The organism is Xanthomonas sp. NCPPB 2933, from assembly GCF_056725225.1.
On sequence record NZ_CM161518.1, the window covers coordinates 1,263,533 to 1,321,203 of the forward strand.

The following is a 57,671-nucleotide window of genomic DNA, read 5'->3' on the forward strand; positions in this document are numbered from 1 at the left end:
GCCGGCAGCAATGCCGGCGTTTTTTGTTTGCCTCGATCAAGAGCGACAGCGCTAATCGGGCGCGATTTCGGGCCACACCGTCATACCGTACTGAAGTCGTTGAAAGACTGTCGGCGGCAGTGATGGCGTTGCACGTCAGTCGCCTTGTCAAAACGCAACGAGCGCCTCGCGGCGCTCGTCACTTCAATCTTTGCATCGCGCCTCAGGCGGCCGCAGTTTCCTGCGCGGCCAATGCCTGCTGATATGCCTTGAAGGTCGCCTCGTTGTAGGCCACCAGCACGATGTGCTTGGGCACCTTGTGCGAGCGCTGCCAGTCGCGTGTCTCGGTCACGGCGATGCGTGCGGCCTGATACAACGGGTATCCATAGATGCCGCAACTGATCGCCGGAAAGGCGATCGAATGCAGCATCATCTGCTCGGCAAGTTTCAATGACTGCCAGTAGCAATTGGCGAGTTGTTCCGGCTCGTTGTGCTTGCCGTCGCGCCACACCGGGCCGACGGTGTGAAACACATGGCGTGCCTTCAGATCGAAGCCGTCGGTGATGCGGATTTCGCCGGTCGGGCAGCGCACGCCCGGTCGCACTTGCGGCAACGCTTCGCAGGCTTCCAGCAAACGCGGGCCGGCTGCGCGATGGATGGCCCCATCCACGCCGCCACCGCCCAGCAATGATTCGTTGGCGGCGTTGACGATGACGTCCACGTCGAGTTCGGTGATGTCGCCTTGCCAGACTTCGATCTTCATAGCGCGATAGTTAAGGGATTTGCATGAGGAACGCGTGATGGGGCGCGCGTTGCGAAATGGGCACGCTATCGCCCATTCATCTCATCTGCTGCGACCGCCCGGCGCGCGTACGTCGATGCCGCGCGTCGATGGCATGCTGCGGCTGTGCGAACGTGCCAATGCGATCGATCGGGTCAATCGCAACGCAGATGTCACTGACAATCGAGAGCTACAGCCAGCGCCGCACGTGCGCGCAATAGGCGCTGTAATGGCGGCCGAATTCACTGCGCAGACGCGCTTCTTCGAACGGGATGACGTAGAGCTGCAAGGCCAGCCATGGCAGCGGCAACAACGCAACCGCCCACAGCAGACCCAGCTGCAGACATAGGCCGATGTAGCTCAGCACCAGCGCCAGATACATCGGGTTGCGGGTGAAGCGATACGGGCCGTCCAGCACCAGCCGCGACGGATGACCGCTGGGCATGATGGTGGTGCGCTGGCGCGCGAACAGGATGAAGCAGCTCACCGCCAGCGCCAGCCCGAGACCGGCGATGCCGCCGCCGGCCAGTTCGATCCACGCCAACGGGGTTGGCGCAGGTAATGGCAGATCCAACGCGCTTTGCAGCCAGGCACCCAGGCCCAGTGCCAGCGCAAAGTGAGCAGGCGAGGTGATCTTGACCAGCCATGGCGCCCGCGATGCGCGGGTGTCGCTGTGTCCGTACGGCCGGTTGTTCACCACGTTTCTCCCTGCATCACGGCCGCCATCCTAACGTTTCCTTGACATGGACGGGAGTGCACGGGTGCCGTAGTGCGAGCTGCTCCGCACACAGCGATCTACAAAGCTTGGCGATGTCCGAGGTATCTGCGGCACCATGCGATTGCATGACGCAATCGCATGCCGAGGAAGGCGAGGCCGATGACTGGATCGACCACAAACAAAAAGGCCGCGCTGTGGGCGCGGCCTTGCATGCAGATACAACGCGACGATCAAGGCAGACCGGCCAGCCAATCGTCGTCGGAGCCCTCGTTGATGTCGGCGAACAGCGGCGTGGAAAAATACCGCTCGCCGGTATCGGGCAGCATCGCCAGCACCACGGCGCCGGGCACCGCGCTTTCGGCTACGCGCAATGCAGTGGCGACAGTGGCGCCGCCGGAGATGCCGGTGAAGATGCCTTCCTCGGCGGCCAGGCGACGGGCCACAGTGATCGCATCGGTGTCTTCCACGCTCAGGACTTCATGCGCGACATCGCGATTGAGCACTTCCGGCACGAAGTCCGGGGTCCAGCCCTGGATCTTGTGCGGCTTCCAGTCCTGGCCCTGAAGCAATGCAGCGCCGGCCGGCTCGGTGGCGGTGATGCGCACTTCCGGGCGGGCCACGCGCAGCACTTCGCCTACACCAGTGAGTGTGCCGCCGGTGCCCCAGCCGGTGACGAAATGGTCCAGCCGGTGGCCGGCGAAATCGCGCAGGATTTCGGCGGCGGTGGTGTTGCGGTGATAGGCCGGATTGGCCGGGTTGGCGAACTGGCTGGCCAGAAACCAGCCGTGCTGCTCGGCCAGTTCCTTGGCCTTGCGCACCATGCCGCTGCCGCGCTCGGCGGCCGGGGTCAGGATCACCTTGGCGCCATACGCGCGCATCAATTTGCGGCGCTCGATGGAGAAGGTTTCCACCATGGTGGCGACGAACTTGTAGCCGCGTGCGGCGGCCACCATTGCCAGCGCCACGCCGGTATTGCCGGAGGTGGCTTCGACAATGGTGTCGCCGGGCTTGAGCAGGCCGCGCTGCTCGGCGTCCAGAACGATCGCCAGCGCCAGCCGGTCCTTGACCGAGCCGCCCGGATTGAACGCCTCGACCTTGACGTACAGGGTCACGTGCTCGGGCGCGAGGCGATGGAGCTTGACCACCGGGGTACGGCCGATGGTGTCGAGGATGTTGTCGTACAGGGCCATGGGGTCTCCGTCGGAATCAGGCTGCGTGGGCGAGTGTGGGCGCGTCGGGCGTTGCGATGGGTGAGTGCGGGGGCGGCCGGGCGGTCAACGGCGCTGCGCCGAACCAGTGCAGGCTGGCGGCCAGCCCGGCGACCTCGCCCAGAATCAACAAGGCCGGTGCGCGAACGGCGTGGTGCTGTGCGGTGGCGGCCAGGCTGGCGAGGGTGCCGGTGATCACGCGTTGCTGCGGGCGCGAGCCGTTTTCCACCAGCGCGAATGGCGTGGCGGGCGCGCGACCGGCCTGCAACAGGCGTTGCTGGATGCTGTCCAGGCCTGCCACACCCATGTAGAAGGCCAGGGTCTGGCGTTCCTGGCCGAGCGCCTGCCAGTCCAGCGTGTCCAGCGAATCCTTGCAGTGCGCGGTGATCAGCCGCAGCGATTGCGCGTGGTCGCGATGGGTGAGCGGAATGCCGGCATAAGCGGCGCAGGCGATCGCAGCGGTGATGCCGGGAATGACCTGGAAGCCGATGCCGTGGTCGCGCAGGAATTCCAGCTCCTCGCCGCCACGGCCGAACACGAACGGGTCGCCGCCTTTCAGCCGCACCACGCGGCGCCCGGCGCGGGCGTGTTCCAGCATCAGCGCGTGGATCTGCTCCTGGCGGGTGCTGTGGCCTTGTGCAGCCTTGCCCACTTCCACGCGCAGTGCGTCGCGACGTGCCAGTTGCAGGATCTGTGGGCTGACCAGGCGATCAAAGAGCACCACGTCGGCCTGGCGCAGCGCGCGCAGGGCATGCCGGGTGAGCAGGCCGGGATCGCCGGGGCCGGCGCCGACCAGGGTCACGCTGCCGGGGGCCAGCGTGCCGACTGCGCTACGGGGCGTGGGGGATGCTGCGGGTGTCGCTGCTGAAGCGGCCGGGGTAGCGTCGTGCGTGAGCAGGCGGTGCGCGGTGGCTGCAGCGCGTAGGGCATCGTTGAGTTCGGCTGTCGCGCTGGCGGCGATGGTCAGCCAGACCGGTTGGTCGGGCAGTTCCAGCCACGCCGGGTCGAACCCGCCCAACAGCCAGCGCACCTGCCCGGCCTGCACCCAGTTGCGCAATTGCATGGTGAGTTCCGGTGCACCCACCAACGGTAGCGCGCCTGCCTGCAGCAGCCCGGCGGTGGCGCGCTCGGCATCGGCGCCGCCGCCGACCACCAGGACGGCACGGCCACGCAGGTCGGCAATGAGCGGGAACACAGGGAGCACGGCAGGGGCATCGAGAAGGGAGGGCCAGACCGTAACGCCGGCATATAGCCGTCGGAAATGACTTCATACATCCTGAAAATAGCGTTCGGTTATAAGCTGGCCCATAGAACTCCTCTACAGTCGAGTCCCTGTGGCGCCTCGCGCTTTTTTGGATATAAGCCCATGACGCTGACCCAACTTCGTTACCTGGTCGCCATCGCCGATGCCGAGCTGAACATCACGCTGGCCGCCGCGCGTGTGCATGCCACCCAGCCCGGTCTGTCCAAGCAGCTCAAACAGCTGGAGGACGAACTGGGCTTTCTGTTGTTCGTGCGCAAGGGGCGCAGCCTGGACGCGGTCACGCCAGCGGGGGTGGAAGTGATCGAGCGTGCGCGTTCGGTGCTGTCGGAAGCCAATAACATCCGCACCTATGCGGCCAACCAGCGCCGCGAGAGCCAGGGCCAGCTGACCCTCACCACCACTCATACCCAGGCGCGCTTCGTGCTGCCGCCGGCGGTGGCGCAGATCAAGCACGCCTATCCGCAGGTGAGCGTGCATCTGCAGCAGGCCGCCGAAAGTGCGGCGCTGGATCTGCTCAGCCAGGGCGATGCGGATATTGCGGTGGTCAGCACCGCCGGTGGCGAGCCGAGCGCCGGGATTGCGGTGCCGCTGTATCGCTGGCGTCGGCTGGTGATCGTGCCGCGCGGTCATCCGCTGGATCAGGCGCGCACCGCGCCGGATATGCAGGCGTTATCGCAATATCCGTTGATCAGTTACGAGTCGTCCACGCGGCCAGGTTCGTCGTTGCAGCGGGCATTTGCGCAGGTCGGGCTGGAGCCAAGCATCGCGCTGACCGCGCTGGATGCGGACCTGATCAAGACCTATGTGCGTGCCGGCCTGGGCGTTGGCTTGGTGGCGGAGATGGCGGTCAGCGCCAACGACGAGGATCTGCGCGCTTGGCCAGCGCCTGCGCCCATTGCCGATTGCATCGCCTGGGCGGTGCTGCCGCGCGACCGCGTGCTGCGCGATTACGCGCTGGATCTGGTACATGTGCTGGCGCCGCAGATCGACAAGCGCGATCTGCGCCGCGTGCTGGATGGCAACCAGGCGCCGAACTGGCCGCTGCCACCGACCTGGGAGTCGCTGACCCAGACCATTACCAGCTAAGCGGCTGGCGACGGCCGCATGAGCGCTGGTTGGGCGGCTATCGAAGGCTGCATGTTTGCCGGATCGATGCGATGCATGTTCTGCAGGAAAGCGAAGGCATTACCTGCCGATCAGCGGCGGCGCACAGGCCAATCCCGCACCCACCGTCTGCCGGTTTTGTGAGAGTGCTTCGGTCACTGAGGGGCGCTTGCGCGCGTACCAGCGTGGGACACGCCGCAAGTACGTCCATGTAGGCTCTTACGCGGCATCCATGCCGCGTAAGGTCCCACGCCGGTACGCGCGCAAGCACCACCAGGTGGTGTCGGTGGTTGAAGGAAAAACGGTGTCTGGTTCACTGGCCCTTCTTCGGATCATGACCTCACAATGGCGAAACGATGGATTGATGCCAACCACATCGACTGCAGAAATCTACTGTGGAACCCGCAAGCATTATGCGTACCTGAAATCATTGCTTGCCCATCAGCCGCCGCAAAGAGTGGAAGCGTGGTGCCGTATCCGGGTGCGGGACCGTGTGGCGGCATGGATGCCGCCACCGAGCCTACATGGACGTACTTGCGGCGCGTCCCGCTCCCGGATGCGGCACCGCGCATCGACTATCGCCGCTCACGGTGCCTGCCAGTTTTACGCGAATGCTCCGGTCACTAATGGCGCATGCATGCGTAACCAGCATGAGACACACCGCAAGTACGTCCACGTCGCAACTGTGCAACCGCATCATGCTGGCGGTCGGTGTTCGGAATCGGTAGGACTGTTCGTACACTGCGGTCTGCGCGCGGGGTGTACCGATTCCGGTTTGCTGCGCGCGCGAGATCCCCGTTCGCCACTGTGAGGCGCTGCAACCGATGACCGAGCGATTGACCGAGCCACTGCGTCCGCCTCTCAGCCGGCTGTGGTCGCCCGACCAGGACGGCGGCATGTCGTTGCAGCTGTCGGCCAACCTCGACGGCCGCGAGCATGCGTTGCTGACGGTACTGGCCGACCCGCACGACGAAGCGTTATGGGTGGCAGTGCAGGCCGGCGACACCCAGGTGCAGATTCCGCTGGCGGTGCTACGTCAGCTGTTGGAGGTCGCAGCCGAAGAGGTGCATTCGGCCGAGTGGTTTGCGCGGCAGGATGCGGCCGAACCTGAGCTTTGACGGCCTCATCTGTCGCGCGCGTGGATGCTGCACTGCAACGTACGTGGTTGCGAAAAATCTCAATGCGATCAATAGCCTGCGCGCAGGCTCACACTAACCCGGAAATACGCTGTCGGTGATTCTCCCTACACGTGTCAGGGCCGCCGGATCGGCGTCATCGGCCCATATCAAGTTGCGCGCTGCGCTGTCGTAAATCCTTATAGCAACCATAACGCGACACTTTCGGACGTCTAGGGGTGGACGGCGCAGGACCGGCGATGCAGTGATCGCATGGCCGGTGTGTTTGGCGGTGTCGTCGAGGGGTTGCCAGCGCTGTCGCATCACCATTACGCGAGGCTGCGCGATGGCGCGGCTGGCGCACCCGGGTCCCTGGGGAGAGACCTGGCGTGCTTGGCGGCGGATCCGGGTCGGGAGCCCGGGTCCGCCTTTTTTTTGCGCGACGCCCTGCCGCGCTCAGGCCAGCGGGATGCGCACCGAGAAACAGGTACCGCCTGCCGGGCGTGGGCGCACATCCACCTCGCAGTCCAGGGTTTCGGCAGTGCGGTGCACGATCCATAGACCGATGCCCAGCCCTTCGCTGTTCGGGTCGGCCTGGCGAAACGCCTGGAACACCTGTTCGGGGTGGTCCAGGTTCAAGCCGATGCCGCTGTCGATGATTTCCACCTCGGCATAGCCGGGGCGGCGGCGCACGCCGACCAGCACGCGTCCGCGTTCGGTGTACTTGACCGCGTTGCCGACCAGGTTGCCGATCAGCGTGGTCAGCAGCGTGGCGTGGCTGCGCACGCGCAGCGAAGTGGGCACGTGGCGCAAGGCCAGGCATTTGTCGCTCGCCGGTTGCCGCCACACGCCGAGGACCGCGTGCAGCACGTCTTCCAGTGCCAGCGGCTGCAGATCCGGGGTGGAGCTCTTGCTCGCGGCGGCCAGTGTGGCCAGTTCGTCGAGGCTGCGTGCCACCATGCCGATCGCATCGCGTGCGGTGACCAGGGTGGGAACGGAATCGACATTGGCGTGCCGGCGCATCTTGTCGATGGCATAGGCTGCAGTGCGCAGCGGAGTTTTCAGGTCGTGCCCGGCGATCGCCATCAGTCGGCTGCGATAGCGGTCGGACTCTTCGGCATTCTGCAGCGCGCGGCGCAGTTCCAGCTGCGCCATGGTCTGGCGCGCCAGTGCACGCAGCGCTTCGACCTGTTCGTCAGTGAGTTGACGCGGTTGCCGGTCCAGCACGCAGACCGTGCCCAGCGGCAGGCCTTCGCTGGTTTTGAGCAACGCACCTGCATAAAACCGCAGTGGCACCTCGCCGGTGACCAGCGGGTTGCGTGCAAAACGGATGTCTTCGCGCGTGTCGGGCACCACCAGCACGTCGTTGTCGAGCAGCGCATGCGCGCACATCGACTTGAACAGCGGCGTCTCGCGCTCGCCCATGCCGCGTTCGCTCTTGAACCATTGGCGGTCGGCATCCACCAGGCTGATCAGCGCGATCGGGGTCTGGCAGATGATCGAGGCCAATTTGGTGATGTCTTCGAATGCCGCCTCGCGCGGCGTATCGAGAATGCCGTAGCTGCGCAGCGCCTGGAGGCGCAACGCTTCGCTCGCGGGTTTGGGCGCGCAGGGAAAGGGCTCAGCCGCTGGATCGAACAAGACGCTCATGCGCGCGCAGGATGAATGGAATAGAGCGACAAGCATAGGGCATGGCAGGGGCTGGCATGTGGGTGCGATCACGCTCGTGGATGGAACTGTGACTGCCGGCCTCGACAGTGGAGGGGTGGCGTTTTGGTTTGTTTGCGATGTCGTGACGCAGATTGCGCGGTGTGTTGCGGCGGAGCAAGGATCAGTACGAAGGGGGTGCCACGACTCAAGGATGCGACATCAGGGTGCGACATCCGGTCGCGCACCGGCCGCAAGCATCGCCGCGCGGCAGGCGGCGGCTTACACTCGCGCGATGCGTTCGTTCCGTCATCACCGTTGGCTGCACCTGCTTGCCTGTCTGGCGGTGGCGCTGATGCTGGTGGCGCCGCTGATCAGCCGTTGGAGCCAGGCGCAGTCGGTCGAACCGATGTGCATGAGCGGGCCGGCATTGGACGCAGGCGGGTCGTCGCACGCAGGCCACCAGGCCATGCCGGCACAGACTGCCGCGCATCATCACGGCAGCGCCGCGTCGCCAGCCAAGCCTCTAACTGGCGAACACGCTGCCGGCATGCACGGCGAAGCTTGCGATTACTGCGTGCTGGCCGCGCGCCTGCTGGCGCTGCTGGCGCTGCTGGTGCTATGTCTGCTGCAACTCCGGTCGGCGCCGGCGCCCATGCACACCCATGCACGGGCGTGGTCGGTCGCGCGCTGGGCCGCACTCGGGGCACGTGGGCCGCCGCTGCAGGCGTGAGTCTGGCCCCATCGCGGGCGTCCGCTGCGTTGTGTTGATTGCACGCCTGGTCTTCCGGCGTGCCCGCCTGCCGCTGCATGGACGGCCCGCTTTCCTGAAGTGATGCCTGTGCCCGCTGCTATGCCGCGGCGCACGGCGGTGTTGCCGTGCCGGCACGGCGAAGGGTTGGTTATGCGTCTGCGGTTCTTGAAAACGATGTGGTATGCGCCGTCGTTGGCGTTGGTGTGGTGGCCTGCCTGCCAGGTGCAGGCACAGGATGCGGCGTTGACGCTGGGCAAGGTGCAGGTGAGCCAGACCCAGCGCAACCCGAACACTGCGCGCGTGCTGAGTTCGGTGGATGTGATCGGCGGCGAGCTGCTGCACGATCAACACGTGGATTACAGCTGGGAGCTGCTGATGTGCGCGCCGGGTGTGCAGGTCACCCAGTTCCGCATGGGCACCGATGCGGGGCGGTTCTCGTTCCGTGGTTTCAATGGCGAGGGACGGATCAATGCGGTGAAGCTGCTGATCGACGGTATCCCCAGCAACGACAATGCCGGTGGCATGCCGTATCTGGATGCGGTGTTTCCGCAGGACATCAGCGCGATCGAGGTCGTGCGCGGTACCAACGACGCACGCTACGGTCTGAATGCGATTGCCGGCAGCGTGGACGTGCTGACCCGCACCGGTGGCAACGATGGTCGTTTGAGCGTGACGGGCGGCAGTTTCGGTGCGCGCGAGGTGCAGCTGGGCAAGGGCTTCGAACATGGCGCATGGAGCCAGAACTATGTACTGGCGTGGCGCGATTCCGATGGCTATCGCGACCATGCCGACGCGCGCAAACGCAGCGTGGCCGGCAAGTGGTTCTACACCGACCCGGATGGTGCGTTCCGTGCCGGGCTCACCACGCGGTACTACGACAATCACGCGCTGGAAGCGGGTTATCTGGATGCGGCAAGCGCACGCGCTGCGCCGCGCAGTTCGCCGGACTATGCACAGGACGATCGCAGCGAACGGCAGGTGCGGCAGACCGCGTTGCATGCGGACGGCACGCTGGGCGCCGATGCGCAGTGGAGTGCAAAGGCCTATCAAAACGACTATCGCAATCGGCGTTGGGTGCGGTTTTCCGCAGCCGGCCTGCAGCAAGAACGCGATACCGACGAAACCCATCGCGGCCTGCTGTTGCGTGGCAACTGGCAGCCGGATTGGGGCGCGCTGAGCGCCAACCTGGAAGCCGGCGTGGATGCGCAGTGGCAGGACAACCAGTCGCAGCGTTACCGCACCGTGGCACGCGTGCGCGGCGCGCAATTGCGCGATTGGGATTACGACCTGCGCACACGCGGAGCTTATGTGCAGGCGGTGCTGACACCGATCGAGCGCCTGCAGGTGGTGCCGGGCTATCGCATCGACCGCGTCGATGGGCAGCTGCACGATGTGCGCGCGGGCCTCTACGCGCCCACCTACGACTACGGCACCATCAAGCAGCCCAAGTTCAGCGCCAGCTATCGGCTTGTCGGGCAGAGCAGCATGTACGCCAATTGGGGCCGCAGCTTCCAGATCGGCAGCGGCGATGGTGCATATCGTCGCCAGCCCGGCAATCTAGGCCCATCGATCAACGATGGCTGGGAGGCCGGTTTCAAGTTCGCTCCATCGGCTGTAATGGACGGGCGCCTGGCGTATTGGGAACAGCGCGCGTCCGGTGAAGTCGCCACCATTCTGGGAGTGAACGGCGTGGCCGGTGTCGGCGATGTGGCCAACGTGGGGCGCACGCTGCGGCGCGGCTGGGATGCGCAACTGAATCTGCAGCCGGCCGAACATTGGCGTGCCTGGCTGTCGTATTCGCGGCAGAAGGCGAGCATCGCCACGCCCGACCCGAGCGCGCCGGCCACGCGCGGCAAGGAGATCGAAAACGTGCCGCATTGGCTGGCGACTGCCGGGCTGGAGTGGCAGCTCACTTCGGCCGTGCAGCTGAGCGCCTGGGGCAATGCGCAAGGCGCTTATTATCTGGAGCGCAGCAATACGCTGGGCCGCACCGGTGGTTACGCCCTGCTCAATCTGGGCGCGCGCTGGAACGTGGATGCGCGCAATGCGCTCAGCCTGCAGCTGCGCAACGTGACCGATCGTGCGTATGTGTACGCGTGGTACGACACGGGAAGTTCCGGTTATTCGCCGGGCGATGGGCGTGCGTTGTCGCTGTCCTGGGATTGGAGCTTCTGATGCGCGTATCGACTGCTCAGGGTGCTGGTGCCGAGCTGCGCCAGGACAGCCGCTGGCGCTTCTATCGTGCGGTGTGGCGCTGGCATTTCTATGCCGGCTTACTGGTGCTGCCTTTCATCATCTGGCTGGCGCTGACCGGTGCGGCGTTTCTGTATCAGGACGCGATCGATCGCAGCGTGCACCATGGGTTGAAGGTCGTGCCGGTGGGCGCGCTGCGCGTGTCTGCGCAGCATCTGGTCGATGCGGCGCAGCGCAGCGATGGCGGCACCTTGTTCCGTTACACCACGCCGAGTCGTGCCGATGCCAGCGCCGAGATCGGCCTGGTCGATGCGCACGGCATGCGGCAAGTGGTCTATGTCGATCCGTATCGGGCACGCGTGCTCGGCACGCTGCCCGAGCATGGCACCCTGGCCTGGACGATTCGTCGGCTGCACAGCCTGGAGTTGATCGGGCCGCTTGCGCGCGGGTTGATCGAAATGGCGGCCGGCTGGGCGATCGTGCTGGTGCTGACCGGTATGTATCTGTGGTGGCCGCGCGGGCGTCGCGGCGGGGTGGTCAGCGTGCGCGGCAAGCCGGCGCAACGGCTGTTCTGGCGCGATCTGCATGCGGTCACCGGGGCGAGTGTAGGCGCGGTGTTGCTGTTCCTGGCGCTGACCGGGATGCCGTGGTCGTGGCTGTGGGGCGCGCAGGTCAATCGCTGGGTCAATGGGCAGGATTTCGGGTATCCGGCTGGGCTGCGGGTACAGCAGCCGATGTCGCAGCAGCACTTGTCCGAGACGACCGATCCGGCGTGGTCGTTGCGGCAGGCGCGCGTGCCGGAGTCTGTTGTGCCTGGGCGTGGAGCCGTGGGGGTGGATGAGGGGTTGCATGACCGGCGGGTGGGTGTGCTGCGGGCGCATGCGGTGCGTGCGGTCGACTCGCACTCTAACCCTCGCTCCGCGCCCCGGCCCGCGCCAGCAGCGCGGGCGCTCCAAGGCTCGCGCGCCAGTAGCGCGCAAGCGGTTCTTGATCGCCCCGAGGGGACAGGGGCTAACTTCCATCCTGCTCATGCAGAACATCTGGAGCACATAGCGCACATAGCGCACTCACAACACTTGGGACACCCGGAGCACTCCGAACACCCAAGCCAGTCGGAACATGCAGCCCACGGCGGCACCGGCAGCGTCGCTGCGCCCGGTCATGGTGCGATAGGGCTGGATGCGGCGATGGCGCGCTTCGATGCGCTCGGCATCGTGCCGGGCTACAGCATTTCGCCGCCGCGTGGCGCTACCGGCGTGTACACCGCCTCGGTATATCCGGCCGACCTACAACGGCAGCGCGTGATCCATCTGGATCAGTACAGCGGTGCGGTGCTGCTAGACATGACCTATCGCGATTACGGGCCGATAGGGCGCGCGCTGGAATGGGGCATCAATGTGCACCTGGGCCAGCAATACGGCACGGCCAATCAGTTGATTCTGTTGCTGGCATGCGCGGCGATCGTGCTGTTGTGCGTGAGCGCTGCGGTGATGTGGTGGAAGCGTCGCCCGGCCGGCGGGCTGGGCGTGCCGCCGCTGCCGGCCGAACCACGCACGTTGCGCGGTCTGATGCTGCTGCTGGCGATCTGCGGGCTGATCTTCCCGCTGGTCGGACTCTCGTTGCTGCTGATGTGGCTGTTCGATCGCTACTGGATGCAGCGCGATCAAACTGGCATCGCAGCACCATGAGGGGCGGCGTGTCTGCGGCTGCATCGCGCTGAGCATTCGCTGTGGCGAGGCCTTCCTTCTTGGGATGGCCAGCAGAAACATTCAGCGCGCCGCAGTGCTTGAAACTTTCGCGAAGAAATCACGACGCGCTGCTGTGCTCAGATGTCCTCGTGAATGCCGCACTCGCGCTTCAATCCGAAGAAACGCGTGTCCTCTTCGCGCATACCCGGCTCCCAGCGGCGCGTGGTGTGGAAGTCGCCGATCGACACGTAGCCTTGCTCCCACAGCGGGTGATACGGCAGATCGTGTGCCTGCAGGTATTGCCACACGTCGCGATCGGTCCAGTCGGCGATCGGGCTGACTTTGTAGCGCTCGCCGCGCTTTTGCACGATCGGCGTCTGCGCGCGGCCGCCGGACTGGCTGCGGCGCAGGCCGGTGAACCAGGTGCCCACATTGAGCTCGTCCAATGCGCGCCGCATCGGCTCGACCTTGCGCAGGTTGTTGTACTGGTCGATGCCGACCATGCCCTGTTCCCACAGGCGACCGTGGCGCGCTTCCATCCAGGCACGGCTGACCAACGGGCGATACACCTTGAGATTGAGCTTGAGCCGGTCGGCCAGCGCGTCGGCAAACCGGTAGGTTTCCGGGAACAGGTAACCGGTATCGATCAGGATCACCGGAATGTCCGGGCGCTGCTGGGTGAGCAGGTGCAGGGTAACTGCCGACTGCGCGCCGAAACTGGACGACAGCGCTGCGTCCTGCGGGCCGTGTTGCAGTGCCCAGGCCACACGCTCGTCGGCACGCAGGCCTTCCAGCTGCGCGTTGAGCGCGTCCAGGTCGTCCAGCGCGGAAGGTGCGATCGATGCAGCAGGCAGCGCGGTCATGCGAGCAATTCCAGGTCGAGGTGACGGTGGGTGGGGTAGGGCGGCAGGGCGATCAGGCCGCTGCGATGCAGGAAGTCGCCGAAGCCTTCGTCGTCGGCCTGGTCGCGTTCGGCCGCATAGCGCGCCAGCAGCGGTTCCAGCGCGGCGAGGATGTCCGCTTCGGTGATGTTCTCGCGATACAGCGTGTTCAGACGCTGGCCACGGCGATCGCCGCCCAGCATCAGGTTGTAGCGACCGGGCGCCTTGCCCACCAGCGCGATCTCGGCCAGATATGGACGCGAGCAGCCGTTGGGGCAGCCGGACAGGCGCAGCACGATCGGGGTGTCGGCCAGTCCGTGTTGCTCCAGCAGCGGCTGCAAGGCCGCGCTGAAGTCGGGCAGATACCGCTCGGCCTCGGCCATCGCCAGGCCGCAGGTGGGCAGCGACACGCAGGCCATCGCGCCGCGTGCCAGTGCGGTGGGCGCGCGATTGCCGGCATCCAGGCCGTACTGCGCAACCAAGGCATCGACGCGCGCGCGCTCGCTGGCCAGCACACCGGCGATGACCAGATTCTGGTTGGGCGTCATGCGAAATTCGCCGACGTTCAATTGCGCAATCGCACGCAGGCCGCTCAGATGCGCAGCGGCCTCGGTATCGGCGATGCGCCCGGCCGGCAGCGACAGGGTCAGATGCCACAGCCCGTCTTCGCCTTCGACCCAGCCGTAGCGATCGCCGTTGTGTTCGAAGGCGAACCGCTGCGCCGGCTGCAGCGCGAAACCGGCGCGGCGTTCGATCTCGGCCACGATGGTGTCCAGACCATGATCGTCGATGGTGTACTTGAAGCGTGCGCGTTTGCGCACTGCGCGATTGCCGAAGTCGCGCTGCGTGGTGACCACGGCGGTTGCGAGATCCAGTAACTGATCGCGGGTGACAAACCCAATGACGTTGGCCACGCGCGGCCAGGTTTCCGCATCGCCATGGCTGGCGCCCATCCCGCCGCCGATGCTGACGTTGTAGCCGAGCAATTGGCCCTCGCGCAGGATGGCGATAAAGCCCAGATCGTTGGCGAACACGTCCACATCGTTGAGCGGCGGCGCGGCGAAGCCGATCTTGAACTTGCGCGGCAGATAACGGTCGCCGTAGATCGGTTCCTCTTCGCTGCCGGAGCCGGAGACGCGCTCCTCGTCCAGCCAGATCTCGTAGTACGCGCGCGTATTCGGCAGCAGATGCTCGGACACGCGCGCAGCATCGGCATACAGCGTGGCATGCGCCTGCGACAGCAGCGGATTGGCTGCCACTTGCACATTGCGATTGACATCGCCGCAGGCGGCCAGCGTATCGATCAAGGTCGCATTGATCGCCTGCATGGTCGCCTTGAGTTCGCGCTTGATCACGCCATGGAACTGGAATGCCTGCCGCGTGGTGATGCGCAGCGAATGATTGGCGTAACGCGTGGCGATGCTGTCCAGCGCCAGCCACTGCGTGGGCGAGATCACCCCACCCGGCGTGCGCGTGCGGATCATGAACTGATACGCCGGTTCGAGCTTCTGCCGACGCCGCTCATCGCGGATATCGCGATCGTCCTGCTGGTAGCTGCCGTGGTACTTGATCAGGGTCTGATCGTCCTCACGCAACGCACCGGTCACCGCATCGGCCAGGCTCTTTTCCAGCGACCCGCGCAGACGACGGCTTTCGGATTTGATGTCTTCGACGGAGTGGCTCATGACGGGATTCGGCATTCGTGATTGGGGATTGGCAACACAAGGCAGGCAGTACGACGACAACACAGAGACCTCGGGAGCCCGCCGTTACGAATCCCCAATCCCAACTCCCCAATCCCGGCTCTAATAGACATCGCGCGCATACCGCCCCTCCACCTGCAGCTGGGTGAGATACGCAGCGGCGGCTTCGGCATCGAGTGCGCCGTGGGTGGCGACGATGTCGAGCAGGGCGGCGTGGACGTCCTTGCCCATGCCGATCGCGCCGCACACATACACATGCGCGCCGCCTTGCAGCCAGGCGTAGACCTCGGCGCCGCGTGCGCGCAGGCGGTGTTGCACGTAGATTTTTTCGGCCTGGTCGCGCGAGAACGCCACTTCTAATGCATGCAGTTCGCCGCGCTGCAGGGCCTGCTGCCATTCGGCCTGATACAGGAAATCGGTATTGAAATGCTGGGCGCCAAAGAACAGCCAGTTGCGGCCCTTGGCGCCGGTTTCGGCGCGTTCCTGCACGAAGCCGCGGAACGGCGCCACGCCGGTGCCCGGGCCGATCATCAGGATGTCGCGGTCGGGGTCGGCCGGCACACGGAAGCGCTCGTTCGGCTCGATATAGACCGGTGCGGTGTCGCCTTCGCGCAGGGCGGCGAGAAAGCCGCTGGCCGAGCCCAGATGCGCGTGGCCGTGCGCCTGGTAGGTGAGTTCGTCCACGACCAGGTGCACTTCCTCGCCCACGCGCTTGCGGCTGGAGGCGATCGAGTACAGGCGTGGGGTGAGCGGACGCAGGGCGGCCAGCAGGCTGCCATGGTCCCAATCCGCCGGCCAGCGTCGCAGCACGTCGATCAACTGGTGATCGGAGAGCAACGACGCCAGGCCGGCAGTCTGGGTCGGGGTGAGCAGCGCCTGCAGTTCCTCCGCACGCGCACACTCGGCATGTGCGGCCAGCAGCGGCCGCGACAGCTTGGTCAGTTCGCGCCGGGTGGCAAGCCACTCGTTCAAGGCCAGAGTCTCTTCGCCAATGGTGACCGCGGCATGACCATCCAGGCGCAGCGTCTGCAGCACTGCATCCACCAGTGCGGGCGGATTGCGATGACGAATGCCCAGCGCATCGCCGGGCTCGTAGCTCAGCCCGCTGCCTTCCAGCGAAAATTCCAGATGACGCACGCGCTTGCCGGGCAGTGCATAGACGCGGAATTGCGGGCCCTTGAAGTCACGCCCGCTGATGATCTGGTTGGCCAGCACCTCTGCAGCGAACGGGTGCTGATGCGACCACACTGCTGCGGCCGCGCTGCTGCGCAATGGCGTGATGGTGGCCGAGGGCGGGCCACTCTTGAGGTGCTCGCGTGCGTGCGTGAGTGCCTGCGCACGCCAGGGCGCGGCGACGCTGTCGATATCCAGATCGGCTTCGCCACGCGGCTGCACGCGGCTGCCGCCGAGTTCGGCCAGGCGCTCGTCGATGCGGCGTGCAATGCCGCAAAAATCCGCGTAGCTGGAATCGCCCAGCCCCAGCACCGCGTACTTGAGCTCGGGCAGCTTGGGCGCGCGCCGGCTGGCCAGAAATTCGACCAGCCCGATCGCATCGTCCGGCGGGTCGCCTTCGCCCTGGGTGCTGATCACTACATACAACAAGCGTTCGCTGGCCAACTCGCGGGTGGGGTAGGCGTCGGCGCGCAGCAGGCGCACGCTCAAGCCCGCGGCTTCTGCCTCGGCAGCGAGTTGTTCCGCTTCGCGGCGGGCATTGCCGGTCTGGCTGCCATACAGCACGGTCAGGCGCTGGCTTGCTTGCGCGATCGCGTGGGGCTGCCCGCCCGGCAGGACCGCGAGCGAGCGCGGCGGCTGGCCTTGTGCCAGCCCGGCGGTGTAACCAGACAGCCACCACAGTGACGCAGAATCCAGGCCGTCCACCAACCGTTCCAGCAGCGCCTTGCGCTCGTCGGGCAAGGGGCTGGGCGGTAGCGCGGAACTGGCGGCGGTCATTTGGATCCGGGGGCGTTGATGAGACCAGTGATGTTATGGAAACGTTGCGGCGGCCAGAAAGGATGAGCCGTTATCGCGTTATGCCGGCCGCTTATTTGGGTGCGGGCTGCCTGCGCCACACACTGCGGCGCCTTGCCCTACCATCGGCTGGTCTGCCCGCCGACGCCACGACACCCCGATGACTCTGCAGCCCCTGTCTCACCTCGACCGCCTCGAGGCCGAAAGCATCCACATCCTGCGCGAAGTCGCCGCCGAGTTCCGGGCCCCGGTGATGCTGTATTCGGTGGGCAAGGACAGTTCGGTGCTGCTGCATCTGCTGCTCAAGGCCTTTGCGCCATCGCCGCCACCGATCCCGTTGCTGCATGTGGACACGCGCTGGAAGTTCGGCGAGATGATCGCCTTCCGCGACCGCCGTGCGGCCGAGACCGGCGTGGACCTGCGCGTGCACATCAACCCGGACGGCATCGTCCAGGACATCGGCCCGATCAGCCATGGCGCGGCGGTGCATACCGACATCATGAAGACGCAGGGCTTGAAGCAGGCGCTGGAGCAGGGCGGCTTCGATGCAGCGATTGGTGGTGCGCGCCGCGACGAGGAAAAATCGCGCGCCAAGGAGCGCGTGTTCTCGTTCCGCAATGCGCGTCATCGCTGGGACCCGAAGAATCAGCGCCCGGAGTTGTGGAATCTCTACAACGCGCGCACCAAGCCGGGCGAAAGCGTGCGCGTGTTTCCGCTCTCCAACTGGACCGAGCTGGATATCTGGTTGTACATCTACCGCGAACGTATTCCGGTGGTGCCGCTGTATTTCGCCGCACCGCGCCCGGTGGTGGAGCGCGACGGCGCGTGGATCATGGTCGACGACCATCGCCTGCCCTTGCATGAAGGCGAAACACCGCAGCTACGCTCGGTGCGCTTCCGCACGCTGGGCTGCTATCCGCTGACCGGTGCGATCGAATCCACCGCCGACACGCTGGAAGCGGTGATCGCCGAGATGCTGGTCAGCACCAGCTCCGAGCGCCAGGGCCGCATGATCGATCATGCGCCGGGTGCATCGATGGAGCAGAAAAAGCTTGAGGGGTATTTCTGATGGGCAGTGATTCGGGAGTGGAGATTGGAGATTCGCAACAGCGGTTCGCCGTGGACGGAACGGGGGAAGCAGCTGCCTTTGCCAATCCCCAATCCCCACTCCCGAATCCCGGCGCCATCGGCGCCTACCTGCATCAACACGAATCAAAGCCGCTGCTGCGCTTCATCACCTGCGGCAGCGTGGATGACGGAAAGAGCACGTTGATTGGGCGCTTGTTGTACGACAGCAAGCGCTTGTTCGACGACCAGCTCGCAGCGCTGGAAAGCGATAGCCGCCGCCATGGGACGCAGGGCGAGGGCATCGACTATGCATTGTTGATGGATGGGCTGGCCGCCGAGCGCGAGCAGGGCATCACCATCGATGTGGCGTATCGCTATTTCGATACCGACCAACGCAAGTTCATCGTGGCCGATTGCCCCGGGCATGAGCAGTACACACGCAATATGGCCACCGGCGCATCCACCGCCGATGTCGCGGTGGTGCTGGTGGATGCGCGTAAGGGATTGTTGGCGCAGACGCGCCGGCACAGTTACATCGTGTCGTTGCTGGGCATCCGGCATGTGGTGCTGGCGGTCAACAAGATGGACCTGGTGGACTACGACGCGCAGGTGTTCGCCGAGATCGCCGATGCCTATCGCGTGCTGGCCGCGCAGATGGGCATTGCCGATGTGCAGTGCATTCCGCTATCGGCACTGGATGGCGAAAATCTGTCCAGCGCCTCGACGCGGATGCCGTGGTACAGCGGCCCGCATCTGTTGCAGCATCTCGACACCGTGCAATTGGAGGCGCCGGAAGCAGGCAGCGGGTTCCGCTTGCCGGTGCAGTGGGTCAATCGTCCCAACCAGCATTTCCGTGGCTATGCCGGCACCATTGCGGCCGGGCAGGTGCGGGTTGGCGATGCCGTGGTGGTGGTGCCGTCCGGGCGGCGCACGCAGGTGGCTTCGGTGCTGGATGCCAATGGCGACGTGGATAGCGCGCGCGCCGGCCAGGCGGTCACGCTGACCTTGCGCGAAGAGATCGATATCAGCCGCGGCGACATCATCGCTGCCGTCGACGACCCGCCGGAAGTGGCCGACCAGTTCGCCGCACATCTGTTGTGGATGGACGATGCGGCGTTGCTGCCGGGCCGCCCGTACTGGCTCAAGATCGGCACCCGCACGGTCACCGCGAGCATCAGCGAGATCAAGCACAAGGTCGATGTGAATACGCAGGAGCGCCTGGCCGCCAAGCGGCTGGAGCTCAACGAGGTGGGTTACTGCAATCTGTCGCTGGACGAGCCGATCGCGTTCTCGCCGTATGCGCGCAATCGCGTGCTGGGCGGTTTCATCCTGATCGACCGGCAGAGCAATGCCACGGTGGCCGCCGGCACACTGGAGTTTGCGCTGCGCCGCGCGGGCAACGTGCACTGGCAGCATCTGGACGTGGATCGCGCCGCGCGTGCGCGCATCAAGGGCCAGACCCCGCGCGTGCTGTGGTTCACCGGCTTGTCGGGCGCGGGCAAATCCACCGTTGCCAATCTGGTCGACAAGCGGCTGTATGCGCTGGGCTATCACACCTTCATCCTGGACGGCGACAACGTGCGCCACGGGCTCAACCGCGATCTGGGTTTCACCGACGAAGACCGCGTGGAAAACATCCGCCGCGTGGCCGAGGTGGCGCGGCTGATGGCCGATGCCGGCCTAATCGTGCTGGTGAGCTTCATCTCGCCGTTCCGTGCCGAGCGGCAGCTGGCGCGCGAGCGCTTCGACCAGGGTGAATTCGTCGAAGTGTTTGTGGATGTTCCACTCGAGGTCGCCGAGGCGCGCGATGTGAAGGGCTTGTACCGCAAGGCGCGGGCCGGGCAGATTCCCAATTTCACCGGCATCGATTCGCCGTACGAGGCGCCGGAAGCGCCGGAGATCCATCTTCACGCCGATGGTGAGAATGTAGAGGCGCTGGCGCGCCATGTGCTCGAGTTTCTTGAACTGGAACGTTGACCAGCGCATCGCGCTGACGACGGCAAGGGTCTTTGGTCATGGTGCAAAGCACACCTTTCTGTCAACACCCTGGCGGCTAGGTCGTTAAACTTTCGACGTACCTCGCCAGGATGTTCTGATGCTTGTTCTGCCCAGCGCGCGCTTTTGCGCCGCGCTCTTCTTGGCCGCTGCGTTGGCCGGCTGCAGCCGTCAGGCTGCGGCGCCCGCCGTTGCCAAACCCATTCCGGTCTCTGTGCAGGCGGTGACCACCCAGCCCTGGAACTCGACCGTGCAGTCGATCGCCACCGTGCGCGCGCGCGAATCGGTGGCGCTGACCGCTGCGGTCAGCGATGTGGTGGAGCAGGTCAATTTCGATAGCGGCGACGAGGTCAAGGCCGGGCAGTTGCTGCTGCGCCTGCGCGGCAATTCGCAGCAGGCGGCGCTGACGGCTGCGCAGGCCACCTTCGAAGAAACCGATCAGTTGTATCGGCGCCAGTTGAGTCTGGTTGGCCAGCAGTTGGTGGCCAAGTCCACTGTCGATACGCAACGCGCCTTGCGCGATGCGGCGCAGGCGCGCGTGCAGCAGATGCGCGCGGAGATCACTGACCGCGAAGTGCGTGCGCCGTTCTCCGGCGTGCTCGGCATCCGCCAGATCAGCCCGGGCTCGTTGATCACCTCCAGCACGGTGATCGCCACGCTGGACGATGTGGAGCGCATGTACGTGGACTTTCAGGTGCCGGAATCGCAGTTCGGCCTGGTGCAACTCGGCAATGCGGTCAATGGCACGGCGGCTGCGTACCCGGGCGCGCAGTTCGAAGGCGTGGTGGCGGCGATCGATTCGCGGATCGACGAGACCACCCGCTCGGTAACGGTGCGGGCGGACTTCCCCAACGGCGATCGCCGGCTGCGCCCGGGCATGCTGCTGGATGTGCGGCTGTTCCAGCCGGCGCGGCAGGCTGTGGTGATCCCTGAGATTGCGGTGGTGCAGGTGGGGCGCGAGTCTTACGTGTTCCGGGTCAAGCCCGACAGCAGCGTGGAGCGCGCCGATGTGCGGCTGGGCGAGCGCCGCGATGGCAAGGTGGAGATTCTGGAAGGGGTCAAGGCCGGTGAGCGCATCGTGGTGGATGGCACCGGCAAGCTGCGTCCGGGCTTGAAGGTGGTCGATCAGGCCGCACCCGTGCCTGCATCGACATCTGCAGTGGCGCCCACGCAGGCAGCGCGATGAAACTCTCCGATCTGTCCATTACCCGCCCGGTGATGGCGGTGGTGATGAGCCTGTTGCTGATCGTGCTGGGGGTGATGTCGTTCACCCGGCTCACGCTGCGCGAGTTGCCGGCGATCGACCCGCCCATCGTCTCGGTGGATGTGGAATACACCGGCGCTTCGGCGGCGGTGGTGGAAAGCCGCATCACCCAGGTGCTGGAAGACGCGCTCGCCGGTATCGAAGGCATCGAGACCATCGAGGCGCGCAGCCGCAATGGCTCCTCCGATATCAGCATCGAATTCGTGCAGTCGCGCGATGTGGAAGCGGCCGCCAACGATGTGCGCGATGCGGTCAGCCGCGTGTCCGATCGCATGCCGGACCAGGCGCGCCCGCCGGAGATTTCCAAGGTCGAAGCCGACGCCGACCCCATCCTGTGGCTCAACATGAGCTCCAGCACGATGGACACGCTGCAACTGTCCGACTACGCCGAGCGCTATGTGGTCGACCGCTTCTCCAGCCTGGACGGCGTGGCGCAGGTGCGGATCGGCGGACGCCAGCGCTATGCGATGCGCATCTGGCTGGACCGCGATCAACTAGCCGCGCGCGAACTCACCGTGGCCGATGTGGAAGCGGCGCTGCAGAACGAAAACGTGGAACTGCCGGCCGGCAGCATCGAATCGGCGCAGCGCGATTTCACCTTGCGCGTGGAGCGCAGTTATCTCAAGCCCGAGGACTTCGCCAAGTTGCCGTTGAGCAAGGGCGAGGGCGGCTATGTGGTGCGGTTGGGCGACGTGGCCAAGGTCGAGCTGACCTCGGCCGAACGGCGCGCGTATTTCCAGAGCAACGGCGTGCCCAATGTGGGCCTGGGCATCGTGCGCAACTCCACCGCCAACGCGCTGGACGTGGCACGCGAAGCGCGTGCGCAGGCCGAAGAAGTGCAGAAGTCGCTGCCGCAGGGCACCAATATCTTCGTCGCCTTCGACACCACCACCTTTATCGATGCGGCGGTGGAGCGCGTGTACCACACGCTGATCGAAGCGGTGGTGCTGGTGCTGGTGGTGATCTGGGTGTTTCTGGGTAGCGCACGTGCGGCCTTGATTCCGGCGGTGACGGTGCCGGTGTGTCTGATCGCCGCCTTCATCGCGCTGTACGCGTTCGATTTTTCTATCAACTTGCTGACCTTGTTGGCGCTGGTGCTGTGTATCGGCCTGGTGGTGGACGATGCCATCGTGGTGGTGGAAAACATCCAGCGCCGCATCGACCTGGGCGAGCCGCCGCTGGTGGCCGCCAAGCGCGGTACCGGGCAGGTGGCGTTTGCGGTGATCGCGACCACTGCGGTGCTGGTGGCGGTGTTTTTGCCGGTGGGCTTTCTGGAAGGCAATACCGGGCGCCTGTTCCGCGAGCTCGCGGTGGCGTTGGCGGCGGCGGTGGCGATCTCGGCGTTCGTGGCGTTGACGCTGACGCCGATGATGTCGTCCAAATTGTTGCGCTCGCACGGGCAGGCCAAACCCAATCGCTTCCATCGCTGGTTCGATGGCCGCATGCAGGCGGTGTCTGGCGCGTATGGGCGCTCGCTGGAGCGGCATGTGCATCGCACCTGGATCTTCGCGCTGCTGATGCTGCTGGCGCTGGGCGCCAGCGCGTGGCTGATGAGCCGGATTCCCTCCGAGCTGGCACCGGCCGAAGACCGCGGCAATTTCCAGATCATGATCGATGGGCCCGAGGGCGCCGGCTTCGATTACACCGTGGGGCAGATGCATCAGGTCGAAGCGATTCTTGGCCCCTACGTGGGCCCGGACAAACCGATCGTGCGTGCCAACCCGCGCGTGCCCGGCGGATTTGGCAGCAGCGAGGAAATGCACACCGGCCGCGTCAGCGTGTTCCTGCAGGATTGGGAAAAGCGCACGCGCCCCACCACCGAAGTGGCCGACGAACTGCAGCAGAAACTCAACGTGCTCAGTGGCGTGCGTGCGCGCACGCAGGTGAGCGGTGGATTGGTGCGCAGCCGCGGGCAGCCGTTCCAGCTGGTGCTGGGCGGGCCGGATTATGCCGAGATCGCGCAGTGGCGCGATCGCATCCTGCAGCGCATGGAAGCCAATCCGGGGTTGGTCGGTCCCGACTCCGACTACAAGGAAACCCGCCCGCAGATGCGCGTCAATATCGACCGTCTGCGCGCCGCCGATCTGGGCGTGCCGGTGACGGCGATCGGTGGGGCGCTGGAAGCGATGATGGGCTCGCGCCGCGTGACGACGTTCGTCGAAAATGGCGAGGAATACGACGTGATGCTGCAGGCCGGCCGCGAAGGCCGCATGGCGCCGGAAGACCTCACCGCGATCCGCGTGCGTTCGATCCGTGGCGAACTGATTCCGTTGTCCAACCTGGTGAGCTTGAGCGAAGTGGCCGAAGCGGGCACCTTGAACCGCTTCAATCGTTTGCGGGCGATCACCATCAGTGCCGGCTTGGCGCCGGGCTACCCGCTAGGCGATGCGATCGCCTGGGCGCAGCAGACCGCACGCGAGGAATTGCCCGAGTACGCGCAGGTGGACTGGAAGGGCGAATCGCGCGAGTACCAGCAGTCCGGCAGCGCAGTATTGCTGACCTTCGGCATGGCCTTGCTGGTGGTGTATCTGGTGCTGGCCGCGCAGTTCGAAAGCTTCGCCCATCCGCTGGTGATCATGCTCACCGTGCCGCTGGCGGTGCTAGGTGCATTGGTCGGTTTGTGGCTCACCGGTGGCACGCTCAATTTGTTCAGTCAGATCGGCATCGTGATGCTGGTTGGCCTGGCCGCCAAGAACGGCATCCTGATCGTGGAGTTCGCCAATCAGCTGCGCGATGAGGGCCGTAGCGTGCATGCGGCAATCGTGGAATCGGCATCGGTGCGTTTGCGCCCGATCCTGATGACCTCGATCGCCACGGTGGTCGGCGCGATTCCGCTGGTGGTGGCCGGCGGCCCTGGCTCGGCCAGCCGCGCCACGATCGGTGTGGTGGTGATCTTCGGCGTGTCGCTGTCCACGCTGCTGTCGCTGTACGTGGTGCCGGCGTTCTACAGTTTGATCGCGCCATTCACCAAGTCGCCCGAAGCGGTGGCACGCGAGCTGAAGACCCTGGAGGCGCAGACGCCGTCGGTGGGTGGGCACGCCTGAGCGATGCCGGCAGTGTGTGCTGACGGTTGTCGAAGACGCGGGGCTGCGGCATCGGTGTTGATCGCTGCGTGTGCATGCGCCTGCAGCGCAAACAAAACCCAAACATCGGGGCGCACGCTGGGTCCATCGAGCGCATCAGCGCAAGGCCAGCATCATTGATGCAATGACGCAGGGCAGCCCCGGCGCCTTGCCGGGAGTGTCTTCGCAACGGCCTGCAGCACTGCCGCGTGATCGAGCCAGACGCCGCAATCCAGTCCAGGAGTGCATGCGATGCAGACACTGCCTTTCGCCAAGGGCGATCCATCCGCATTGCGGGCTGCCGGTGGGCACGCCGCGCAGGCGTACTGTCCGCATTGCGGTGCGGCGCGCGCTGGCGATCTCGCTACACGCGCTGCAACACCGTGCACAGCACAACTGCCCGACACCACTGCGGTAGCGCCTGCGCAGCCAGCCACGCACCGGCCACGCTCGGGCGAACCACCGCAACACATCGCTCCATGGCAGTGCCCGATCCTGCGCGCGGCCCTGCTCGGCACCATTGCGCTGGTGCTGCTGGTCGTGGATATGTTCGTGCTATGGCCGGTGCCGTAGGCCGCGCCAACTGGCCTCGGCACCATTGCATGGCTCAGCGGTCGCACGCACCTTTACCAACGCGCTAAGCGCGTGCAATGACTAAGGTCACATGACAGTCATGGCCTGCTGTGGTCGACTTCGGCGGTTACCCTGACCGGAATTGCCGATGCGTCGTTTTGCCTGCCTGCTTGCTCCCTCTCTCCTTGCGCTGTGCTGCGGCACCGCGCTGGCGCAATCCTCCGGCGAGCCGGTGCCCAATGGCCGGCTGCCTGCCTGGGCGGTGCCGGAGCGCTACAGCCTGTCGTTCAAGATCGACCCGGACCAGACCGAGTTCAGTGGCCGCACCAGTATTCGCGTGCAGCTCAAGCAGGCGTCCGATCACCTCTGGCTGCATGGCAAGGAATTGGAGGTCAGCAAGGTCACGATCACGCCGGCCAAGAGCAAGGGCAAAGGCAAGCCGCTGACCGCACGCTATGTGGAAGCCGATGCGCAGGCAGGTGTGGTGCGCCTGGACTTCGGTCGCACGCTGCAGCCGCAGACGCTCACCGTGGACATCGTCTACAGCGCGCCGCTCAATCAGCAGCTGCAGGGCCTGTACCAGGTGAAGTATCAGGGCCAGTCCTATGCGATGACGCAGATGGAACCGATCAGCGCACGCTACGCGTTCCCCGGTTTCGACGAGCCCGCGTTCAAGACCCCGTTCGACCTCAGCCTGACCGTGCCCACCGACGACCAGGCGTTGGCCAACACCATCGCAACCTCGACCAAGCCGGCCGGCAAGGGCTGGAAAACGGTGACCTTCGCCCCGACCGTGCCGCTGCCGACCTATCTGGTCGCCTACGCCGCCGGCCCGTGGGATGTGGTGGACGTGCCGGCCATGCCGGCCACCCCACAGCGCCCCAACGCCACGCCGTTGCGTGGCATCGCGGCCAAGGGCCAGGGCCCGCGCATCACCCCGGCGCTGGACCAGACCCCGGCGATCATCGCCGCGCTGGAGGACTACTACGCCTTCGGTTATCCGTTCGACAAGCTCGATCTGGTCGCCGCCCCGGATTTCAGTGCCGGTGCGATGGAAAATCCTGGCTTTGTGACCTTCCGCGATTGGCTGCTGTTGCTGGACAAGGAGTCGCCGGCAGAGAACGTGCAGCGCTCCTTCAACACCAACGCGCATGAGCTGGCCCACCAATGGACCGGCGATGCGGTCACCATGGAGTGGTGGGACGACCTGTGGTTGAACGAAGCGTTTGCAACCTGGATGCAGCAGAAGATCACCATGCAGCTGCACCCGGAATACCGCGCCAATCTGGACCGCATCACCGGCGCACAGCACGCGATGGACAACGACAGCCTGGTCAGCGCGCGCAAGATCCGCCAGCCGATCACCGGCAATGGCGATATCGAAACCGCCTTCGACGGCATCACCTATCAGAAGGGTGCGGCGGTACTGGCGATGTTCGAAGCCTTCGTCGGGCAAGACGTGTTCCGCGAAGGCATGCGTGCCTATATCGCCAAGCACAAGTTCGGCAGCGCCACCGCCGACGATCTGGTCGATGCGATCGCCGAGGCCGCCGGCAAGGGCGAAGATTTCAAGGCCGCATTCCGCAGCTTCCTCAATCAGCCGGGCGTGCCGTATCTGCAGACCCAGGTTGCGCGCGAAGGCAGCAAGACTGTGGTCAAACTGCAGCAGCAGCGCTACCTGCCGCTGGGCTCCACCGGCTCCACCGCGCAGCAATGGGGCGTGCCGGTGTGCGTGAAATACGGCAAGGGCAAGAACCAGGTCGGCACCGCCTGCCAGATGCTCGAAGACGGCAGTGGCAGCATCGTGCTGGAGGGCGCCGGCAAGAACACCTGGGTGTTCCCGAACGCGCGCGGCGCCGGCTATTACCGTTTCAGCCTGCCGAAGAAACAGCTGGCAGCGCTCGGCAAGCAGATCGGCCAGCTCGACGAAAACGAACAGCTCGCCTACGCCGATGCGATCGATGCGGCCTACCGCCACGGCGATATCGACAGCGACGCGGTGCTGGCTGCGCTCAAGCAGTTGGCACCGTCCGCATCGGCCGATGTCTCGACCGCACTGCTGGATCGCTTCGTGTGGATCTGGCGCTACCAGGCCACCACCGAGGCGCAGCGCGGCGCCTTGCGCAAGGTCGCCGAACAGGCGTATCTGCCGCGCCTGCAGCAGTTGGGTTACACGCGGCGCAGCGGCGAATCGATCGACGACACCACGCTGCGCGCCTCGCTGGCCGGCCTGTTCGCGCTGCGTCTGCAGAACGCGCAGGTGCGCAACGCGCTGCTCGCGCAAGGCGATGCGGTGCTGGCCGGCGGCAACGGCGCACTGGACTTCTCCAAGGCCAATCCGGATCTGCTCGGCACCGTGCTGGCGGTGACCGCACAGGAACGTGGTGCGCCCGCCGTGCAGGCGTTGATCGGCGCATTGCGCACGCACGCCGACCCTGCGCAACGCAACGCCATGATCACCGCACTGGGCACGCTGCAGGACCCGGCATTGCTCAAGCAGGCGCGCGACTTCGCGCTCACCGATGCGATCAAGGTCGGCGAGATGAAGGGCTTGCTGTCGCGCGGGCACAGTTACGAGGCCTCGCATGATTCGATGTGGGCATGGTTCACCGCCAACTTCGACCGCATCGTGCAGCGTAGCGGCTCGTTCGACGGCGGCGGCTTGCCGGCAATGGGCGCAACCGGCAGTTGCAGCGTGGAAGACGCCGACCGCCTGGATGCGTTCTTCAAACCGCGCCTGGCCAAGCTTAGCGGCGCCGACCGCGGCCTCGCCCAGACCGGCGAAACCATCCGCCTGTGCGCCGCACTGAAGCGGGCGCAAACCGCCAAGCGCTGAGTTGCAGCGTGCGACCCGGGTGCGCAGTATCGGCAGTGTCGATGCTGCGCACATAGGGGCCGGAGCGATGGACGATTCACCGACGCAGCACGGAGCCGGCCTCGTGCTGCGCCGTTGGCGCCAGGACGACCTGGATGCCTTGTTGCGGCGCGCCATGACCCGCTGATGCCGCGCGGGTTGAGCGCGCAATTTCCGCACCTTTTTACACACGCCGATGGCGAAGCCTTCCAAATGGAGGCACGCCGATCCTGCGCGCCAGAATTCGGTCCCGGCAGGCAGGCAAGGCTTTGGAAATCGGCTTCATCCCAACCGCCGTACACGGCCCATCGCGCCAGTGGCTTACCATCGTCGTCACTGTTCCTGCGGCAGCGGCCCTGGTGGCGCTGCAGGATGACCGATACAGCAATCGCGGGAGGGGTCGAGAACGGCCTGTTCCGCACTGCAAGAAACACGAAGGACTGGATACGACGATGACACAGCATGATGGACGGGGCTCACGCCCGCCGCGCGATGGCGGCACCTCCGGCGGCGCGCACAACCCTTGGGGGCGCGCCGCGCCGCGTGCACCTGCAGCGCGGCCACCCGCACCGCAGGCGCCTGCGCAGTACGCGCCCTCGGCCACGCCCGCTGCTTCTTCAACCTCTGGCGGCAACGCGCGCGAAGTGCGGCTGTACGGCATCAATGCGGTGCAGGCGGTGTTCAAGGCGCGGCCGGAGGCGTTGCGCAAGCTGTATCTGAGCGAGGCGCGCATTCCGCAGTTCAAGGCGCTGCTGGCCTGGTGCGTTGCCCAGCGCATCGGCTACCGCGTGGTCGAGGAGGCCGATCTCAGCAAGCTGGCCGCCAGTACCCACCACGAAGGCGTGGTGGCCGAGGTGCTGCGCGTCACCCCGCAGTCCTTGCAGGACTGGCTGGCCGCCTTGCCGGCCGGTCCGGTGCTGGCGCTGTGGTTGGATGGTGTGGGCAACCCGCACAACTTCGGCGCGATTTTGCGCTCGTCCGCGCACTTTGGTGTGGCCGGCTTGCTGCTGCCGGCCGGCTCCACGCTGGGCTTGTCCGGCGCGGCGGCACGTGTGGCCGAAGGTGGCGCCGAAGCGGTGCCGCTGGTGCAACTGCCCGACACTGCATTGGCAATGGCGCAACTGCGTCAGGCCGGATTCGCAGTGGCCGCCACGCTGGCGGACGGTGGTGAAGACGTGTTCGCCGCAGCTTTGCCGCAGCGGCTGGTGTATGTGATGGGCGCAGAAAGCGAAGGCATGGACCGCCAGTTCGCACGCGATTGCGACCTGCAGTTGTCGATTCGCGGCAGTGGCAAGGTCGAAAGCCTCAACGTGGCCTCGGCCACGGCGGTCTTCCAGGCCGCCTGGCGCGCCCGCGTGCTCAGCGGGCAGTCCTGATGCGTGCGTCTGCGTGGTTGCTCGCCATTGGCGGGGTGCTGAGCGCCAGCACTGTTGTGGCGGCTCCGGCCGCAGCGGCTGCCGCCCCCGAGGTGCGTACCGATCACGGCATGGTGCGTGGGCAATGGCAGGACGACGGCAGTGCGGTGTTCCGCGCGATTCCCTTCGCTGCCCCGCCATTGGGCGCATTGCGCTGGCGGCCACCGCAGCCGGCTGGGGCATGGTCGGACGTGCGCGATGCCACCCAGGCGGCCACACCGTGCGTGCAGCCGGCGCTGGGCTGGAACAACGCCATGGCCAAGCGCGGCACTGAAGATTGTCTCTACGTCGAAGTGCAGACGCCAAAGCTGCAACCGGCCAAGCCGCTGCCGGTGTTCGTGTGGATTCACGGCGGCGCCAATGTGGCTGGCGGCGCGGATGGCCATCTGCCGACCAATCTGGTCGCACAGAACATGCTGGTGGTGACGCTGCAATACCGGCTTGGCGCCCTCGGTTTTCTGTCGCTGCCGGAACTGCGCGATGGCGATAACGAAGCCGCCGGCAACTACGCCTTGCTCGATCAGATCGCCGCGCTGCAGTGGGTGCGCGACAACATCGCGCAGTTCGGCGGCGATCCTGCGCGGGTCACCATCGCCGGGCAGTCGGCCGGTGGTCAGGACGTGGGCCTGCTGATGCTCAGCCCGCTGGCACGTGGCCTGTTTTCCGCAGCGATTGAGCAGAGCGGCACCGCCGGTTTCGGCTTGCCAGCGCGCTCGCTGGAAGAAAACCGCACGCTGGGTGTGAATATCGCCAAGCGTGCAGGCATCGATGATCCTGCAACGCGTCTGGCACAGCTGCGTGCGCTGCCGGTGGAGCAAGTGATCAAGGCTGGGCAGGGTGTCGATGTGCCGGCATTGGACGACGATGGCTACATCTGGTTGCAGGCGGTTGTCGACGGACGCGTGCTGCCACGTGCGCCTGCGGCGCTGCTGGCCGAAGGTGCACAGGCCAAGGTGCCGCTGTTGATCGGCTACGTGGTGCAGGAGCTGGAATATGGCGGCAAGCAGGGCGCGCAGGCGCGATTGCGTCGCGACTATCCCGCGCAGGCCGATGCCGTGCTGCAGGCGCAGCGTGCACACGCGGCGCAGCGTGCCGCGCGTCAAGGCGATGCGGCGATGCAGCTGTCTACCGATCTCACCTTCCGTTGCCCGGCAGTGACCGTCGCACAGCAGCAGGCCGCGCTGGGCGTGCCGGTGTGGCATTACGTGTTCGATACCGCCGCACCGGGCGGGCAGGTGACGCATAGCGCGGAGCTGCCATTCCTGTTCAAGGATCTGCCGATCGGCCAGCCGCCGGTGAGTTTGCAGCGCTATTGGGCCGCGTTCGTGCAGCGTGGCAATCCCAACGCCAAGGGATTGCGGGCCTGGCCGGCGTTCGCGCCCAAGCATGCGGCATTGCAGTTCGATGCCAACGGCGTGCGGCAAATCAAGGATGCGCGCCCGCCCGTGTGTGCAGGCGTGGACTTGCCATAAGCGATCGTGCGCACCGAAATCGCGCGCACCGAAACGGTACGCGCGATGACTCCCCTCAACTCACTCAGCGTGCGCAGCCCGGCCCGCCGAAGTAGAAGCCGCCGTTCTGCATTTCCGGCGACAACGTGGTGCGGGTGACGCCTGCACCCAAGGCATACGGGTAGGTGTAACCGGCCATCGCCAGCGTGTAGCAGGACGGCTGCGCCACATTCAAGCTCGACAGGCGTTGCGTGGGATGCGCGGCCATCGCCGCATCGCGATAAAAATGGTTGGCCTGAAATGCGGCCTGGCGATAGCCGGCGTTCGCAAACCGGCCGCTGCCCATCGGTGCGCTGGGACGACCGTCCCAGGTGGAAATTTCGCCGCCCGCAGAGATGAAGATGTTCGCGCTGCCCTCGGCGATATCGCCTGCGTAAAGTTCTGCCTTGTAGTAGCCGATCCATTCGCCATTCAAGCCGAACCACCAGTAGCCATCAGCGTTACGCTGGAACTCCACATGCAACATCGCCTGTGCGCCGCCTGCGGTGCTGAAGCCGCCCGCTGGTGCAGCGCCGAGCACGTTGGCAGTGCTGGTCTGCACGAAGTCGGCGCAATCCAGGTTGTGGCAACCGGTGGTGACGTAGCCGTCCTGGGTGGAGTAGATAAACAGGATCGGCCGCGTGCCCCAGCCCGCGCCTGGCTGGGTCTGCCAACCGGCTTCCAGCGTCTGGATCACGCCTTGGCGGGTGTAACCGCCCAACCAGATCTGGCTGATCGATTGCGCATCGTTGGCGGTGACTGTCGGCACCCAGGTGTTGAGGTCGGCACCGGCGCCGGTCACCGGCGAGCCGGCCGTGTCCAGATAGATGGTGGAGTAGTAATGCACCACCGATGCGGCCTCCTGCGCCGCCGGCACAGCGTCAGCCTGCCTGGGCGCGACCACACTGGGACTGGTGCCACGCAGAAAGCTGCGCAGATCCGCATGCTTGCTCATCTCGGCCAGGCCGATGCGTTCGAGCGGTACGCTGCCGGTATCGCAGCGTTGCGCCGCATCGATCGGCGTCACCGTACCCGTGTTGCTTGAGATCGTTGGTGGCATTGCTGGCGTGCTGCCATCGCGCAGTGCCGGCTGCTGTTCGCGCGGAATGCAGTCGAAGATCTTGCCGTCCTGTTGCACGCTGCGCAGTACCGTCAAACCGTTGTAGCGATTGAAGACATAGCGCTGCATTTCGGCGAACGCGGTGGGGTCGCTCACCTTGGCCGTTGCGCCACGCGTGGCGTAACTGAGCTGCGCCTGCGTATCCAGAAAAGTTTTGAACTCGCGCGTGACCTGCGGAAATGCGCGCGACACCGACACCGACACCGACAGCGAGGCGCGCAGTGCAGCGCGCTGGACGGGTGCGACGCTTGCCGTGGCAGGCGTCCGCAGTAGCGGTGGCATCAGTGTGTCGATGCTGCGATCGCTGGTTGCCGAAATCGACGGCGGCATCAACGCGGCGGCGTGAGTGGCGGGAGCCAATGCACAAACGCAGAGCGCAGCAACGGCGCGGCCGATCGCTATCGGCCGATTGGAACGGAAGGTCATGTGTGTTTCCCCTGACGCCAGAACGAAACTGCCTGCACGTGGCGCACCATGCAGCACAGTGCTCTCAGTGTCGCAGTTGCGTCCCGAGGTTCGTTCGGTGGCGCATGCCTGCGTTGAAGGCGTGCGCATGCTAACTGTCTAAAAAGGGAATATATCGGCAAGCACGCATTGCGTGACATCAGGCACACGCCAAGCGCAATGCGCTAAGCGGATGCCATGTCGATGGTCATGCACACCCTTGCGTACGGCGTATCGCCAATGCGCAAAGGTGTGCACGGTCACTCCGCCATAAGCATGGCTGTTCTTACTTTTTTTGCAGCCTCACTGCAGCGCCGCCGCTTGCAGCCAGCGCAAGCTGCAACGTGTCGTTACGTGTGAGCTCGCGCGTGTCGATACGCACTTCTGTCGGAGCCTCGCCATCGGCGTAGATGGTCGCGGTCCAGGTGCCCTTGCCCAGAAACGATAACGGCAAGGTCAGCGTGCGTGCCTGCTCGTTGGTCATCGCGCCCACATACCAGTCCTTGCCGCTGCGCCGCGCCAGTGCGATGTGTTCGCCGATGGCACCGTCCAATGCCCGCGTCTCGTCCCAGCTTGCCGGCACATCGCGCAGAAACTGCGCTGCCGGCACGTTTTCGTATTGCTCCGGGCTATCGGCCACCACCGCGAACGGGCTTTCGTAGACCACATACATCGCCAGTTGCTGCGCGCGCGTGGTCATCACTTGCGGCGCGATGTGCTGCGCCTTGAAGTCGGCCGGGCGCACATTGCGGAATCCGCCGGGCGTGTAGTCCATCGGCCCGAGCAACATGCGTGTAAACGGCAACGTGAGGTTATGCGTGGCGGTGATGCGCGTGGTCCACTTGTTGTATTCGGCGCCGAGCACGCCTTCCTGCGTAAGGTAGTTGGGATAGGTGCGGGTCAAGCCGGTGGGGTGATAGGCGCCATGCAGATCCACCAGCAATTTGTGCTTGGCGGCCTTGGCGAGCAGGCGGTGATAGAAATCCACCATCTGCTGATCGTCGCGGTCCATGAAGTCGACCTTGATGCCCTTGATGCCGAGCTGCTGATACCACGCAAGCGCTTCGTCCATATGCGCGTCGAGCGCGCGCCAGTGCGCCCACAGCCACAGCCCGACATCGCGCTGCCGTGCGTAGGCCACCAGGCCCGGCAGGTCGAGTTGCTCCACCGGCCTGCGGATATCGGCATCGACGTTGTACTGGCCATCGCCGGTGCTGCCGAAATACCAGCCGTCGTCGATCAGCATGTATTGCAGTTTCAATTGCTGCGCGTGATCGATATAGCGCTGGATGGTGGCGGTATTCATGCCGGGGTTCGCCATACCGCTGGCCAGCGAGCCGGACCACCAATCCCACGCCGATTTGCCTGCACGCACCCAGCTGGCATCGAAGGCAGGCGGTGGATTGAGTGCGGAAATCAGGTTGGAGTCGATCAGGCTTGCCGGGCTGTCGCCAAGCATGATCACCCGCCATGGCGTGGCAAAATCGCGGCCTTTGGCATCGAAGTCGACCGCCAGCTTGGGGTCGTCCAGGCGTGGCGATAATTTCGCCGACACACCCAGTCCACCATCCTCGCGGCCGGTGAGATACAGGCCGGCGTAATCGCGCAGGTTGGCCTCGGCAATCGCCAGCGTGGTGCCTTTCGCATCGGTCTGGCACACCAGCGGCAGTTCAAGCAGATTGTGCGGGCGCAACTTCGAGGCGGCGATCGCATCGTATTCGCCCTCGTGGCTGGTGCCGAAGCGACCGAGATTCAATGTCCAGCACGCGTAATCGCGCGGAAATGCAAAGCTGGTGAGCTCATTGCGAATACGCACTTCACCGGCGTCGGGCAGCACGTAACGCAGTGCTACGCCATCGTCGTAGGTGCGCAACTCGATGGTGAGTCGCCGCTGTTGCGCATCGGACAACTGCACGCGCAATTGGCGATAGTGATCGCGCACCTGGCGCGTCTTGCCCACGCTCAGGGCGAACTGGCTGTCATGCGTTTCTGTGGTGCTGCTTTGCAGCGTCATATCGCGGCCGAGCTTATTGGCCCTGCCCAGATCCAGCCCAAGCGGTGCATCGGCGAGCACCACTTTGTTGCGATACAGCACGCGATAGGTTGGAATGCCGCCCTCGCGTAAGGTGAATTCCACTTGCGTACGTGCGTCGGGCGATTGCACCTGCAAACGCTGCGCAGCTGCAGGCAGCGCGATTACGCACAGCAACGCGCATGCCGCCGGTAATGCGGACTGGATCAGGTTTCGCATGAGTCCCTCCTCCTGGGAGCGCCAACCCTAACGCAGAAAGGTTGTTGTCGGTATCTACCTGGGGTAACGTTACCTCGCACCATGGCCGCTGAAACAGGGGCGGCAGCCACGGGCGGCATCACTTGGAAGCAAAGCGACAAGACAGTTGCGACTCGTCTTGTTGGTTGCGTCCGGCGATGTGCACCGTTGTTTGGCAGTAGAGCTTGGGAGAGGCCTCTAATGCTGATGGTTCGCAAGGCGTTCCGCCGTGGAGCGCTGTGGTTGTTGTGTGGTTGCATCGGTTGGACTGCAGTGGAGGCTGCGCCTGCCGACGATCCGCCGGGTCCTTACGATGTGCGCGTGCTTGCGGGCGGGGTGGGGCTGACCAAGAAGCTCGCTGCCGATACGCCATTGCTTGCCGCCAACGCCGATTGGAGCGTGTCCGGTTGGGTGCGCCTATCCAGTGCAACGACAGGCCCTGCGTTGATCGCCGGTGTGGGCGATCCGCAAGGCACTGGCCGTTATTTTGTTGTCGACGACGGCAAGCTCGGCTTTGTGCAGGGTGGCGACAACGTGCTGCGCAGCAAGCAGACACTGCGCGCAGGGACGTGGACATACATCGCCGCAGTTGCACAAGGCGCGCGTCTGACGCTGTATGCAAATGGCCGTGAGGTTGCCAACGGCAAGGTGCAGCAGCTCGCGGTTGCGCCAACATTGGTATTCGGCCCGCGTCAGCAACCGGCTGCGTATACACAGCACTTCGGTGGGGAGATCGCGGGCTTTACCGCGCAGGCGGGTGCACTGGATGCGGCAGCCATCGCGCGGCTTGCAAGGCAGGCGCCGGATCCTGCGTTGCAGCGCTTTGAAGACGCATCGCCTGGCTGGCGTGTGCAGGTCAAGCAGATGGCTGGGCAGCTTGCGCCGCAGCCTGCGGCGACCTTGCCACGCAGTGCAGCGGCCTTCTCGACACCGGTTGCCAAGCCAGTGCCGAACGCACCGGCGCTGCAGCCGCTGGATGCCGCGTCATGGCGGGTCGGGGCATGGCAGTTGGCTGCGGCAGCGGACCTTGGTCAATCTACCGGTGCAAGGCTGTCGCGCAGCGATTACGCAGTGGGCAAGACCACGTGGCGCGCCGCGACCGTGCCGGGTACGGTGCTCACCACGCTGGTGGATCGCGGCGTGTATCCGGATCCGGATATCGGCCTCAACAACATGGCGATTCCCGAATCGTTGAGCCGGCAGGATTGGTGGTACCGCAGCAGTTTCGATGTGCCTGCGGCACTGCAAGGCAAGCGACTGGAACTGCTGTTCAACGGCATCAACTATGCCGGCGAAGTCTGGGTCAACGGCACCCAGGTCGGGCGCACCCGGGGTGCATTCGCGCGTGGCCGCTTCGATGTCAGCAAGCAGCTCAAGCCGGGCTGGAATGTCGTTGCGGTGCGCGTATCCCCGCCGCCGCATCCGGGCATCGCACACGAACAATCGATGACGGCGGGCGTCGGCGAAAATGGCGGTATGCAGGCGCTGGACGGGCCGACCTTTATCGCCAGCGAAGGCTGGGACTGGATTCCGGCGGTGCGCGATCGCAATGCCGGTCTGTGGCAAGACGTGCAGTTGCATGCAACAGGTCCCGTCGCGCTCGGTGATACGCAGGTGGTCACCGCGCGGCTGGCACCGGATCACCACCGCGCTGAACTCGAGGTCAGCGTGCCACTGCGCAACGACACCAACGCAGCAGTGCAGGGCACCTTGCAGCTGGCCTTCGGCGATGTGCGCATCCAGCGCGAGGTCACTGTGCCGGCCGGTGGCAGCACGCTCAAGCTCACCGCTGCCGATACGCCGCAGTTGATCATCGCCAATCCGCGCCTGTGGTGGCCCAACGGCTATGGCGAGCCTGCGCTGTATACCTTGCAGGTCGGTTTCGATATCGCCGGCACGCGCTCGGACGCGCAGCAGCTGCGCTTTGGCATTCGTCAGGTGACCTACGAACTATCGTTGTTCGACGACGATGGCGCGCTACGCCGCGTGCTGGTGGATCTCAATCAGGCGCGGCAACGTGGCGAGCGCATTATCGACGTGCGTCATGACGCGATTCGCCCGGTGCCCGGTGGCAATGCACAGTCGTTGTATCCCGGCGCGTTGTCTTCGCCCGCCGTACAGCAACTCGACGACACCACCCTGGCCCCGCATCTGGCGCTGCGCATCAATGGCGTGCGCATTGCGGTGAAGGGCGGCAACTGGGGCATGGACGATTGGCGCAAGCGGGTCTCGCGCGAACGGCTGGAGCCGTACTTCCGCCTGCAGCGCGATGCGCATTTCAATGTGGTGCGTAACTGGGTGGGGCAGAACACCGAAGCCAGCTTCTTCGAGCTGGCCGACGAATACGGCATGTTGGTGTTCAACGACTTCTGGCAGTCCACCCAGAACTACAACATGGAGCCGGCCGACGCGGCGCTGTTCCTGGACAATGCCGCCGAGGTGATCAAGCGCTTCCGTAATCATCCTTCCATCGTGCTGTGGTTCGGGCGTAACGAAGGCGTGCCGGCTCCCATCCTCAACGAAGGCCTGGACACACTGGTTGCCGAACTCGATGGCACGCGCTGGTACACCGGCAGTTCCAACGAGATCAATCTGCAGGGCAGCGGGCCGTACAACTACCGCGAGCCGGTGGCGTACTTCAACAAGCTGGCGCAAGGGTTTTCGGTGGAAGTGGGCACGCCTTCGTTCTCCACGCTGGAGTCGTTCAAGGCGTCGGTACCTGCCGTGCAGGATCAGTGGCCGATTGGTGATGCCTGGGCGTACCACGACTGGCACCAGTCCGGTAATGGCGACACCGGCAGCTTCATGCGCACGCTCACCGACAAGCTCGGCGCGCCGACCAGCCTGGCTGATTTCGAGCGCAAGGCGCAGCTGCTCAATTACGACACCCACCGCGCGATCTTCGAGGGTTTCAACGCGCAGCTGTGGAGCAAGAACAGCGGGCGCTTGCTATGGATGAGCCATCCCGCATGGCCCAGCAATATGTGGCAGATCTACAGCCACGACTACGACACCCACGCCGCTTATTACGGCGTGCGCAACGCAGCAGAGATGCTGCATGTGCAGATGAACTTGCCAGGCCACGAGGTGGTCGTGGTCAATAACGCGGCCGAGCCGGTCAGCGGCTTGCGTGTGCGTGCGGAGATCTACGGTGCCGATGGCAAGCTGCTGCAACAGCGCGAGCAGGCGGTTGATGCAGCGGCGGTTGCGGTGTCTGCACCGGTGCTGCAATTGGCGCCGCTGCTCAAGGACACCAATGGGCTTGGTTTTGTGCGCTTGCAATTGCTCGACCGCGACGCCGTCGTGCGCTCGCGTAATTTCTATTGGGTGGCGCGCGATGCGGCCGCCATGCGCGGCCTGGATGCGTTGGCGGCAGTGCCGGTGCAGCTCAGTACGCAGTTGCAGGACGGTGCGGAGCCGGTGCTGCGCGCCACCGTGCGGAATGCATCGCAGCAGGTTGCGCTCAACACCAAGCTGACCCTGGTGGATGCGCAAGGCCAGCGCATCCTGCCGGCGTATTACAGCGACAACTATCTCAGTCTGGTGCCAGGCGAGCAGCGCGAGGTGGAGATTCGCGGTCCGTCTGCGGCGAGCCTGCGCAACGCCACGTTGCAAGTGCGTGGCTGGAATGTCGAACCCTCAACAGGTGCTGCCAACGGGCTTCCGTAGCGGCGCCAGCAAGTTGCCGCGCCGTGCCTTGCACGGCGCTCGTACTGACGTGCCGATCGCACGTCAGCCAATACCGCATTGCCGTGCCTGCAATGCCATTCGAAACGGTCGTGGATTGTCGTCATCCCTGGGAGGGGACCATGAACAAGCTGCATGCGAACACCCGTCACACCCCATTGGCTGCCTCACTCGCGGCGGCGCTCACCTTGCTTGCCGGTAGCGTCAACGCGCAGGACGCCAGCACCACTGCTGGCGTCACCGAACTGGACAAGGTCATGGTCAAAGGCGTGCGCGGCGCGCAGGCCGAGGCCATTGAAAACAAGCGTACCGCCGCGCAGATCATTGATTCGATCTCTGCCGAAGACATCGGCAAATTGCCCGACGTCACCATCACCGATTCGCTGCAACGCGTGCCCGGCGTGCAGATCCGGCGCTCGGCCGGCGAAGGCTCGCAGCTCAATATTCGCGGCATGCCGCAGGTGCAGACCACCATGAACGGCGAGTTGTACCTGAGCGCCGGTGGTGGCGACCAATACGGGCAGCCGAACATCGGCCGCGCGCAGCCTGATTTCGTCGACATTCCGCCGACCTTGTTCAGTGGCGTGGACGTGATCAAGTCGCCCACCGCCGCCGATCTGGATGGCGGCATCAGCGGGACCGTGTCGCTGAAGACGCGCCGCCCGTTCGATCTGCCGGAAGGCTGGACTTTCAGTGGCCAGGCCGAAGGGTCCTACGGCGATCGCGTGCAGGAACTCAATGAGCTGTACTCGGGCCTGGCCAGCTTCCGCACCGAGCGTTGGGGGGCATTGCTGGCGGTGTCGTATTCCGATGCCACGCTGGAGAACAAGCACCCCAGCGTGTATTCCAACGGCGCGCAGAAATCCACCGAGCAGAACGTGGGCTTCGACTTCAACGGCGATGGACGCATCGGCAGCAATACCGACCCGAGCAATCTGCCGCGCGATTATTTCTACAACTGGGTGGCCACCGAACTGGATAACCGCAGCACCGATCGCCAGCGCACCGGCGTCAACGGCTCGTTCCAATTCAACATCAACGAGTCATGGACGGTGCTGGCCGATGCGGCCTACACCAAGCTCGAAGACCAGGACACCTCGGTGGCCGCGCAGCTGCATACCGGCTGGGCCACCAACCAATTGCAGCCGGGGTCGGTGGTCGATCCCAATGGCGTGCTCGAATATGGCCAGTTCCGCTACAACCGCTTTCAAGCGCATTCCATGGCCGGTGTGGCCGATTCGAATGCGTTGAACACCAATCTGGAACTCCGCTTCGACGATGGCGGCCCGTTTCGCGCCTCGTTCCGTTGGGTGCACGGCGATGCCGAGCGCACCTATGACGAAGCGCGCGCCGATGCGGTGGTGACGCGCGGCGACCAGATCACCCGCGCCGGTGGCGTGACGCAATGGGCAAACGCCAATGGCTTGCCGACGGTGGATGCCTCGGTGGATTTCCGTGGCACCTATCCGGCGGTCAACCTCGGCACCGATGTGTCCAACCCGGACAACTGGCAGCTGATGTCCACCTGGGCGCAGGGCAACAAGATCGAAGCGACGATGGATGCGTTCCGCGCCGACGGTACCTTCGAGTTCGATGAGGGCGTGGTGCGCGGTTTCCAGTTCGGCATCCGTTACGGCGAGCGCGAGGTCAAGCTGGATACCTATCGCTACCTGTCGCCGGTGTCGAGCAGCTGCGCAGACCCGAACCGCTCGCTGTATTACTTCAAGGATCCGCTGATCGTGGATACCTGCAGCGGCGTCTCCGAAGCGCGCCTGCTGCCGTTCAATTCGATCCTCGGTTACTGGGCGTACTTCAACGACTTCGATCCGCTCAAGGTCACCGGCCTGAGCAGCCAGGGCCTGCCGGCGATCAACCCGCAGGTCATGAAGGACCCGGTGGGCTATCTCAACAGCCTGTACCCCGGCAACGTGGCCTACCAGCAGGCCGCCGATTCGTACAAGGTCACCGAGAAGAGCACCGCAGCGTACTTTCTGGCGAATCTGGAAGGCGGCACCGGCAGTGCGGTGCCGTGGACGGCGAACATCGGCGCACGCATCGTGCAGACCAAGCTGGCGATCGATCAGTATCTGAGCAGCGGCAATGTGTTTATCGGCAATGTCGAATGGAACGGTGTCAGCCCGGCGATCGGTACCAATCGATTGAACCGCCAATACACCGACGTGTTGCCTACCGCCAACCTCTCGCTGGATATCACCGATGCGCAGAAGCTGCGCTTTGCCTACAACAAGGCGGTGGCGCGTCAGGATCTGCCCGATCTCGGTCGCGGCCTGGTGAGCTTCTATGCGGTCAACGGCACGCCACCGCGTAACCCCGCGCTGCCCTCCGATGCGGTGCTGTTCCTCAACGGCCGCTCCGGCAATCCGGATCTGGATCCGTACCGCGCCACCAACTACAACGCCTCGTGGGAATGGTATTTCGCCGATGCCTCGTTGATCAGCGTGGGTGCGTTCCTGATCGATGTGAAGTCGTTTCCCACCACCGTGACCAATATCGAACTGTTGCCCGACGCCGATGGCGTGGTGCGTCAGGGCGGCACGGTCGAGCGCATCGTCAACGGCGGTGGCGGCAAGATCAAAGGTTTCGAAATCGGCTACCAGCAGGCATTCGATTTCCTGCCCGGCTGGCTCAGCGGCTTCGGCACCAACATCAACTACACCTTCTCCGATGCCGAAACCGACAATACCGATATCGACGGCAACACGCTGCCGATCGGCGACAACTCCAAGCATCAGGCCAATGCGGTGCTGTGGTACCAGAAGGACAAGCTGCAGGCACGCGTGGCCTACAACTGGCGCAGCAAGCGCTTCAGCCAGGTCAACAGCGGGGCCTGGGGCGATGAGCTGGCGATCTGGAACGACGATGTGGGCTATCTGGATGCATCGCTCAGCTACGACGTCAATGATCACCTGACGCTGTACGCACAGGCCACCAACCTCACCGGCGAAAGCGAACGCCGGTACGCGCAGTGGACCAATCACTACTACGACCAGAACATCTTTGAGCGTCGTTATTACGCGGGTTTGCGTCTGCGCTTCTGATCCGCTTGCACCGATGTGCGACACGGCGCAGCTATGCGCTGTGTCGCACATGTTTGCGTGTTGTCCACTCTCCAAGCGGTCATTGCGCTTTCTTCCCGTCGCCGTTGAATGCGGCGCTGCAGTACGCCCGATGGAAACGTCGGGCACCCTCCCATTCGGCTGCATCGTCGGGAAGCGATGCGGCCGTTTTTTGTGCGTAATGGCACCGGCGTTACACGCTGCGGATCGATGTAGCGGTTACCGTGCCGGCGGACCCGCCGTGGATCCGCGCTTGACCATGGTGTACTTCATCACCTGATGCACGCCCGGTGCGGTATCGCCCTTGCGTCGCTGACGGATTGCATCGGCCAGCAGCGACACTGCGGCGCGTCCCATCGCGGTGACCGGTTGATGCACGGTGGTGAGCTCTGGCCAGATGGTGGTGGCCACCGGGGTGTCGTCGAAGCCTGCGACCGAGACATCTTCGGGCACGCGCAAGCCCAGGCCGTGTGCGACTGCCACGGCCGCAGCGGCCATGTCGTCGTTGCTGCAGAAGATGGCGGTGGGCGGTTGCGCTTGTGCGAGCAGGCTGCGTGCGGCGAGCAGGCCGGAGCGATAGGTGAATAATCCTTCGGCGATCAACTCCTCGGCCGCCGTCAAACCTGCGGCCTGCAAGCTGTCGAGATAGCCATTGGCGCGTAATGCGCTCGGGGTGTGCTTGGGGTCGCCCTTGATCAAGGCGATGCGGCGATGGCCCAGCTCGATCAGATGATCGACGATGGCGCGCGCGGCCTGATAGTCGTCGATGCGCACCGAGCTGATTTGCGCCATCGGCGCGCCGCTGGCCACCGCCACGACCGGAATGCCGCGTGCATCGAGTTCGGCGATGGTCTGGCGCGAATCGCATAACGGCGGTGGCAGGATCACGCCGTCCACGCCAGCGGCGAGCAAGCGCTCGGTCGCGGCACGTTGGCTGCGGATGGCGCCGCATTTTTCCACCAGCACCTGGCTGCCATTGAGGCTGCTCTGTTCGAGCAAGCCGAGCATGAACTGATTGAGATAGGCGGCGCTGGGATTGCTGTACAGCACACCGATACGCAACAGACCGCTGGTGCGTAACGAGCGGCCGGCCAGGTTGGGCCGGTAGCCCAATGCCTGCACTGAGGCTTCCACGCGCACGCGCATGTCTTCACCCACATGCGGGTGGCGGTTGATGACGCGCGAGGCGGTCATCGGCGAGACGCCGGCGTGTTTGGCGACATCCAGCAGAGTCGCTGCAGTATTCGCACTGCGTTGCCGCTTGGCCGCCATTGTGTGTGCTCGTCCTGGAGTGGAAGCGAAAGGGCAGGGGGTGCGCTTGAAGCCTGCAGCGACTGAGATTGGCTTCGCTGCTGGTAAGCGGCGCTGTCGATGTTCGGGATCGGCACCGATAACGCACACCGTGTGCGTCACCTGTGCCGCCTGTGCTCAACCGACGTCCGCCCGCGGACGTCTTTAGCCGCGCTTACTCGCTCGGCGGCTGCACAACTTTCGCACGACTACCGAAATCGCCATCCGCTTCTGCCGCCAGATACGCAAACACCGTATAGGCGGCCACGTTTTGTGCGAGCGCCTTCGGGTCGATCTTGTCCAGGGTGTCGTCGGCGGTGTGATGCAGATCGAAGTAGTCGGTGCCGTCCTGCGCCAGCCATGCCCACGCGCCACCCTTGGCAGAAATCGGGCCGACATCCGGGCCGGGGCCGCCCTTGCTCGGCTCATACGCGATGCCCAACGGTGCGAGCACCTCGGCAATCTGCTTGGTCGCCGCACGTGATTCTTCCGGTGCCGCCGAGCCGGTGTTGAACGCATAAATGCGCCCGGCGCCGAAGTCGCTCTCTGCGCCGATCTGATGCAGCGCCATGTCCTTGGCATCCTTGCCGTGTGCGGCCGCGTACGCCTTGCCGCCATACAGGCCTTGCTCTTCGTTGGCGAAGGCCACCACGCGAATCGTGCGCTTGGGCGCCTGCTTGAGTTGGCCGATCAGGTGGCCCGCGGCCATGGTGATCGCAACGCCTGCACCATCGTCGATCGCGCCGGTGCCCAGATCCCACGAATCCAGATGCCCGCCGATCACCACCACTTCCTTCGGCTTGCTGCGCCCGGTGATTTCGCCGATCACGTTGTACGAGGTCGCCGTGCCATCCCAGCCGCAATCCAGCGCCAACCGTAGACGCGTGCTGCCCAGCGCGGTGAGCCGTGCGAGCTGATTGGCGTCCGGTACCGACAACGCTGCTGCCGGCACCGGTGTCACGCCTTCATCGAAACGGGTGATGCCGGTATGCGGCACGCGATGCGAGTCGGTGCCGGCCGAGCGCATCACAAAGCCAATCGCGCCCTTGCGAATCGCTTCGGACGGTCCCTTGCTGCGCACCGCGCCGCCATTGCGGTAATCCTGGCCGTCGCGTGCCTTGATCATCTGGTAATCGACGAACGCGATCTTGCCGGTGAGCGAGCCGGCCGGTGCAGCCTGCAACGCAGCGAGATTTTCGAAGCGCACCACCTCGCCTTCGACAGTGCCGCCCGGGCTGCCGCCCAGCGCGGTGATGTGCAGCGGCTGCGCATGCGCGCCGATCACCGTGGCCTGCTCGCTGCGACGCTGCCACTTGGGAAACGTCACCGGCTCGGTCCACACCTTGTCGAAGCCCAGCGCGGTGAACTTGGCCTTGGCCCAGGCCACCGCGCGCGGATCGGCTTCGCCGCCGGCAATCCGCGGGCCCACTTCGGTGGTCAACGATTCCACCACTGCAAAGCCGGTGCTGTCGGCCAACGCCTGCTCGCGCAGCTGTGCGGCGGTGCGCAGCGCGCTATCGGCGATGGTGGTTGGTGCGGCCAGCGCGGGCGCGCAAGCGAGTAGGGCAGAGATGGCGACAGCGAGACGACGCATGCAGGGCGGCTCCAACGACAAGGGGGACCCCGAGCTTATCAGCGCGAGGTCCCCCGTCTGCGTGCGAAAGGTCATCCTCCTGCGCGAAGTTGCGCAGTGGATGTGTCCGCTTACGGCACGTCTGGCGTCTTCAGCGTGTCGTTCTTCAGCGAGTCGCGAATCTCGCGCAGCAACAGCACTTCTTCGCTCGGGCCTTTGGGAGCATCCGGCTTGCGCTGGGTGAGGCGGTTGATCAGCTTGACCACCAGAAAGATCGCAAAGGCAATGATCACGAACTGCACGACGGTGTTGATGAAATCGCCATAGCCAATCGCCACGGCCGGGATTTCCTTGCCGGTGGCATCGACGCCGGCCGGTTTGAGCACCCACGCCAGCCGCGAGAAATCCACATTGCCGATGGCCCAGCCGATCGGCGGCATGATGATCTTCTCCACCAGCGCGGTGACGATCTTGCCGAACGCCGCACCGATGACCACACCGACCGCCAGGTCGATGACATTGCCACGCATCGCGAATTGCTTGAATTCGCTGACCATTCCCATAGCGCACTCCAGATGCGGTCGCGGACCAACTGCCGCAATGAGATCGTAGCGGGCTGCGTGTCAGCCCGCGATGATGCCGTGGCGCTCGGCCACGTTTTCCAGGCGCGCACTGAATTGATCGCCCGGCAGCAGCGGACCGACACCGGCCGGCGTGCCCATGAAAATCAGATCGCCCGCGCGCAATGCATAGAGCTTGGAGAGCTCATGCAGAATCTCCGGCACATTCCAGATCATCTGATCCAGCAGCGATTGCTGGCGTACTTCACCATTGACCTCAAGCGACAGGTTCAACGCGTCCAGCGCGCCCACTTCACCGGCATGCACCAGCTCGCTGACTGGCGCGGAATGATCGAAGCCCTTGGCGATGTCCCACGGCAGGCCCTTGGCTTTGGCGGCTGCCTGCAGATCGCGACGGGTCAGATCCAGGCCCACGCCATAGCCATAGATCAGGGCTTCAGCCTGATCCACCGGCAACTCGCCGGCCGGCGCATCGCGGCCCAGCGCCACCACCAGCTCCACTTCGTGGTGCAGTTCCTTGGTACCGGGCGGATACGGAATGTGGTCGCCGTGACCGACCACGATCGCGTCGGCAGGCTTCATGAAAAACGTCGGCTGGCCGCGTTCGGCTTTGGAGGCAGGCGCGGTGGCGCCCATCTCGCGCGCGTGATCGGCAAAGTTGCGGCCCACACAGTAGATGCGGTGCACCGGAAAGTTGCCGCCACCAACCACCGGAATGCGCGGAACATCGGCGGCGGGAATCACATCGTGGGTCATGCACGCATCCTTGGGGAACGGGACGCGTGAGTCTAGCCGTTTGGCGGTGTACGACAACACCGTCTGCGCGTCATGCGCGCAGCGTCGCTCAGTGCGACAACGGCAACGCGGGCTTGCGCACCACGCGGTATTCGGCTTCGACCACGCGCGCTTGCTGCGGCGCACGTCGATTGGACTTGCTCAACAATTTCCAGGCGATGCCGCCCAGGATCATGGCCGCACCGACGAACACGCTGAAGAAGATCAACACCGCAAGAATGACCAGACCCGCCAGACCCGCAGCAACGCGCACCAACGGATGACGCGGTTTGCGCGGTGCAAACAGGTGGTGAATGTTGCCGAATTGGAAGATGCGTGCAGGCATGGCGGTGGGTTGCCGGGCAGGAAACAGGCAGGCAGTATCGTTGCGGTTTCATGTCATTGAGTGAAAAGTTCGTTAAATGCACTCTGGTTTTGCGGCGGCCATCACGTTCGGCCTAGCGCATAGGCTCGCCCCGTCGTCGCTTGCGGCCTGCGATGGACAAGGTATTCGCTGTGAGCTGATGCGCTGATCCCGCCGACAGTGCAGTGCAGCAGCGATCCATGTGCATGCCACAATCGACATTCGTTCTCGATCGGCTGATCGCATGTCTTCGTCTTCGCCCACCACGCTTGCCGAACTGGAGCAGATTCCTGACGCAGGATTTCTGGAAGTCGAAGCGATGTGGGATGGCGGCCCGGAATCGCTGGTGTTGTATCGCGACGGCGCGCAGGTGCGTGCGTGGTTGAATGTATGCCCGCATGCCGGCCGTCGACTGGATTGGGCGCCCGGCCAGTTCCTCAAGACCAAGGAAGGCCATCTGGTCTGCGTCGCACATGGCGCTGCCTTCGAGCTCACCGGCGGCGAATGCATCAGCGGCCCGTGCCGCGGTCAATCGTTGCTGGCGGTGCCGGTGCGCATCGAGGGCGAGCAGGTTTTTCTGGCCTAGGTCGCTCGGCTCCTTCGGCAGCGACGTTGCCTGCAAGCCGCGGGCGAGTGTGTGCAGCGTGTCGGCGATATCTATGGTGGTTGCGTGCCAGGTCGCGTTGCAACTCGCGTGCTGCTAAAAACCGCTACGCCGATTCAGCGCGCCGCCCACCAGAACATCAGGTTGATCATCGACACCATCACTACGATGTAGATCAGCGACAGCGGCGCGCCCACGCGCCACAACTCGCGCGGTTGATAGTTGGCCGGGCCGGCTACCATCGAGATCACCGGGTTGGAGGCGGTCATCAGATTGTTGGATGCCGACAACGCCACGATCAATGCGAATGCAGTGGGATTGCCGTTGGCCGCCAGCGCCAGATTGACCGCGATCGGCACCATCACAATGGTCGCACCGACATGGCTGATCACCAGCGAAAACGCGGTGGTCAGCAATGCCAGACTGATTTCCAGCGCCCATACCGGCACACCTTCGGGCAGGCGGTCGATGGTGTGGCCGGCGACCCAGGCTGCGGTGCCGCTGCTGTCCATCGCCCAACCCAGCGGGATCAGGCCGGCCATCATGAAGATGGTCTTCCAGTTGATCGAGGCGTAGGCCTCGTCCATACGCAGCACGCCGCTGACCAGCATGCAGGCCACGCCGGTCATCAACGTCAGCGCCACCGGCAGGCGCGAGGTCAGCGCGATCAGGATGGTGAAGGCGAAGATCGCCATGGCGATCTTGAACTTGTGCGGGCGCTGCTCGCCTTTGGGGAAGTCGGTCACCGGCACGAAATCGCGGCTTTCCGCCGCCTGCGCCAGGTCCTGCCAGATGCTGTGGAACACCAGCATGTCGCCGCCACGCAGCGGCACGTTGCGCACGTCCTCGCGGATCACCTGCTTGTCGCGGTTGATCGCCAGCAGGCTGATGCCGCTCTGCTTGCGCAGACGCAACTCGGCAGCAGTCTTGCCGATCAGCCGCGAGTTGGGCGGAATCAGCGCTTCGGAAATGCCGGCCAGGCTGGGATTGAACAGGTCGCCCAGGTTGCGCAAGCGCGAGGACATGCGCAGGAAGTGGTTCTGCGCAAAGTCGGTCACTTCCTGGCGCGGACCCATCGCACCGAGCACGCTGCCGACCCAGATGCGCATGTCGGCCGGCGGCGCCAGGCGGGTGTCGTTGCCGGTCTTCAGGGCGAGCAGCAAGGGCGCGTCGTGCAGCGCTTCGGCCTCGCCCAGGGTCATGCCGACCAGCGGGCTTTCGGCGCTGACGGTGAGCTCGAACACATCGCCATCAATGCCGTAGGTCTTGGCGAAATAGCTCTCGGTGCGCGAGGGCGTGACGCCTTCGTTGATCAGGCGTTCTTCTTCGATCAGCTTGCGGTCGCCGTAGAACCGGAAGTACAGCAATGCGGCGATCAGCAAGGCCACACCGATCGGCAGCGGCGCGAACATCGTCAACGGCTCGATGCTGGCCATGCCCGAGGGCAGGTTGTTGTTGGCCGACACCAATAGATCGTTGAGCAGGATCAGTGGGGAATTGCCCACCATGGTGAGCGCGCCGCCCATCACGATGGCCGCCGCGATCGGCAGCAGCATGCGTTGCAGGGTGAGCCCGGTGCGTGCGGCCAGCCGCGAGGCGACCGGCAGATACAGCGCCATCACCGACGGGTTCTGCATGAACGACGAGTTCAAGCCGGAGATGGCCAGCGTCATCATCATCAAGCGTTGTTCGCTGCCGTGCGAACGCCTCAATAACCACGTCGCCAAGCGATTCAACGCACCGGTGCGCTCCAACCCCGCACCGAGAATGGTGGTGGCGATGATGCTCATCACCGCGTTACCGGAGAAGCCACCGAACAGTTCTTCCGGCGCCACCAGCCCGGTGACACCCAACACCACCAGCACGATCAACGCCACCACATCGGCGCGGATGCGCTCGAACAAAAACATCGCCATCGTGAAACCGACCAGCCCGAGGACGAGCTTCATATCGTTGGTCAGTGTCAGCGCGGTGTCCATTGGGGGCAGAGATTCGGGAGTCGGAAGTGGGGATTGGTCAGGCGCTGCGGCGTTGAGTATGCGGGCAAGCGCTGTTACGAATCCCCAATCCCGATTCCCGAATCCCGGTCATACAGCAAATCCCACACGCCGTGACCGAGTTTCTGGCCGCGTGTTTCGAAGTGGGTCTGCGGGCGCCAGGCGGGGCGTTCGACGTGGCCGCGTGGGCCGGCGCGATTGACCAGGCCCGGTGTGGCGTCGAGCACGTCCCACATCTGTTCGGCGTAATCGGCCCAGTCGGTGGCCGCGTGCAGGCGGCCGCCATCGCGCAGCTTGCGCACGAGCAGCTGCGCAAACGCCGGCTGGATCAGACGGCGCTTGTTGTGGCGCTTCTTGTGCCATGGATCTGGGAAATAGATGCGCACTTCGTCCAGCGCGCCATCGGCGATTTCGTGCTCTAGCACTTCCACCGCATCATGGTGATAGAGGCGCACATGCGTGCTGTCGTCGTCGTGCAAGGCATTGAGCAAGCGGCCGACGCCGGGTGCATGTACCTCGATGCCGATGTAGTCGCGGCCGGGATCCTGCTGCGCGGCAAAGCGCAACGCTGCGCCGTTGCCGAAACCGATTTCCAGCACCTTGGGTGCGGCACGGCCGAAGGCGGCATCGAAATCGCGCGGCGTGCCGAGGTAATCCAGACCGAAGCGCGGCCACAACTCATCGAACGCGCGCTGCTGCGCAGGCGTAAAGCGGCCCTGCCGCAGCACGAAGCTGCGCACCTGCCGGCGGCCCTCTTCGATGGTGAAGGGCTTGGGCGGCATCTTGGCGCCGTCACTGGTAAACGGATCGGTCATGAATTAAGTCATCAGTAAAACGAAAGCCCCTCTCCCACCGGAAGAGGGGTGAGGGTGCGGCGTGAGGGGGTACGCGCAGCAACGCGGGGATCTAGCAACGGCAATATCCGCCACGTCACGCGGCCAATCATTGCGCATCGACCGCAATGTCAACGCAGCCCCACTCATCCAATCACACCATCAACCGGACTCGACGCCGACGCATATCGCTTGCGCGGAATCCGCCCGGCCAGAAACGCCTCACGCCCCGCTTCGATCGCCTTGCGCATCGCACTCGCCATCAGGATCGGATCGCGCGCGCCGGCAATGGCGGTATTCATCAACACGCCATCGCAGCCCAGCTCCATCGCGATGGCCGCGTCCGATGCCGTGCCTACGCCAGCATCGACAATGATCGGCACCTTGGCGTTCTCGATGATTTCCAGCAGGTTGTACTTGTTCTGGATGCCCAGCCCGGAGCCGATCGGCGCGGCCAGCGGCATCACCGCCACGCAGCCGATCTCTTCCAGACGCTTGGCCAGGATCGGATCGTCGGAGGTATAGACCATGACGTCGAAACCGTCGGCGACCAGTTGCTCGGCGGCCTTGAGCGTCTGCACCACGTCCGGATACAGCGTGCGCTCGTCGCCGAGCACTTCCAGCTTGGTGAGGTTGTGGCCGTCCAGCAGTTCGCGCGCCAGCCGGCAGGTGCGTACCGCATCGTCGGCGGTGTAACAGCCGGCGGTGTTGGGCAGTAGCGTGTAGCGATCCGGCGGCAGCACATCGAGCAGGTTGGGCTCGTTCGGGTTCTGGCCGATGTTCACCCGGCGGATCGCCACGGTCACGATCTGCGCGGCGGCCGCTTCGGTGGCCAGGCGGGTTTCGTCCAGATCCTTGAACTTGCCGGTGCCGGTCAGCAGACGCGAACGGTAGGCCTTGCCGGCGATGATCAATGCATCAGTGGGGGCAGTAGTCGTCATCGGGCAATTATCACCGATCGCGCGCAGCTGCGCCGGCTTACGCGTAGCATCAACCGCCGCCCAACGCGTGCACGATCTCCACCACATCGCCAGCGCACAACCGGTGTGTGGCATGCCGCCCGCGCGACACGATTTCGCCATTGACCTCGACCGCGACGCGTCGTTGTGCAAGACCTTCCTGCTCAAGCAAGGTGATCAGGAGCAAGTCATCGGGAACGTCGCGCTGGGTGCCGTTGAGTTGGATGTTCATGTCATCATTGTTGCATCGCGTGCCGCCGGAGCGCGCGTTTTTGCGTTATGCGGCAATGCAGCGTGAGCGCGGGCGGCGAGGGTGAAACCATGTGCCATTCGCCGGCGTACGTATGCCGGTCCGGTCCAGTTCCACACACCTTTGAGCAGGCACTCCCATGGCTACATCTCTTCGCCCGATCCGTTCCCTGATTGCCGTTGCCATCGCCATTGCGGCCACCCCGGCCATGGCTGCGTCTGCGTTCGACCAGACCGTGTTCTTCGGTGACAGCCTCACCGACAGCGGCTACTACAACCCGTTGCTGCCGGCCGCCTCGCGCGCAGTCACCGGCAAGTTCACTACCAACCCCGGTTTTGTCTGGGCCGAGTACGTCGCCGACCATTTCGGCACCAACGCCGCACCCAACGGCAACGGCCAGACCGGCGACAACTACGCGGCCGGTGGCGCCCGCATCCAGGCCAGTTCGGTCAGCGCACTCGGCGCTGCGCCGTCGGTGACCAGCCAGATCAACACCTACCTGAGCGCCAACGGCGGCCAGGCCAACCCGAATGCGCTCTACACCGTGTGGGGCGGCGCCAACGATCTGCTCGCCGCCGCTGCGGCGCCGGCCCAGGCGCAGGCCATCATCGGCAGCGCGGTCACCGCGCAGGTCGGTGCGGTCGGCGCGCTGCAGGCTGCCGGCGCGCGCTACGTGATGGTGCCGACCATTCCGGATGTGGGCATCACCCCGCGCTTCCGCGCCGGCGGTGCCGCCGCGATGGCGCAGGGCACTGCTGCGGCGACCGCCTACAACACCGCATTGTTCAACGGCCTGCGTTCGGCCGGCCTGCGCGTGATTCCGGTCGACACCTTCCACATCCTGCAGGAAGTGGTCGCCGATCCGGGTACCTACGGTTTCAGCAACGTCACCAGCACCGCCTGCAACCCGGCAGTGCCGCTGCCGGCGTGTAACCCGACCAGCCTGGTCGCCGCCAATGCACAGAACACCTATGTGTTCGCCGACGGTATCCACCCGACCACCGCCACCCACCAGATCCTGGGCCAGTACGCCATCTCGCTGCTGGAAGCGCCGCGGTTGCAGCAGGTGCTGACGCATTCTGCGCAGGCCATTGGCCGCGCACGCGCCGACCAGGTGGCGTGGCATCTGGACGGCAAGCCCGACGCCGACGGTCTGCGCTGGTGGGGTAGCGTGCGTGGCGACATGCAGCGCTACGACCACGCCGATCTGTACGACGGCATGGCCCCGGCCGGTCTGTTCGGTGTGGATTGGAGCGCGGGCGATCTGGTGTTTGGCGGCTTTGCCGGCTTCGGCAGCATGGATGCCGATTTCGGCAACCGTAACGGCAGCTTCAAGCAGGACGACACCACCCTGGGCGCGTTCTTCGGCTGGTACACCGGTCCGGTATGGGTCAATGCGCAGGTCAGCTACAGCGCGCTGCGTTATGACGTCGACCGCGAAGTGCAGCTCGGGCCAGCCACGCGCGTGCACAGCGGCTCGCCCGACGGCAGCAACCTCACCGCCGCGGTCAACGCCGGCTATTCGCTGGGCGAAGGCAACGTCAAGTACGGCCCGGTGGTTGGCCTGACCTGGCAGAAGCTCAAGCTCGACGGCTATACCGAAAGCAACGAAAGCTCCACCGCGCTGGGCTACGCCGATCAGGACATCGACTCGCTGGTCGGCCGCATCGGCTTCCAGGTCCGTCTGGACGGTGCTGCGGTCAAGCCGTACGTGCAGGCCACCTACGACCACGAGTTCAAGGACGGCACCGAGGCCAGCGCCTGGCTGCAGTCGATGCCGGAAGTGGGCATGTACACCGTGCCGGGCCAGAACTTCGATCGCAACTACGCCACCGTCGTGCTGGGCGCCCGCACCGGCCTGTGGGGCCTGCAGAGCAATATCGGCCTGAGCACCACCACCGCCCAGCGCAGCGCCCGCGATGCAACGCTGTTTGTGAATTTCAGCGGCAACTTCTGATCCACGCCGCACAGCTGTCCACGCGGTAGATCTGCAAGACACGAGGGCCGGGCAACCGGCCCTCGTCACGTCTGCGCATTGCGCCCGACACCCGCACCCGCCTAAACTCTCGCAACGCCACGCGGGCGTAGCTCAATGGTAGAGCTGTAGCTTCCCAAGCTACTGACGAGGGTTCGATTCCCTTCGCCCGCTCCAGATGCAGCAAGCGCTTCGGCACATCTGCCCGCTCCGTACCGTTGATTCACTCCGCAATTCGATGCGTCTGTACTGGGCAAGCCTTCTTGCGAAGTGGCATCGGCTCCCTACGTCCAGCGTTTATGCCTGTCTTCCGACCGTAGCCGGCCGCGATACGTCGCGGTCATCTTTTGATGCCGCAAAGCCATGTCGCTTGGCCGTCCACGTCACCACCAGCGTTGCGGCAAGCAGCACTAGCAACGCAGGCGGGAACGCGCCGACGCCGAGCTGGTCGAGCAGCACGCCACCGAGAAGGCCGCCGCCAGCGATGGCGGTATTCCACGCGGTCACCAACATGGATTGAGCGACATCCGCCTCCTCTCCGGCCGATTTGGCGAGCGCTGTCTGAAACAACGTCGCGCTGCCGCCGAAGGCAAGCCCCCAGACGCCGACTGCGATGTAGACGATCGTGGGAAATGTGCCAGCCAGGCCCAGTGCCAATGCCGAAACGCAGAACAGCAGCGTGCTGGTCAGCGTCAGAGCGCGTAGATGGCGGTCGATCAGTACGCCCACGATCCAGATGCCGATCAGCGATGCGCCACCGAAGACCAGCAACACCAGATCGGTGCGCTGCGCCATGCCGGCCTCCGCCAGGAACGAGGCGATGTAGGTGTAGAGAATGTTGTGGGCCAACACGAAAGCCAGCACCACGAACAGCACCGGCCGAATGCCGGGCAACCTCAACACATGCGCCAGACGTTGCTGCTTGCCCTGCGCCTGCCCGGAGAAATCCGGTACCTGCAGGCGCACCCACAGCATCAGGATCACCGCCAGGACGCTCATGATGCCGAAGCACACACGCCAGCTCACCAGGCTGCCAAGGAACGCGCCGGCCGGCACGCCCAGCGACAATGCCAGCGGTGTGCCAACCATTGCGATCGCGATGGCGCGGCCTTTCTGATGCTCGGGCACCATGCGCGCCGCATAGCCGGCCAGCAACGCCCACAACAATCCGGCCGAGACGCCCGCCAGAAAGCGCACCACCATCGTCAGCGCATAGCTGCTGGAGAGCGTGGTGATCGTGTTGGCGATGGCGAAGCCGGCGATGGCCGCCAGCAGCAGCGGGCGACGGGCAATGCCCTGGGTGGCGATGGTCAATGGTATCGCTGCCAACAAGGAACCGAGGGCATAGATGGTGACGGTCTGACCGACCCAGGCTTCGGAGACAGCTAAGCCATCTGCCATCTGCGGCAGCAGACCCGCTGGCAGCGCTTCGGTGAGGATGGTGATAAAGGCGGCCATGGCAAGCGCGAGCAAGGGTGCCAGTGGCAAGCGGTCTTTCGCAGTCGAGTTCATTGCCTTGCTTCCACAGTGGCATACACCGCATCGCGCAGATCGGTGACGAAGCTGCCCGACATGCCTTCGTACAAGGTGTTGGTGAAGGCGACCACGCTCAGGCCTAGCGCCCGGTCAACAAACCACGAGTGGCCATATGCACCACCCCAGCGCCAGGTGCCGACAGATTCCGGCGATGCGGCGAGCGCCGGGTCGCGCAAGACCGAGAACCCCAGCCCGAAGCCAAGCCCTGGCAGATCCTGCAGCGCAGCGCCTCCGGTCTGATCGCTCGCCATCTCCTCGATAAACGGGCTAGGCAGCAGCTGGCCATCGCCATCGCGCAAGGCTTCGAGCAGACGCAGAAAATCCCCGGCGGTGCCCACCATGCCGGCGCCGCCAGAGGCAAACGCCTGCGGATCGAAGATGCGGGCGGGGCTGTAACGGATGCCGATCGCACCTTCGAAGGCCGAGACGGTTTCTGCTTCTGCCAGGCGATGCGGCTGCGGCGAAGCGTTGACGTAGGCGGTCGCCACACGCTGCGTTTCGGAGGTGACGAAATCGGTGTCCGCTATGCCCAGCGGTCCGGTCACCAACGCGCGCACCGCGTCGTTCAACGGGGCACCGTACACACGTGCAATCAACGCACCCAGCACGTCGGTTGCCAGCGAGTAGCCCCAGGCCGTGCCCGGCGCATAAAGCAGCGGCACGCTGGCAATGCGGCGCAGGTTTTCTTCCAGAGTGATGTCAGCGGCATCCATGCCGTCGGAGACGCCGGCGACTGCATAAGGACCATTGGCGTCTGCTTCGAGAAAGCGATAGCCCAGGCCGGCGGTATGGCTGAGCAGTTGGCGTGCCGTGATGCGTGCAGGGCGGCCATCGGCCAGCCGTGGCTGGAACTCGGGCAGCCAGCGATCGATGCCTGCATCCAGATCCAGGCGCCCTTGTGCGACCAGCACCAGCGCAGCGGTTGAAATGACGGGTTTGCTGACCGATGACAGACGAAAGAGCGCATCCACGTGCATCGCGCGACAGCTTTCCCGGTCTGCCCAGCCAGCGGCCTGCCGGTGGATCAGCTCACCATTGCGGGCGACCAGGACGACCGCTCCCACCAGCCGTCGATCGTCCAGGGCGTGCTGAACGACCGCCTGGATGTTGCTGGTCAGCAGTGCGGGCGACATGGCGGTGTGCGGCGGAGAGAGGGACAGTGTCATAAGTGTGGTTGATCGAGAGACAGTGCAGGCAGAGTAGACAGCCTTCGATTAAAGAAAAACTGGGGTAAAGTTCCGCGTTGTGCGGAACCAAACGTCCGCAATGGAGACGTGTGGTGGAAAGCCTGAGCGGGTTCGTGGTGTTCGTGCAGGTTGCCGAAACGCGCAGCTTCGTCGCGGCTGGCCGGTTGTTGGGCGTGTCGGCGTCTGCGGTCGGCAAACGCGTGGTGCGGTTGGAAGAAAAACTTGGCGTGCGGCTGTTTCATCGCAGTACGCGCAGCGTCACGCTGACAGCCGAAGGCACGTTGTTCCTGGAGCGTAGCCGCCGCATCCTCGCCGAGATCGAAGCAGCAGAACTGGAACTTTCGCAGGCCACCGCCGCGCCGCGCGGGCGCTTGCGGGTGAGCCTGCCGCTGGTCAGTGCGTTGGTATTGCCGGTGCTGGGTGACTTCATGCGCCACTATCCCGAGATCGAGCTGGATCTGGACTTCAGCGACCGGATGGTCGATGTGATCGAGGAAGGGTTCGATGCGGTGGTGAGAACCGGCGAGCCGAGCGATTCGCGCCTTTCGGCCAGGCGTCTCGGTGGTTTCCAGATGATGCTGGTGGCTGCGCCTGAGTATCTCGCGCAGCGCGGCACTCCGCGTGTGCCGGTCGATCTGCTGCAGCATGCCTGCCTGCATTACCGTTATCCCAACTCGGGAAAACTGGAAACCTGGCCGCTGCATACGCGGCGCAACAGCGGCGAACTGGTGCTTCCCACCTCGATGATCTGCAACAACATCGAAACGCGGGTGTGCTTTGCAGCGCAAGGACTCGGAATAGCCTGCCTGCCGGATTTCGCCATCCGCGACCTGCTGGCAGACGGGCGCCTGCTTCCCGTGTTGGCCGAGCACGTGCGGCGCAGCGGCGCGTTCCACGTGCTTTGGCCGGCAAGCAAGCATCCTTCGCCGAAGGTGCGGGCGTTTGTCGACTTTCTGTGTGCCAGGGTGTTTCCTGACGAAAAGATCAAGCGGCGAAAGCCGGTCAAGCGATAACGCTGCGCCATGTCGCATTGGCGTTTGTCGTGGCGCAGATGTTGCGCCGGATGCATCGCCCAACCTCCTGCATCATCACAACACGCGCAACGTAGCCAATGACGTATCTCTCGCTTTTCGCGCTTGCGCTTATCGCAGCCACCTTGCTCCCTGCGCAGTCGGAGACGGCATTGGTGGCGCTGCTGTTGCGCGGCGATTCTGCGTTGGGGCTCGTGGCTGCTGCGAGCATCGGCAACGTGCTCGGCTCGCTGATCAACTGGTGGCTTGGGCGCGAGGCGTTGCGCTTTCAGGCAAAGCGCTGGTTCCCGATCAAAGCGGCTGCATTGCTGCGCGCCCAGGCCTGGTATGGCAAATACGGCAAATGGTCGCTGCTGCTGAGCTGGATGCCGATCATCGGCGACCCGTTGACACTTGCGGCGGGGGTCATGCGCGAGCCGCTGCACGTGTTCCTGCAGCTGGTTGCGATCGCCAAGACCACCCGTTACGCCTTGCTCGCATGGGCGACGCTGAGTATTGCGTAGACAGCGCAACATCTGAGCATCGAGCGACTCGCCAGCGCGTTATAAATTTCAAGTGTGGGGCGATTACGTAGACGCAGGGCGCCTGGTGAGTCACATTCCAACGATCACTTCCACCAGGCATGATCCTTTGCAGTTGCCAGGCGCTGAGGTAGGCGCTCGGTCGCCTACCAGTTGGGAGCGGGTCCAATGAAGACGATCAGGCGCATGGACAACCTGCACGTACATGCCTGGACGTGCCTTGATGAAGCAAAAAGACCCGGCATTGCCGGGTCTTTGAATACGGTCGAGGCTTAGAATTCCTGCCAGTTATTCCCGTCACTGGAAGCAGTGGCAGCCAGTTTTTTCGGTGCAGACCCTTGACGGGTAACGGCTTTGACCGGTGCTACTGTTCGGCCGCTGACCAGGCTGAGCTTTGATGATGCGGTTGGTGCCGAACACGCGCTGTGCGTGTTCGTCTGCGCAATTTTGAACACCGCAACCGCCTCGGTGAGCTGCCCGGCCTGTTCTTCCATCGAACGCGCCGCCGCGGTGGCTTCTTCCACCAGTGCCGCATTTTGCTGGGTGGTCTCATCCATTTGCGTGACCGTGATGTTGACCTGCTCGATGCCGACCGACTGTTCCTGCGAGGCCGCGGAGATCTCACCCATAATGTCGGTCACGCGCTGCACGCTGGCCACAAGCTCGGCCATGGTGTTGCCGGCGGTGTGCACCAGCGTGGAGCCTTCGGTAACGCGCTGGACCGAATCGTCGATCAAGCCCTTGATCTCCTTCGCAGCTGCGGTTGAGCGCTGAGCGAGCGTGCGCACTTCCGAGGCGACCACGGCAAAGCCACGGCCCTGTTCGCCGGCGCGCGCGGCTTCCACGGCCGCGTTCAGCGCCAGGATATTGGTCTG

At 64.8% G+C, this 57,671-nt stretch carries 41 protein-coding genes, 1 tRNA gene and 1 pseudogene (1 of these 43 cut by a window edge); 21 read left to right on the plus strand and 22 right to left on the minus strand.

Annotated features, from left to right (window positions below):
- Positions 1–202 precede the first annotated feature (202 nt).
- From AC1PLU_RS05285 to cobA, 4 genes are all read right to left on the minus strand, one after another.
- On the minus strand, positions 203–742 hold the full coding sequence (locus AC1PLU_RS05285) for an O-acetyl-ADP-ribose deacetylase (protein ID WP_115040845.1): 540 nt from the start codon (positions 740–742) through the stop codon (positions 203–205).
- A gap of 208 nt (positions 743–950) precedes the next feature.
- Positions 951–1,457, minus strand: coding sequence for a methyltransferase family protein (locus AC1PLU_RS05290; protein ID WP_481107899.1), 507 nt, complete (start codon positions 1,455–1,457; stop codon positions 951–953).
- Positions 1,458–1,708: 251 nt separating this feature from the next.
- Complete coding sequence (cysK, locus tag AC1PLU_RS05295) at positions 1,709–2,668, minus strand: cysteine synthase A (protein WP_023904961.1); 960 nt, start codon at positions 2,666–2,668, stop codon at positions 1,709–1,711.
- A 16-nt stretch (positions 2,669–2,684) separates the two neighbouring features.
- A complete protein-coding gene (gene cobA, locus AC1PLU_RS05300; RefSeq protein WP_481107900.1) occupies positions 2,685–3,890 on the minus strand; it encodes a uroporphyrinogen-III C-methyltransferase in 1,206 nt (401 codons plus the stop codon).
- A gap of 162 nt (positions 3,891–4,052) precedes the next feature.
- Between cobA and AC1PLU_RS05305 the strand changes: the two genes are divergently transcribed.
- Together AC1PLU_RS05305 and AC1PLU_RS05310 are read left to right on the plus strand one after the other, a co-directional pair.
- Positions 4,053–5,036 carry a LysR family transcriptional regulator gene (locus AC1PLU_RS05305; RefSeq protein ID WP_006451421.1) on the plus strand — a complete coding sequence of 328 codons (984 nt, stop codon included), beginning with the start codon at positions 4,053–4,055 and terminating at the stop codon, positions 5,034–5,036.
- 854 nt (positions 5,037–5,890) lie between these two features.
- A complete protein-coding gene (locus tag AC1PLU_RS05310; protein WP_176339302.1) occupies positions 5,891–6,172 on the plus strand; it encodes a hypothetical protein in 282 nt (93 codons plus the stop codon).
- Between the two features lie 453 nt (positions 6,173–6,625).
- On the opposite strand, the gene AC1PLU_RS05315 is transcribed toward AC1PLU_RS05310, so the two are convergent.
- Positions 6,626–7,819, minus strand: a complete 1,194-nt coding sequence (locus tag AC1PLU_RS05315) for a sensor histidine kinase (protein WP_043889402.1) — start codon at positions 7,817–7,819, stop codon at positions 6,626–6,628.
- A gap of 292 nt (positions 7,820–8,111) precedes the next feature.
- Here AC1PLU_RS05315 and AC1PLU_RS05320 point away from each other — a divergent pair, with 292 nt between their 5' ends.
- The 3 genes from AC1PLU_RS05320 to AC1PLU_RS05330 all read left to right on the plus strand — a co-directional run bounded on the left by AC1PLU_RS05320 (position 8,112) and on the right by AC1PLU_RS05330 (position 12,451).
- A complete protein-coding gene (locus AC1PLU_RS05320) occupies positions 8,112–8,549 on the plus strand; it encodes a DUF2946 family protein (protein ID WP_481107901.1) in 438 nt (145 codons plus the stop codon).
- A 195-nt stretch (positions 8,550–8,744) separates the two neighbouring features.
- A complete protein-coding gene (locus AC1PLU_RS05325) occupies positions 8,745–10,745 on the plus strand; it encodes a TonB-dependent receptor (RefSeq protein WP_481108469.1) in 2,001 nt (666 codons plus the stop codon).
- Positions 10,745–12,451, plus strand: coding sequence for a PepSY-associated TM helix domain-containing protein (locus AC1PLU_RS05330; protein WP_481107902.1), 1,707 nt, complete (start codon positions 10,745–10,747; stop codon positions 12,449–12,451). The genes AC1PLU_RS05325 and AC1PLU_RS05330 overlap by 1 nt, the downstream gene beginning before the upstream one ends.
- 137 nt (positions 12,452–12,588) lie before the next feature.
- Here the strand turns inward: AC1PLU_RS05330 and AC1PLU_RS05335 are convergent, their stop codons facing one another.
- The 3 genes from AC1PLU_RS05335 to AC1PLU_RS05345 form a co-directional block, all read right to left on the minus strand.
- A complete protein-coding gene (locus AC1PLU_RS05335; protein WP_023904953.1) occupies positions 12,589–13,314 on the minus strand; it encodes a phosphoadenylyl-sulfate reductase in 726 nt (241 codons plus the stop codon).
- Positions 13,311–15,017 carry an assimilatory sulfite reductase (NADPH) hemoprotein subunit gene (gene cysI / locus AC1PLU_RS05340; protein WP_481107903.1) on the minus strand — a complete coding sequence of 569 codons (1,707 nt, stop codon included), beginning with the start codon at positions 15,015–15,017 and terminating at the stop codon, positions 13,311–13,313. Before cysI ends, AC1PLU_RS05335 begins: the two co-directional genes overlap by 4 nt.
- A gap of 120 nt (positions 15,018–15,137) precedes the next feature.
- Positions 15,138–16,985, minus strand: a complete 1,848-nt coding sequence (locus tag AC1PLU_RS05345) for an assimilatory sulfite reductase (NADPH) flavoprotein subunit (protein WP_481107904.1) — start codon at positions 16,983–16,985, stop codon at positions 15,138–15,140.
- 178 nt (positions 16,986–17,163) lie between these two features.
- On the opposite strand from AC1PLU_RS05345, the gene cysD reads away from it, so the two are divergent.
- From cysD to AC1PLU_RS05390, 9 genes and pseudogenes are all read left to right on the plus strand, one after another.
- Positions 17,164–18,072, plus strand: a complete 909-nt coding sequence (cysD, locus tag AC1PLU_RS05350; RefSeq protein ID WP_481107905.1) for a sulfate adenylyltransferase subunit CysD — start codon at positions 17,164–17,166, stop codon at positions 18,070–18,072.
- Positions 18,072–20,048, plus strand: coding sequence for a sulfate adenylyltransferase subunit CysN (gene cysN / locus AC1PLU_RS05355; RefSeq protein WP_481107906.1), 1,977 nt, complete (start codon positions 18,072–18,074; stop codon positions 20,046–20,048). Before cysD ends, cysN begins: the two co-directional genes overlap by 1 nt.
- 118 nt (positions 20,049–20,166) lie before the next feature.
- Entirely contained in the window at positions 20,167–21,252 is a 1,086-nt protein-coding gene (locus AC1PLU_RS05360) for an efflux RND transporter periplasmic adaptor subunit (RefSeq protein ID WP_168958796.1), read from the plus strand.
- Positions 21,249–24,374 (plus strand): efflux RND transporter permease subunit, encoded by a 3,126-nt coding sequence (locus tag AC1PLU_RS05365; protein ID WP_481107907.1) that lies wholly within the window; start codon positions 21,249–21,251, stop codon positions 24,372–24,374. Before AC1PLU_RS05360 ends, AC1PLU_RS05365 begins: the two co-directional genes overlap by 4 nt.
- A 270-nt stretch (positions 24,375–24,644) precedes the next feature.
- Complete coding sequence (locus AC1PLU_RS05370) at positions 24,645–24,965, plus strand: hypothetical protein (RefSeq protein ID WP_481095361.1); 321 nt, start codon at positions 24,645–24,647, stop codon at positions 24,963–24,965.
- 148 nt (positions 24,966–25,113) lie between these two features.
- Positions 25,114–27,801, plus strand: coding sequence for a M1 family metallopeptidase (locus tag AC1PLU_RS05375; RefSeq protein ID WP_481107908.1), 2,688 nt, complete (start codon positions 25,114–25,116; stop codon positions 27,799–27,801).
- A 67-nt stretch (positions 27,802–27,868) separates the two neighbouring features.
- Positions 27,869–28,029: pseudogene (locus tag AC1PLU_RS05380) on the plus strand (GNAT family N-acetyltransferase); the annotation flags it as partial.
- Positions 28,030–28,271: 242 nt separating this feature from the next.
- Positions 28,272–29,195 carry a TrmH family RNA methyltransferase gene (locus AC1PLU_RS05385; protein WP_255085881.1) on the plus strand — a complete coding sequence of 308 codons (924 nt, stop codon included), beginning with the start codon at positions 28,272–28,274 and terminating at the stop codon, positions 29,193–29,195.
- Positions 29,195–30,706 carry a carboxylesterase/lipase family protein gene (locus AC1PLU_RS05390; RefSeq protein WP_481107909.1) on the plus strand — a complete coding sequence of 504 codons (1,512 nt, stop codon included), beginning with the start codon at positions 29,195–29,197 and terminating at the stop codon, positions 30,704–30,706. The genes AC1PLU_RS05385 and AC1PLU_RS05390 overlap by 1 nt, the downstream gene beginning before the upstream one ends.
- A gap of 64 nt (positions 30,707–30,770) precedes the next feature.
- Here AC1PLU_RS05390 and AC1PLU_RS05395 read toward each other — a convergent pair whose 3' ends face one another.
- Together AC1PLU_RS05395 and AC1PLU_RS05400 are read right to left on the minus strand one after the other, a co-directional pair.
- Positions 30,771–32,270 carry a neprosin family prolyl endopeptidase gene (locus tag AC1PLU_RS05395; protein WP_481107910.1) on the minus strand — a complete coding sequence of 500 codons (1,500 nt, stop codon included), beginning with the start codon at positions 32,268–32,270 and terminating at the stop codon, positions 30,771–30,773.
- Positions 32,271–32,574: 304 nt separating this feature from the next.
- Positions 32,575–34,539: a glycoside hydrolase family 97 protein gene (locus AC1PLU_RS05400; RefSeq protein WP_481107911.1), complete on the minus strand. Its 1,965-nt coding sequence runs from the start codon at positions 34,537–34,539 to the stop codon at positions 32,575–32,577.
- 219 nt (positions 34,540–34,758) lie between these two features.
- On the opposite strand from AC1PLU_RS05400, the gene AC1PLU_RS05405 reads away from it, so the two are divergent.
- Complete coding sequence (locus AC1PLU_RS05405) at positions 34,759–38,226, plus strand: glycosyl hydrolase 2 galactose-binding domain-containing protein (RefSeq protein ID WP_481107912.1); 3,468 nt, start codon at positions 34,759–34,761, stop codon at positions 38,224–38,226.
- 140 nt (positions 38,227–38,366) lie between these two features.
- On the plus strand, positions 38,367–41,303 hold the full coding sequence (locus tag AC1PLU_RS05410) for a TonB-dependent receptor (protein ID WP_481107913.1): 2,937 nt from the start codon (positions 38,367–38,369) through the stop codon (positions 41,301–41,303).
- 237 nt (positions 41,304–41,540) lie between these two features.
- Here the strand turns inward: AC1PLU_RS05410 and AC1PLU_RS05415 are convergent, their stop codons facing one another.
- The 5 genes from AC1PLU_RS05415 to AC1PLU_RS05435 form a co-directional block, all read right to left on the minus strand.
- Positions 41,541–42,593 (minus strand): LacI family DNA-binding transcriptional regulator, encoded by a 1,053-nt coding sequence (locus AC1PLU_RS05415; RefSeq protein WP_481107914.1) that lies wholly within the window; start codon positions 42,591–42,593, stop codon positions 41,541–41,543.
- A gap of 193 nt (positions 42,594–42,786) precedes the next feature.
- Positions 42,787–44,205, minus strand: a complete 1,419-nt coding sequence (locus tag AC1PLU_RS05420) for a M20/M25/M40 family metallo-hydrolase (protein WP_481107915.1) — start codon at positions 44,203–44,205, stop codon at positions 42,787–42,789.
- Positions 44,206–44,315: 110 nt separating this feature from the next.
- Positions 44,316–44,747, minus strand: coding sequence for a large-conductance mechanosensitive channel protein MscL (mscL, locus tag AC1PLU_RS05425; RefSeq protein ID WP_023904934.1), 432 nt, complete (start codon positions 44,745–44,747; stop codon positions 44,316–44,318).
- Between the two features lie 60 nt (positions 44,748–44,807).
- Positions 44,808–45,521 (minus strand): fumarylacetoacetate hydrolase family protein, encoded by a 714-nt coding sequence (locus tag AC1PLU_RS05430; protein WP_006448454.1) that lies wholly within the window; start codon positions 45,519–45,521, stop codon positions 44,808–44,810.
- Between the two features lie 88 nt (positions 45,522–45,609).
- Positions 45,610–45,885: a hypothetical protein gene (locus tag AC1PLU_RS05435; protein WP_006448453.1), complete on the minus strand. Its 276-nt coding sequence runs from the start codon at positions 45,883–45,885 to the stop codon at positions 45,610–45,612.
- Between the two features lie 262 nt (positions 45,886–46,147).
- On the opposite strand from AC1PLU_RS05435, the gene AC1PLU_RS05440 reads away from it, so the two are divergent.
- Positions 46,148–46,489 (plus strand): Rieske (2Fe-2S) protein, encoded by a 342-nt coding sequence (locus AC1PLU_RS05440; RefSeq protein WP_481107916.1) that lies wholly within the window; start codon positions 46,148–46,150, stop codon positions 46,487–46,489.
- A gap of 134 nt (positions 46,490–46,623) precedes the next feature.
- Here AC1PLU_RS05440 and AC1PLU_RS05445 read toward each other — a convergent pair whose 3' ends face one another.
- The 4 genes from AC1PLU_RS05445 to thiS form a co-directional block, all read right to left on the minus strand.
- Positions 46,624–48,486, minus strand: coding sequence for an SLC13 family permease (locus AC1PLU_RS05445; protein ID WP_023904931.1), 1,863 nt, complete (start codon positions 48,484–48,486; stop codon positions 46,624–46,626).
- Positions 48,487–48,560: 74 nt separating this feature from the next.
- Entirely contained in the window at positions 48,561–49,319 is a 759-nt protein-coding gene (gene trmB / locus AC1PLU_RS05450) for a tRNA (guanosine(46)-N7)-methyltransferase TrmB (RefSeq protein ID WP_481107917.1), read from the minus strand.
- A gap of 164 nt (positions 49,320–49,483) precedes the next feature.
- Complete coding sequence (locus AC1PLU_RS05455; protein WP_481107918.1) at positions 49,484–50,278, minus strand: thiazole synthase; 795 nt, start codon at positions 50,276–50,278, stop codon at positions 49,484–49,486.
- A 49-nt stretch (positions 50,279–50,327) separates the two neighbouring features.
- Positions 50,328–50,528, minus strand: coding sequence for a sulfur carrier protein ThiS (gene thiS, locus AC1PLU_RS05460; protein ID WP_481107919.1), 201 nt, complete (start codon positions 50,526–50,528; stop codon positions 50,328–50,330).
- Between the two features lie 190 nt (positions 50,529–50,718).
- Between thiS and AC1PLU_RS05465 the strand changes: the two genes are divergently transcribed.
- Both AC1PLU_RS05465 and AC1PLU_RS05470 read left to right on the plus strand, forming a co-directional pair.
- The gene (locus tag AC1PLU_RS05465) at positions 50,719–52,503 is read left to right on the plus strand and encodes an autotransporter outer membrane beta-barrel domain-containing protein (RefSeq protein ID WP_481108470.1); all 1,785 of its coding nucleotides are present in this window, start codon (positions 50,719–50,721) and stop codon (positions 52,501–52,503) included.
- A 121-nt stretch (positions 52,504–52,624) separates the two neighbouring features.
- A tRNA-Gly gene (locus AC1PLU_RS05470) sits at positions 52,625–52,698 on the plus strand.
- Positions 52,699–52,818: 120 nt separating this feature from the next.
- Here the strand turns inward: AC1PLU_RS05470 and AC1PLU_RS05475 are convergent.
- On the minus strand, positions 52,819–54,033 hold the full coding sequence (locus AC1PLU_RS05475; protein ID WP_481107920.1) for an MFS transporter: 1,215 nt from the start codon (positions 54,031–54,033) through the stop codon (positions 52,819–52,821).
- Positions 54,030–55,190, minus strand: a complete 1,161-nt coding sequence (locus AC1PLU_RS05480; protein ID WP_481107921.1) for a serine hydrolase domain-containing protein — start codon at positions 55,188–55,190, stop codon at positions 54,030–54,032. The genes AC1PLU_RS05475 and AC1PLU_RS05480 overlap by 4 nt, the downstream gene beginning before the upstream one ends.
- A gap of 146 nt (positions 55,191–55,336) precedes the next feature.
- On the opposite strand from AC1PLU_RS05480, the gene AC1PLU_RS05485 reads away from it, so the two are divergent.
- Both AC1PLU_RS05485 and AC1PLU_RS05490 read left to right on the plus strand, forming a co-directional pair.
- Positions 55,337–56,257, plus strand: coding sequence for a LysR family transcriptional regulator (locus tag AC1PLU_RS05485; RefSeq protein WP_481107922.1), 921 nt, complete (start codon positions 55,337–55,339; stop codon positions 56,255–56,257).
- A 98-nt stretch (positions 56,258–56,355) separates the two neighbouring features.
- Positions 56,356–56,778, plus strand: a complete 423-nt coding sequence (locus AC1PLU_RS05490) for a YqaA family protein (protein ID WP_481107923.1) — start codon at positions 56,356–56,358, stop codon at positions 56,776–56,778.
- 290 nt (positions 56,779–57,068) lie between these two features.
- Here AC1PLU_RS05490 and AC1PLU_RS05495 read toward each other — a convergent pair whose 3' ends face one another.
- Positions 57,069–57,671, minus strand: partial view of a methyl-accepting chemotaxis protein gene (locus tag AC1PLU_RS05495; protein ID WP_481107924.1) — the final stretch only. Its footprint extends 1,644 nt past the window's final position; only the last 603 of its 2,247 coding nucleotides appear in the window; its start codon lies beyond the right edge, outside the window — the gene reads right to left on this strand; its stop codon occupies positions 57,069–57,071.

Excerpts from the sequence above, each read along its gene's own strand:
- AC1PLU_RS05365 (WP_481107907.1), top strand. The coding sequence starts at position 21,249 with ATGAAACTCTCCGATCTGTCCATTACCCGCCCGGTGATGGCGGTGGTG.
- AC1PLU_RS05315 (WP_043889402.1), bottom strand. The coding sequence starts at position 7,819 with ATGAGCGTCTTGTTCGATCCAGCGGCTGAGCCCTTTCCCTGCGCGCCC.
- AC1PLU_RS05325 (WP_481108469.1), top strand. The coding sequence starts at position 8,745 with ATGTGGTATGCGCCGTCGTTGGCGTTGGTGTGGTGGCCTGCCTGCCAG.
- AC1PLU_RS05440 (WP_481107916.1), top strand. The coding sequence starts at position 46,148 with ATGTCTTCGTCTTCGCCCACCACGCTTGCCGAACTGGAGCAGATTCCT.
- AC1PLU_RS05455 (WP_481107918.1), bottom strand. The coding sequence starts at position 50,278 with ATGACGACTACTGCCCCCACTGATGCATTGATCATCGCCGGCAAGGCC.
- AC1PLU_RS05445 (WP_023904931.1), bottom strand. The coding sequence starts at position 48,486 with ATGGACACCGCGCTGACACTGACCAACGATATGAAGCTCGTCCTCGGG.
- thiS (WP_481107919.1), bottom strand. The coding sequence starts at position 50,528 with ATGAACATCCAACTCAACGGCACCCAGCGCGACGTTCCCGATGACTTG.
- AC1PLU_RS05490 (WP_481107923.1), top strand. The coding sequence starts at position 56,356 with ATGACGTATCTCTCGCTTTTCGCGCTTGCGCTTATCGCAGCCACCTTG.
- AC1PLU_RS05420 (WP_481107915.1), bottom strand. The coding sequence starts at position 44,205 with ATGCGTCGTCTCGCTGTCGCCATCTCTGCCCTACTCGCTTGCGCGCCC.
- cysI (WP_481107903.1), bottom strand. The coding sequence starts at position 15,017 with ATGAGCCACTCCGTCGAAGACATCAAATCCGAAAGCCGTCGTCTGCGC.
- AC1PLU_RS05385 (WP_255085881.1), top strand. The coding sequence starts at position 28,272 with ATGACACAGCATGATGGACGGGGCTCACGCCCGCCGCGCGATGGCGGC.
- AC1PLU_RS05395 (WP_481107910.1), bottom strand. The coding sequence starts at position 32,270 with ATGACCTTCCGTTCCAATCGGCCGATAGCGATCGGCCGCGCCGTTGCT.
- AC1PLU_RS05375 (WP_481107908.1), top strand. The coding sequence starts at position 25,114 with ATGCGTCGTTTTGCCTGCCTGCTTGCTCCCTCTCTCCTTGCGCTGTGC.
- AC1PLU_RS05330 (WP_481107902.1), top strand. The coding sequence starts at position 10,745 with ATGCGCGTATCGACTGCTCAGGGTGCTGGTGCCGAGCTGCGCCAGGAC.
- AC1PLU_RS05480 (WP_481107921.1), bottom strand. The coding sequence starts at position 55,190 with ATGTCGCCCGCACTGCTGACCAGCAACATCCAGGCGGTCGTTCAGCAC.
- cysK (WP_023904961.1), bottom strand. The coding sequence starts at position 2,668 with ATGGCCCTGTACGACAACATCCTCGACACCATCGGCCGTACCCCGGTG.
- AC1PLU_RS05410 (WP_481107913.1), top strand. The coding sequence starts at position 38,367 with ATGAACAAGCTGCATGCGAACACCCGTCACACCCCATTGGCTGCCTCA.
- AC1PLU_RS05400 (WP_481107911.1), bottom strand. The coding sequence starts at position 34,539 with ATGCGAAACCTGATCCAGTCCGCATTACCGGCGGCATGCGCGTTGCTG.
- AC1PLU_RS05390 (WP_481107909.1), top strand. The coding sequence starts at position 29,195 with ATGCGTGCGTCTGCGTGGTTGCTCGCCATTGGCGGGGTGCTGAGCGCC.
- AC1PLU_RS05345 (WP_481107904.1), bottom strand. The coding sequence starts at position 16,985 with ATGACCGCCGCCAGTTCCGCGCTACCGCCCAGCCCCTTGCCCGACGAG.
- AC1PLU_RS05415 (WP_481107914.1), bottom strand. The coding sequence starts at position 42,593 with ATGGCGGCCAAGCGGCAACGCAGTGCGAATACTGCAGCGACTCTGCTG.
- cysD (WP_481107905.1), top strand. The coding sequence starts at position 17,164 with ATGACTCTGCAGCCCCTGTCTCACCTCGACCGCCTCGAGGCCGAAAGC.
- AC1PLU_RS05320 (WP_481107901.1), top strand. The coding sequence starts at position 8,112 with ATGCGTTCGTTCCGTCATCACCGTTGGCTGCACCTGCTTGCCTGTCTG.
- AC1PLU_RS05405 (WP_481107912.1), top strand. The coding sequence starts at position 34,759 with ATGCTGATGGTTCGCAAGGCGTTCCGCCGTGGAGCGCTGTGGTTGTTG.
- AC1PLU_RS05305 (WP_006451421.1), top strand. The coding sequence starts at position 4,053 with ATGACGCTGACCCAACTTCGTTACCTGGTCGCCATCGCCGATGCCGAG.
- cysN (WP_481107906.1), top strand. The coding sequence starts at position 18,072 with ATGGGCAGTGATTCGGGAGTGGAGATTGGAGATTCGCAACAGCGGTTC.
- AC1PLU_RS05360 (WP_168958796.1), top strand. The coding sequence starts at position 20,167 with ATGCTTGTTCTGCCCAGCGCGCGCTTTTGCGCCGCGCTCTTCTTGGCC.
- AC1PLU_RS05335 (WP_023904953.1), bottom strand. The coding sequence starts at position 13,314 with ATGACCGCGCTGCCTGCTGCATCGATCGCACCTTCCGCGCTGGACGAC.
- AC1PLU_RS05475 (WP_481107920.1), bottom strand. The coding sequence starts at position 54,033 with ATGAACTCGACTGCGAAAGACCGCTTGCCACTGGCACCCTTGCTCGCG.
- AC1PLU_RS05285 (WP_115040845.1), bottom strand. The coding sequence starts at position 742 with ATGAAGATCGAAGTCTGGCAAGGCGACATCACCGAACTCGACGTGGAC.
- AC1PLU_RS05435 (WP_006448453.1), bottom strand. The coding sequence starts at position 45,885 with ATGCCTGCACGCATCTTCCAATTCGGCAACATTCACCACCTGTTTGCA.
- AC1PLU_RS05370 (WP_481095361.1), top strand. The coding sequence starts at position 24,645 with ATGCAGACACTGCCTTTCGCCAAGGGCGATCCATCCGCATTGCGGGCT.
- AC1PLU_RS05430 (WP_006448454.1), bottom strand. The coding sequence starts at position 45,521 with ATGACCCACGATGTGATTCCCGCCGCCGATGTTCCGCGCATTCCGGTG.
- mscL (WP_023904934.1), bottom strand. The coding sequence starts at position 44,747 with ATGGGAATGGTCAGCGAATTCAAGCAATTCGCGATGCGTGGCAATGTC.
- trmB (WP_481107917.1), bottom strand. The coding sequence starts at position 49,319 with ATGACCGATCCGTTTACCAGTGACGGCGCCAAGATGCCGCCCAAGCCC.